The 55,933-nt window shown below is 61.5% G+C and carries 59 protein-coding genes and 1 pseudogene (1 of these 60 cut by a window edge); 16 read left to right on the top strand and 44 right to left on the bottom strand.

The window, feature by feature from the left end:
* Positions 1-106: 106 nt before the first annotated feature.
* The 16 genes from HV773_RS30455 to HV773_RS30525 all read right to left on the bottom strand — a co-directional run bounded on the left by HV773_RS30455 (position 107) and on the right by HV773_RS30525 (position 11,538).
* The gene (locus HV773_RS30455; protein WP_175197749.1) at positions 107-979 is read right to left on the bottom strand and encodes a hypothetical protein; all 873 of its coding nucleotides are present in this window, start codon (positions 977-979) and stop codon (positions 107-109) included.
* Positions 980-1,063: 84 nt separating this feature from the next.
* The gene (locus tag HV773_RS30460) at positions 1,064-1,483 is read right to left on the bottom strand and encodes a hypothetical protein (protein ID WP_175197750.1); all 420 of its coding nucleotides are present in this window, start codon (positions 1,481-1,483) and stop codon (positions 1,064-1,066) included.
* A gap of 204 nt (positions 1,484-1,687) precedes the next feature.
* On the bottom strand, positions 1,688-2,155 hold the full coding sequence (locus HV773_RS30465) for a hypothetical protein (RefSeq protein WP_175197751.1): 468 nt from the start codon (positions 2,153-2,155) through the stop codon (positions 1,688-1,690).
* 9 nt (positions 2,156-2,164) lie between these two features.
* Positions 2,165-2,557, bottom strand: coding sequence for a hypothetical protein (locus HV773_RS30470; protein WP_175197752.1), 393 nt, complete (start codon positions 2,555-2,557; stop codon positions 2,165-2,167).
* Positions 2,558-2,649: 92 nt separating this feature from the next.
* Positions 2,650-3,111, bottom strand: coding sequence for an outer membrane lipoprotein (locus HV773_RS30475; RefSeq protein WP_175197753.1), 462 nt, complete (start codon positions 3,109-3,111; stop codon positions 2,650-2,652).
* A gap of 137 nt (positions 3,112-3,248) precedes the next feature.
* On the bottom strand, positions 3,249-3,500 hold the full coding sequence (locus HV773_RS30480; protein WP_175197754.1) for a hypothetical protein: 252 nt from the start codon (positions 3,498-3,500) through the stop codon (positions 3,249-3,251).
* Positions 3,501-3,845: 345 nt separating this feature from the next.
* The gene (locus tag HV773_RS30485) at positions 3,846-4,337 is read right to left on the bottom strand and encodes a hypothetical protein (RefSeq protein WP_175197755.1); all 492 of its coding nucleotides are present in this window, start codon (positions 4,335-4,337) and stop codon (positions 3,846-3,848) included.
* A 136-nt stretch (positions 4,338-4,473) separates the two neighbouring features.
* Positions 4,474-5,277, bottom strand: a complete 804-nt coding sequence (locus HV773_RS30490; protein WP_175197756.1) for a PRTRC system ThiF family protein — start codon at positions 5,275-5,277, stop codon at positions 4,474-4,476.
* Entirely contained in the window at positions 5,274-5,909 is a 636-nt protein-coding gene (locus tag HV773_RS30495) for a PRTRC system protein A (RefSeq protein ID WP_175197757.1), read from the bottom strand. Before HV773_RS30495 ends, HV773_RS30490 begins: the two co-directional genes overlap by 4 nt.
* On the bottom strand, positions 5,906-6,634 hold the full coding sequence (locus HV773_RS30500; protein ID WP_175197758.1) for a PRTRC system protein B: 729 nt from the start codon (positions 6,632-6,634) through the stop codon (positions 5,906-5,908). Before HV773_RS30500 ends, HV773_RS30495 begins: the two co-directional genes overlap by 4 nt.
* A gap of 14 nt (positions 6,635-6,648) precedes the next feature.
* On the bottom strand, positions 6,649-7,665 hold the full coding sequence (locus tag HV773_RS30505) for a PRTRC system protein F (RefSeq protein WP_217481959.1): 1,017 nt from the start codon (positions 7,663-7,665) through the stop codon (positions 6,649-6,651).
* Between the two features lie 11 nt (positions 7,666-7,676).
* Positions 7,677-7,880: a hypothetical protein gene (locus HV773_RS36705; protein ID WP_217481960.1), complete on the bottom strand. Its 204-nt coding sequence runs from the start codon at positions 7,878-7,880 to the stop codon at positions 7,677-7,679.
* Positions 7,881-7,887: 7 nt separating this feature from the next.
* Positions 7,888-8,106, bottom strand: coding sequence for a PRTRC system protein C (locus HV773_RS30510; protein ID WP_175197760.1), 219 nt, complete (start codon positions 8,104-8,106; stop codon positions 7,888-7,890).
* Positions 8,107-8,117: 11 nt separating this feature from the next.
* On the bottom strand, positions 8,118-8,582 hold the full coding sequence (locus HV773_RS30515) for a PRTRC system protein E (protein WP_175197761.1): 465 nt from the start codon (positions 8,580-8,582) through the stop codon (positions 8,118-8,120).
* 81 nt (positions 8,583-8,663) lie between these two features.
* Positions 8,664-10,325, bottom strand: a complete 1,662-nt coding sequence (locus HV773_RS30520; RefSeq protein WP_175197762.1) for a PRTRC system ParB family protein — start codon at positions 10,323-10,325, stop codon at positions 8,664-8,666.
* Positions 10,326-10,536: 211 nt separating this feature from the next.
* Positions 10,537-11,538, bottom strand: coding sequence for an N-6 DNA methylase (locus HV773_RS30525; RefSeq protein ID WP_175197763.1), 1,002 nt, complete (start codon positions 11,536-11,538; stop codon positions 10,537-10,539).
* Between the two features lie 595 nt (positions 11,539-12,133).
* Between HV773_RS30525 and HV773_RS30530 the strand changes: the two genes are divergently transcribed.
* The 5 genes from HV773_RS30530 to HV773_RS30550 all read left to right on the top strand — a co-directional run bounded on the left by HV773_RS30530 (position 12,134) and on the right by HV773_RS30550 (position 16,096).
* Entirely contained in the window at positions 12,134-12,328 is a 195-nt protein-coding gene (locus HV773_RS30530; RefSeq protein WP_175197764.1) for a hypothetical protein, read from the top strand.
* Between the two features lie 32 nt (positions 12,329-12,360).
* The gene (locus HV773_RS30535; protein WP_175197765.1) at positions 12,361-13,575 is read left to right on the top strand and encodes a DUF1173 family protein; all 1,215 of its coding nucleotides are present in this window, start codon (positions 12,361-12,363) and stop codon (positions 13,573-13,575) included.
* A gap of 101 nt (positions 13,576-13,676) precedes the next feature.
* On the top strand, positions 13,677-14,261 hold the full coding sequence (locus tag HV773_RS30540; protein WP_175197766.1) for a hypothetical protein: 585 nt from the start codon (positions 13,677-13,679) through the stop codon (positions 14,259-14,261).
* A 2-nt stretch (positions 14,262-14,263) separates the two neighbouring features.
* The gene (locus tag HV773_RS30545) at positions 14,264-15,259 is read left to right on the top strand and encodes a phage Gp37/Gp68 family protein (protein WP_175197767.1); all 996 of its coding nucleotides are present in this window, start codon (positions 14,264-14,266) and stop codon (positions 15,257-15,259) included.
* A gap of 165 nt (positions 15,260-15,424) precedes the next feature.
* Positions 15,425-16,096, top strand: coding sequence for a Lar family restriction alleviation protein (locus HV773_RS30550; protein WP_175197768.1), 672 nt, complete (start codon positions 15,425-15,427; stop codon positions 16,094-16,096).
* A gap of 251 nt (positions 16,097-16,347) precedes the next feature.
* Here HV773_RS30550 and HV773_RS30555 read toward each other — a convergent pair whose 3' ends face one another.
* The gene (locus HV773_RS30555) at positions 16,348-17,478 is read right to left on the bottom strand and encodes an integrase domain-containing protein (protein WP_175197769.1); all 1,131 of its coding nucleotides are present in this window, start codon (positions 17,476-17,478) and stop codon (positions 16,348-16,350) included.
* Between the two features lie 1,122 nt (positions 17,479-18,600).
* Between HV773_RS30555 and HV773_RS30560 the strand changes: the two genes are divergently transcribed.
* From HV773_RS30560 to HV773_RS30575, 4 genes are all read left to right on the top strand, one after another.
* A complete protein-coding gene (locus HV773_RS30560; RefSeq protein ID WP_175197770.1) occupies positions 18,601-19,611 on the top strand; it encodes a PRTRC system protein D in 1,011 nt (336 codons plus the stop codon).
* The gene (locus tag HV773_RS30565; protein ID WP_175197771.1) at positions 19,608-20,036 is read left to right on the top strand and encodes a hypothetical protein; all 429 of its coding nucleotides are present in this window, start codon (positions 19,608-19,610) and stop codon (positions 20,034-20,036) included. Before HV773_RS30560 ends, HV773_RS30565 begins: the two co-directional genes overlap by 4 nt.
* 181 nt (positions 20,037-20,217) lie before the next feature.
* On the top strand, positions 20,218-20,373 hold the full coding sequence (locus HV773_RS30570) for a hypothetical protein (protein WP_175197772.1): 156 nt from the start codon (positions 20,218-20,220) through the stop codon (positions 20,371-20,373).
* Positions 20,373-20,621 (top strand): hypothetical protein, encoded by a 249-nt coding sequence (locus HV773_RS30575; RefSeq protein WP_175197773.1) that lies wholly within the window; start codon positions 20,373-20,375, stop codon positions 20,619-20,621. Before HV773_RS30570 ends, HV773_RS30575 begins: the two co-directional genes overlap by 1 nt.
* A 384-nt stretch (positions 20,622-21,005) precedes the next feature.
* Here HV773_RS30575 and HV773_RS30585 read toward each other — a convergent pair whose 3' ends face one another.
* The 5 genes from HV773_RS30585 to HV773_RS30605 form a co-directional block, all read right to left on the bottom strand.
* Positions 21,006-22,142 carry a primase-helicase zinc-binding domain-containing protein gene (locus tag HV773_RS30585; RefSeq protein ID WP_175197775.1) on the bottom strand — a complete coding sequence of 379 codons (1,137 nt, stop codon included), beginning with the start codon at positions 22,140-22,142 and terminating at the stop codon, positions 21,006-21,008.
* Between the two features lie 247 nt (positions 22,143-22,389).
* Positions 22,390-22,986: a single-stranded DNA-binding protein gene (locus tag HV773_RS30590; RefSeq protein WP_175197776.1), complete on the bottom strand. Its 597-nt coding sequence runs from the start codon at positions 22,984-22,986 to the stop codon at positions 22,390-22,392.
* Between the two features lie 11 nt (positions 22,987-22,997).
* Positions 22,998-23,807: a hypothetical protein gene (locus HV773_RS30595; protein WP_175197777.1), complete on the bottom strand. Its 810-nt coding sequence runs from the start codon at positions 23,805-23,807 to the stop codon at positions 22,998-23,000.
* Positions 23,807-24,247: a hypothetical protein gene (locus tag HV773_RS30600; protein WP_175197778.1), complete on the bottom strand. Its 441-nt coding sequence runs from the start codon at positions 24,245-24,247 to the stop codon at positions 23,807-23,809. Before HV773_RS30600 ends, HV773_RS30595 begins: the two co-directional genes overlap by 1 nt.
* A 111-nt stretch (positions 24,248-24,358) precedes the next feature.
* Complete coding sequence (locus HV773_RS30605; protein ID WP_175197779.1) at positions 24,359-24,700, bottom strand: hypothetical protein; 342 nt, start codon at positions 24,698-24,700, stop codon at positions 24,359-24,361.
* A 444-nt stretch (positions 24,701-25,144) separates the two neighbouring features.
* Here HV773_RS30605 and HV773_RS30610 point away from each other — a divergent pair, with 444 nt between their 5' ends.
* The 6 genes from HV773_RS30610 to HV773_RS30635 all read left to right on the top strand — a co-directional run bounded on the left by HV773_RS30610 (position 25,145) and on the right by HV773_RS30635 (position 30,400).
* On the top strand, positions 25,145-25,876 hold the full coding sequence (locus tag HV773_RS30610; protein ID WP_175197780.1) for a nuclease-related domain-containing protein: 732 nt from the start codon (positions 25,145-25,147) through the stop codon (positions 25,874-25,876).
* Between the two features lie 157 nt (positions 25,877-26,033).
* Positions 26,034-27,332: a coiled-coil domain-containing protein gene (locus tag HV773_RS30615; protein ID WP_175197781.1), complete on the top strand. Its 1,299-nt coding sequence runs from the start codon at positions 26,034-26,036 to the stop codon at positions 27,330-27,332.
* 78 nt (positions 27,333-27,410) lie between these two features.
* Positions 27,411-28,613 carry a FlhC family transcriptional regulator gene (locus HV773_RS30620; protein ID WP_175197782.1) on the top strand — a complete coding sequence of 401 codons (1,203 nt, stop codon included), beginning with the start codon at positions 27,411-27,413 and terminating at the stop codon, positions 28,611-28,613.
* On the top strand, positions 28,614-28,781 hold the full coding sequence (locus tag HV773_RS30625) for a hypothetical protein (protein ID WP_175197783.1): 168 nt from the start codon (positions 28,614-28,616) through the stop codon (positions 28,779-28,781).
* A 13-nt stretch (positions 28,782-28,794) separates the two neighbouring features.
* Complete coding sequence (locus tag HV773_RS30630; RefSeq protein ID WP_175197784.1) at positions 28,795-29,160, top strand: hypothetical protein; 366 nt, start codon at positions 28,795-28,797, stop codon at positions 29,158-29,160.
* A 193-nt stretch (positions 29,161-29,353) separates the two neighbouring features.
* Positions 29,354-30,400 carry a CAP domain-containing protein gene (locus tag HV773_RS30635; protein ID WP_175197785.1) on the top strand — a complete coding sequence of 349 codons (1,047 nt, stop codon included), beginning with the start codon at positions 29,354-29,356 and terminating at the stop codon, positions 30,398-30,400.
* A 948-nt stretch (positions 30,401-31,348) separates the two neighbouring features.
* On the opposite strand, the gene HV773_RS30640 is transcribed toward HV773_RS30635, so the two are convergent.
* The 14 genes from HV773_RS30640 to HV773_RS30705 are packed head-to-tail and all read right to left on the bottom strand — an operon-like array spanning position 31,349 to position 46,185.
* Positions 31,349-32,569 (bottom strand): hypothetical protein, encoded by a 1,221-nt coding sequence (locus HV773_RS30640; RefSeq protein ID WP_175197786.1) that lies wholly within the window; start codon positions 32,567-32,569, stop codon positions 31,349-31,351.
* A 9-nt stretch (positions 32,570-32,578) separates the two neighbouring features.
* Entirely contained in the window at positions 32,579-33,178 is a 600-nt protein-coding gene (locus tag HV773_RS30645; protein ID WP_175197787.1) for a type 4 pilus major pilin, read from the bottom strand.
* Positions 33,179-33,194: 16 nt separating this feature from the next.
* The gene (locus HV773_RS30650; protein ID WP_175197817.1) at positions 33,195-34,304 is read right to left on the bottom strand and encodes a type II secretion system F family protein; all 1,110 of its coding nucleotides are present in this window, start codon (positions 34,302-34,304) and stop codon (positions 33,195-33,197) included.
* Positions 34,305-34,330: 26 nt separating this feature from the next.
* Complete coding sequence (locus tag HV773_RS30655; RefSeq protein ID WP_175197788.1) at positions 34,331-36,535, bottom strand: ATPase, T2SS/T4P/T4SS family; 2,205 nt, start codon at positions 36,533-36,535, stop codon at positions 34,331-34,333.
* Complete coding sequence (locus HV773_RS30660) at positions 36,535-37,302, bottom strand: hypothetical protein (protein WP_175197789.1); 768 nt, start codon at positions 37,300-37,302, stop codon at positions 36,535-36,537. Before HV773_RS30660 ends, HV773_RS30655 begins: the two co-directional genes overlap by 1 nt.
* Positions 37,289-38,587, bottom strand: coding sequence for a hypothetical protein (locus tag HV773_RS30665; RefSeq protein WP_175197790.1), 1,299 nt, complete (start codon positions 38,585-38,587; stop codon positions 37,289-37,291). The genes HV773_RS30660 and HV773_RS30665 overlap by 14 nt, the downstream gene beginning before the upstream one ends.
* Positions 38,588-38,595: 8 nt before the next feature.
* A complete protein-coding gene (locus tag HV773_RS30670; protein ID WP_175197791.1) occupies positions 38,596-40,212 on the bottom strand; it encodes a type II secretory pathway protein in 1,617 nt (538 codons plus the stop codon).
* 2 nt (positions 40,213-40,214) lie between these two features.
* The gene (locus HV773_RS30675; protein ID WP_175197792.1) at positions 40,215-40,865 is read right to left on the bottom strand and encodes a toxin co-regulated pilus biosynthesis Q family protein; all 651 of its coding nucleotides are present in this window, start codon (positions 40,863-40,865) and stop codon (positions 40,215-40,217) included.
* 5 nt (positions 40,866-40,870) lie between these two features.
* The gene (locus HV773_RS30680; protein WP_175197818.1) at positions 40,871-41,287 is read right to left on the bottom strand and encodes a lytic transglycosylase domain-containing protein; all 417 of its coding nucleotides are present in this window, start codon (positions 41,285-41,287) and stop codon (positions 40,871-40,873) included.
* Positions 41,287-42,534 (bottom strand): TrbG/VirB9 family P-type conjugative transfer protein, encoded by a 1,248-nt coding sequence (locus HV773_RS30685; RefSeq protein WP_175197793.1) that lies wholly within the window; start codon positions 42,532-42,534, stop codon positions 41,287-41,289. Before HV773_RS30685 ends, HV773_RS30680 begins: the two co-directional genes overlap by 1 nt.
* Positions 42,531-43,340, bottom strand: a complete 810-nt coding sequence (locus HV773_RS30690; RefSeq protein WP_175197794.1) for a transglycosylase SLT domain-containing protein — start codon at positions 43,338-43,340, stop codon at positions 42,531-42,533. Before HV773_RS30690 ends, HV773_RS30685 begins: the two co-directional genes overlap by 4 nt.
* Complete coding sequence (locus HV773_RS30695) at positions 43,333-44,604, bottom strand: TraB/TrbI/VirB10 family type IV secretion system protein (RefSeq protein ID WP_175197795.1); 1,272 nt, start codon at positions 44,602-44,604, stop codon at positions 43,333-43,335. The genes HV773_RS30690 and HV773_RS30695 overlap by 8 nt, the downstream gene beginning before the upstream one ends.
* 4 nt (positions 44,605-44,608) lie before the next feature.
* Positions 44,609-45,484: a TrbG/VirB9 family P-type conjugative transfer protein gene (locus HV773_RS30700; protein WP_175197796.1), complete on the bottom strand. Its 876-nt coding sequence runs from the start codon at positions 45,482-45,484 to the stop codon at positions 44,609-44,611.
* Entirely contained in the window at positions 45,481-46,185 is a 705-nt protein-coding gene (locus HV773_RS30705) for a VirB8 family type IV secretion system protein (RefSeq protein ID WP_175197797.1), read from the bottom strand. Before HV773_RS30705 ends, HV773_RS30700 begins: the two co-directional genes overlap by 4 nt.
* Before the next feature lie 464 nt (positions 46,186-46,649).
* Here HV773_RS30705 and HV773_RS30710 point away from each other — a divergent pair, with 464 nt between their 5' ends.
* Positions 46,650-47,285, top strand: a complete 636-nt coding sequence (locus HV773_RS30710; protein WP_175197798.1) for a hypothetical protein — start codon at positions 46,650-46,652, stop codon at positions 47,283-47,285.
* A gap of 4 nt (positions 47,286-47,289) precedes the next feature.
* Here HV773_RS30710 and HV773_RS30715 read toward each other — a convergent pair whose 3' ends face one another.
* From HV773_RS30715 to HV773_RS30750, 8 genes and pseudogenes are all read right to left on the bottom strand, one after another.
* Complete coding sequence (locus HV773_RS30715; protein WP_175197799.1) at positions 47,290-48,132, bottom strand: replication initiation protein; 843 nt, start codon at positions 48,130-48,132, stop codon at positions 47,290-47,292.
* Positions 48,133-49,361: 1,229 nt separating this feature from the next.
* Positions 49,362-50,390 carry a ParB/RepB/Spo0J family partition protein gene (locus HV773_RS30720; protein WP_175197800.1) on the bottom strand — a complete coding sequence of 343 codons (1,029 nt, stop codon included), beginning with the start codon at positions 50,388-50,390 and terminating at the stop codon, positions 49,362-49,364.
* A gap of 2 nt (positions 50,391-50,392) precedes the next feature.
* Positions 50,393-51,046, bottom strand: coding sequence for an AAA family ATPase (locus HV773_RS30725; RefSeq protein WP_175197801.1), 654 nt, complete (start codon positions 51,044-51,046; stop codon positions 50,393-50,395).
* Positions 51,047-52,699: 1,653 nt separating this feature from the next.
* The gene (locus tag HV773_RS30730; protein WP_175197802.1) at positions 52,700-52,996 is read right to left on the bottom strand and encodes a tyrosine-type recombinase/integrase; all 297 of its coding nucleotides are present in this window, start codon (positions 52,994-52,996) and stop codon (positions 52,700-52,702) included.
* On the bottom strand, positions 52,960-53,214 hold the full coding sequence (locus tag HV773_RS30735) for a hypothetical protein (protein WP_175197803.1): 255 nt from the start codon (positions 53,212-53,214) through the stop codon (positions 52,960-52,962). Before HV773_RS30735 ends, HV773_RS30730 begins: the two co-directional genes overlap by 37 nt.
* An 8-nt stretch (positions 53,215-53,222) precedes the next feature.
* Positions 53,223-53,615 carry a hypothetical protein gene (locus tag HV773_RS30740; protein WP_175197804.1) on the bottom strand — a complete coding sequence of 131 codons (393 nt, stop codon included), beginning with the start codon at positions 53,613-53,615 and terminating at the stop codon, positions 53,223-53,225.
* Positions 53,616-55,055: 1,440 nt separating this feature from the next.
* Positions 55,056-55,526, bottom strand: a pseudogene (locus HV773_RS30745) (RES family NAD+ phosphorylase); the annotation flags it as partial.
* A protein-coding gene (locus HV773_RS30750; RefSeq protein ID WP_175197805.1) for an antitoxin Xre/MbcA/ParS toxin-binding domain-containing protein crosses the window boundary here: on the bottom strand, positions 55,526-55,933 show its 3' portion. The gene runs 21 nt beyond the window's last position; only the last 408 of its 429 coding nucleotides appear in the window; its start codon lies beyond the right edge, outside the window — the gene reads right to left on this strand; the stop codon is at positions 55,526-55,528. The gene HV773_RS30750 and the pseudogene HV773_RS30745, both read right to left, overlap by 1 nt.

The raw sequence follows: 55,933 nt of genomic DNA on the forward strand, positions 1-55,933 counted from the left end.
GCATCACCTCGATCTCGTCCATCGTGTACACCTGTCCATTAAAAATTTAGATGGACACGATCCTCGCCTTCGAGCCTTACTCATTCAAGATGACTTTACCGGGGGCTTACGCCAAAGGCGAGACAGGCTCGCCAACGTCGACCGGCTTGCTGAACGTCTCGGGCAGCGGAAGATCGTCGATGAGACCGTGAGCATGAAGGACATCCTCTGCATGCGGATACGGTGGATCGTCCAGCAGCAGGCGCGCGAGCATCGTGAGGATGTCCGCGTTCTGCTCATCGATCGGCTTGCCGTTGTGACGCATGACGGAAGCGATAGTGCGCAGCTTCGCACCGGGGATTACCCCGCGCAGGCGTGGCACGCGTACGAGCACTTCGCCCCATTCCGAGTAGCGGAACGCTTCTGGATCGGTTCGATACGCCTCCAGCACCATGTCCGGCACGGGCAGGTTGGCGAGCAGCGCGTACGCTACATGCAGCGAATGAAGGCTGTGCACCTCACGCGAACCGGGAAGACGCGGGCCGCAATAGCCGAAGCCAAAGAGCCGCTCCATCGTCTCGATGCAGACGTCCGACAGCACGAAGTGTTTGCCGGCCGCGCGTGCCTCCGCGGTTGCGGCCTCGATCTGGTCCGAGGAAAGCAGCAGATTCGGATTGCGGCAGAACTCAACGAACTCGAACAAGCCGTTCCAGTCGTTCGCGAGGACCTCCCACGGTTCGCGATGCGAGCCGTCGGGCCGCACGAACGCACCGGCGCGCCGGATTTCGTGAAGCATCTCCGTCACGATGCTGCGCGCAGTGCCCGGCATGCGTAGCGCCAGCGCGCCGTTATAGCGCGTGATTCGCTCGCCTGCTTCAGCACCAGCCAGCCGGATGAAACAGGTGTCGGTCTCACGCACGCGATCGTCCTTGAACAGCGGAAAGAGGCCCGCGAGCGTGGGCGAATTCAGAACTGCATTGGGGGTCGACAACGTATACATGGATGAAAGCTCCAATGACCAGGGGCGATCACCCACCGGGGCGAAAGCCCCGCGAGGGAAAGGGAAAAGCGGTGTTGAGTCAGATCAGTCGATGTCGAGCAGTCGCGAAACGACGGCAGCAACGGCCCACGCATACGACCGGCTCAGCACCTTGATACGCACAAGCGGCTGGCTGTGCCAGTGACCGGCAGAGCCGTTTTCAACGAAGCGAACATAGTCGATCTGCACAAGCCACCCTTCAGAGTTGCCGATCGAAATCGAAAGACAAAGGCGGTCCAGCCGACCGCCCATCTGTGGCCACGGCGAATCGGGTCGCGGGCCATACCGCGATTCGTTCACATCGTCGAGGATGTTAGCGGCCGAGACCCACTCAGGCTCAAGCTCGGTCCGCCACAGTTTCCGGCTGATCTGGGTAACCACCTGCCCTACCGTCTTGCCCGTGGTGTCGAACGGCGTGGTGTCGAGTGCGCCAGGCGCGTCGAGAAGTTCAAGTGTCGAAGGCATGAATACTCTCCAGGAATGCAAAAGGCCGCACCAAATGGTGCGGCCCTTGATTGGGGTTGCCAGCGAAAGCTGGCGCTACAGTGAATGTTCAGTGCGAATGCGATCGACGCTCACGATCCGCCTCGCGACCCTTGTTCGTCATGTAGCCACCGTAGAAGTAGATGGCCAACCCGACAATCAGGGTAAAAATTCCGAAACCCATGTTCATTCTCCGTTCATGGAATCCATGCCTCTCGAAAAGAGTATCACAAACAAGAAAAGCAGAACTCCCTCGTTCAGCACTGCGGAAACGCCCCAGTTCGTCGTCGCGTGCCCGTAACCAATAGCACCCACGATCGAGGCCGCAGACAGCGTATGGGCGAACCGTCCAAACTGCTGGCGTTGTTCCTTGCTCCACGCGTGCCCGAAACGGCTGAAAGGGATTATCGAGCGAGGGGTCGTCGGCGCGATAGCTTCGCCCCTTTTGAACTCCGTTCGGTCGCGAATCAGCAGGTGACGGACGCCGCCTGCGAGCACGATAAGTCTCGGCGGTGACTCCGTCCTGTCGCATTCGCGAAGCAGTTGCTGAAGGCGGTCGGAAACGTGCACTGTCCCGGTCGCTGGATCCAGCGTGGCACCTTCGGAGATTTCCAGTCCGCCCGCATACTGGACGATCACAGTAACGATCTCCATACGCGCCCCCTACCGACGTTCCGAATCGAGTCCGTTGGTCAGACGTAACGCGCCGAGAAACGCCTCGTAGCCTGCGCGTGATGCGAGCTGCTCCTGACTCACAGCGTTGTCGCCGCCTCCCGACAGGTCCTTTCGGCCCCGACGGGTGCGGAACGAGACAGCCATGCTGCTGCGCTCCGGCGCGTCCGCAACCTCGAGCATGAGCCTCGTGGTGCGAAGCGTGACGCGGCAGCCGCGGCCACGTTCGGCCGGCTCGGTCACAATCTCGTGTTCGCCAGTGCGCAGGCGAAGGTCGCCGGCAACACGGCGAAGAAAGCGCTGCGCATGATGCTTGATGCCCGCCTCCCGCGCGGCACCCGCGCTACCGCGGGACGCGTGGAAAACCTTGCTGGTGTGATTCATGAGTGCCTCAAAAGAAAACGGCGAGGTGCTCCGAAAGGAGTCACCCCGCCTTGCAGGTAGGAGAGCCGGTTATGGCCGGCGAAGGGAAAGCGTCAGTGCGTGACGCGAATGCCAGAGCTTGTGTCCATGAGGAGCACGTGATCGCCCGGCGAGAACAACTGGTCGTCTGGTTGCGTGATGACGCGAAGCGAGCCATCTGCCTTGCGCACAACAATTTCAAGACCGGCGGTGCGCGAGAGCGCGTCGCTGACGTGCTGTGCAACAAAGCCCGTCACGGCGCCGGTCATGGCAGCCGCGACATAACGGCCGCTACCGTTGCCGATCGTCTTCGACCCGAGAAATGCGCCGAGGCCTGCAGACACGAGGCCTGTCAGGCCCGAGTTGTTGCCCGGGACCTGGATCGTGATACGGCGAACGCGAACGACGGTGGCCTGTTCGAGCGTACCGGCGCGCTGGACGTCCGAACGCTGATAGACGTCGGGCGAGCCGAAGTCGGTGCTTGCGCAGCCGGAGAGCACGGAAAGGACAACGATGGCGAGAAGAGTGCGGATCATGGTGGTTGCCTCACGACAATGAGGGCAACCGGAGCCCGTTCGGGCAAAGGTTGCCCGAACGGGTTAGTGGTTTGGCCTGTTGGGAGTCGGCTCTCAACAGGCGTAAAGGATGGTGGCAAGGGCCGAGGCCCACGCCGTTACGGATGACGTGCCAGATTGTGCAGTTCAACGTGGCCGCTATTTACGAGCCGACGTTCGACAGCAAACGGCAGATCGTAGTCCCACTGCACGGTTGCCGTGCGATCGCTCCAGACGGAGACGATCGTACCGGTGTGAAGCTGCGGGGGATTGGCCTGCACATCCTGCGCAATGATGCGCTGCTTTTCGCGAAAGCCGTTAAGTTCGGAAACCTTCACGGACGATTGCGAGGCAGCGGAAACATTCATCATGGTACGGCTCCTTTGGATAAGAAAAGGGAGCCGTATCCCGGATGGGAGTGGGCTCCCAACGGGGGTAAGAATTGGCGGAGAGATGTGTCCGACCGCGGATACAGAGAGAAGCACAGCAGCAAGCCGCTGTGGTCAGGTCGATGCGCAGAAAGCGCGGGGAATAGGGACAGTCTACGACCTGCACGCGCTACACCGGGCTGGAATGCTCGCCGAAACAGCCCATGTTTTACCGAACGGCACCACGCGCGGTGCGCGCTGGCGCCCGTAGGACTCTCTGGACGAAAAAAAGCGCAGCCCGCTTTCGCGGGACTGCGCTTGTCTCAATGATTCCGGCGACGCTGTGCATCACGCACGATAACCACGCCCCGGAACATACTGCAGCCGACTCGAGCGCTCCGGCCATGTCAGCCAGGCGAGCGCAATAGCCAGACCGAGCACGTCGGCGGCTATCTGCGCCAGCTGGTTAACGTCGCCCGTCGCGAGATACTCGCGGCCGTCGTACATGATTGTGGAGGTGACGCCATACAACACCGCAAACACGAGCCCCAGGAGGCCCCGGTTACGGGTGGCCTGCGACACGAAGCTCGACCAGAGCATCACGAACAGGACGCATCCGGCGATAGCGGCCGCCAGATGTTCGATGCTGCTGGGTGCCCAGCGGCCGAGCCCCTGGACCTCCAGCACCCGCAGCCATGCATGATGAGGCTGCGCGAAGCCCCAGAATCGGTGAAGGGCGGTCGCAACGCACAATGCCACCGCGAACAGCATGGCCCTGACGCGTTCCGTCGCTGTGCGGCCGAAACGCGCCTGAACCGTCGTTGAGAAAAACCTACTCATGTAATGCTCCTTATAGGATTAGGCAACGGCCGGCCCTCAGGTTGAGGGCCGACATCATTGCCAGTGGGAAATGAGTCACACAGACTCGTATAGCGCTGCGCGTGCCTGATGGCGTGTGACTCGTCGAGGTGAACCCTCACGCTGCCTTGCGACGGCGTGCAGGCTTTTTCGCGGGCGGCGCTTCGTAACCGAAGCGAGCCCACGCAGCGCGGTCAATCGGAATCGGGTTCGTGCGTCCCGTTGCGAGATTCACGAAAACACTCGAAAACGACAGACCGCCATTGCGAAACAGCGACCAGAGCAGGTTGAACGCCTGCACCGAGATCGCCTGATTGATGACAAGCGACTGCTTGCGCAGTGCGTCCGCCATCGAGCACGAGGGGGTGTCATCGCCCTTGTCATTCTTCGCGTTCAGCATGTCCGGGAACAGGTCGCCCACGTGGGGCAACCTGTCATGCCGGGGCTTGCCGAACTCGCCGAGAATGACCTGGCCGCGGTCCGTCTCATTGCCGCAATCGAGGTAGTAGAGACACTTCCCCCGCTTCGCAGCCTGCGCGATTGCGTGACGCGCGCGCCGCGAATCGACGCAGCCGACGACGATATCGGCATGCAGGGTGATCCGCGAATCGATACGGCGCGGCTCAGCCACCCAGTTCGTCCCCATCAGCAGGTTGAGCCGGTTCACCAGCAACGTCGCCTTGTACTGGCCGACGTCGTTAGGGTAGAAGCCCTGCCTGCCGACGTTGAACTCGCTCACCGTGTCATCGTCGTACACCGTGCACTCGATACCGCCCGGGTGACCCAGCTCGATCATCGCGTGGTGCAGTCGCGCGAGCGACGGCAGCAGCGCACTACCAGTACCGCCTGCGCCAACCACGACAACTTTCCACGGTCCCCTAAGCATGTGCGCCGGCGTCGTGTGAAGGATTGGTCCGTTCATGCAAGCTCCCCTTCCAACGCCGTCACCCAGTTCTGCGGAATCGTCTGCGCGCGCTCGAACCGTCCTTTCGCGCACAGACGCAGCGCGACTGACGGGGAGCGATGGCAATGCCCGAGCACGAGCGCAAATTTCACGTCGTGCTGATCATCGCGATCGTCCGTCTTCGAGAAGTACGCGCTCCCGCTACCGTGCGAATGGCAATCAACCACCAGCCATTCGCCGTCGCGCAGTGCCGGGCGGTCATAGCTCAGGTGTACAGGACTGTGCGACAACGACGGAAGCGGTACGAGGCGAAAACGCCCCGTAACCCTGTCCCACACAATCCATGCGCCCACCTCGTTGGGCAGAGCCGCACGCGCCATGCGTGCGAACTCCGCGACGAGCTCGCCCGGCACAGCGCCACACGGCAATTCGGTCAGCTCGGCCACTTCGCCATATGGAACAGGCGTGCTCCACTCGAAGGAAGACAACCGACGAACCAGCCGGATCCACGGGCGTTTGATCTCGAGGAACACGCCATTGGAAGCAATGAGCAACCGCTCTCCTGGCCGGGTCATCGGTACCACCAGCTCGCGCGTGGGCACCATCACAGAGGGGAATGAGCTCTGCAAAGCGATATCGATCTGATTCATGCCTTGCCTCCGATCGCTCCAGCGACGAGCTTGCCCGCCGTTGCGCCTTTCATCGGTACAAGCACGTCGAGCGGAAATGCCTCGAACTTGCCGTCGAGCATGTCCCGCCAGAACGCATAGAAGCCGCCCTTGTAGGTCACGCGCTTGCCACCGTGATTCGGATGGGTGAAGGCCGAGTTGAAGAAACCGTCTTCCCAGCCGCCGATCGCATCAACCTCGATGCGCCGGGGGACCTGCGCCGAACCAATGCAGATCTGGCCAAGGTCCCACGTGTTGAAGTACGGCGGTTCGAACAGCGGCGTGTCCGGCGTCGGGCGTCCGCTCTCCTTCAGCGCGAACACACGGAAGCCGGTGAGCGAGGCCTGAAACAGCAGCCCCGGATGCGCGACAACGCGACTGCGCTTGCCGAGTTCCTTGCAATTGAAGAACACGCGGCGCGGCGCCGGCGGGCACCACCACGTCACCGCAGCGGAAGAAACGCCAAGCAGATTGGCGGGAAGAAACTCGCACTTCGGCGCTGCGCTCTTCTCGAGTTGCACGAGCGTATCGACTAGCGCGCGGCGATCGAGGGGACGGCCCGCCCCGATAATGGGACGACCCGTCACTCGATCGGCAGCTATTCCGTGAACGGTCGCGTAGTGCGCGCCGTTCTCACCGGTATAGAGCAGCAGTGCAGACGACAGGGAAACGTCGTGGCCTGTGCGGCCAATTGAAACATCACTCATGGGAAAACTCCTGGTCAAGGGCTTACCACCAGCGCCAGCAGCCGGTCGAGGTGGTGAAGCATCTGGAAGGCAAGGCTCCACTGCGCGTACTGCTCGCGGATGCCCTGTTTCGTGCTGGAAAATTCAATGAAGCAGCTGTACTCGGTCGCTTCGCCGGCCTGGTACTCGCCGTTCATGTAGTCATCGAGAATCTCGACGGATCGTTCATTGGTCGCGAGCATCAGGGTGCATCCCGAGTAGATCGGACGCGAGTCGTAGCCCGCGTTCAGCAACGCGCGCTTGCCTGCCCGCCTGAGCAGTCGATGAAGCACGACAAGCTCGGCGCACACGCTTGCAGGCATGCCGGAAGAACCGGCCTGCAGTTCAAGCAACTCACGCTCGGAAAGCTCGCACCGCCTGCTGCGGCGCCCGTCCGGCTTCGACGGCGACCGAATTTCATCGGGATAGATCTCGGAAAGAACGACCGACGGCAGGTAACGCGTCACCGTCTCGTCGTCTTCGCCGTGGTACTCCTTCAGGAAATCCCGCACATCATCGTCTTTCGCGCTCTCGTCGCCCTCCCAGTGCATGCAGGCGAATTCCTGAAGGAACCAGCCTGGCGTGCGAATGAGAACAGTCTTTCCGGAGACGCGGTCGACGAGCGAGAAAAGCGTGTGAAGCAGAAGCGGATGGCACGCACGGAGAGGCTCGGCAAGCGGGCCGATTTCGTGGACCCACTCATCGGTCAGTTTCACACCCAGATGAAGCGGACCTTTCGGCTCGAATTCATCGTTGTGCTGATAGGCAAGGCGATCCTCAACGGCGTTGGTGTCGCATAGCTCGATCTTGACCGAGAGATGCTGCAACGGCTGTCGCAACTGCCTTCTCATCCAGGTGAAAAACGCCTGCTGGAAGGCGTCCGCTGCGCTCGCTGGCGCGTGCACGTCCGTCGCATGCAACGGTCCGTACCGGAACTGCTCCAGGACGATGTCGTTGACGGCGACGTCGGCACGCCATCTGAGGGTGACGCCAGACGGTACGTCAGGCGCCACATCCGGCAATGTCAGAACACAAGGGGAAGATCGATGTCGGGGAGCGGCAAGGCGTGGCGGTTGCCAGGCTTCGCACGCGCCGTCAACGAGCGAGCGATCAGCGTATGAAGGAGCGGGCAGCATTTGTTCATCTCGTCGTCGTAAAGAAAAACCGCCCTTTCGGGCGGCTCCTGTCGGTTGAAGCCGCTGTCCGGATCGGACAGGGCCTTGAGCAATGTGTCCTTACGCATGGGAGCCCTTGGCACCCGCCGCGCGGACGAACTTGTAGCTGGCGACCTCGCCTGCGACTTCCGGCCCATCGACCGTGGCGGTCGTGAGTTCGGGGTACTGCGCCGCATAGAGATCGCGAACCTGGTCAGGCGAAAACGCCGGACCCGGATCCACGAAGTGCATGCCGTTGTAGAGAAATTCGCGAACGAGAGTGGCTACGGTGATTGCCATGGCGTGAGTCCTCACAGAAGTCCGAAGAGATCGGTTTTTCCGTCGGCAGGTGCCGACGGTTCCGACGTCGCGGCAACCGTATCCGGCTTACCAGCCGGGTCGCCGTCATCGTCGGACGATTCATCGCCATCGCCTTCGTTCGCCGATGCGGGCGCGGGAAGCGCCGCCTTGGGCCCCTTCGACAACGCCTTCTGCGCCTTGCCCGCCTGCGACTTTTCGGCCGCCTGCAGGATTTCGTTCGTGGCACTCACCTGTTCCGCGAGGGAACGGTGTGCGCCATGGAACGATTGCAGGGCGGCAACAAAGCCATCATCGAGCTCGGCCGGGAACGCGGTAAGCACCATGGGTTGCCGCAGCGCCGCCTCTTTCGAGTCGCCGCAGGGCATCACCACCACTGCCATCTGGTCGCCTGCCATCTTCAACGTGAGCGTGACCTTGCCGGTCTCGCGCACGATCGCTTCGAGTTGCTGGAACATAAAGAAACCTCTTGAAAAGAAGAACGCCGCGAGTAACGCGGCGTGAAAGGGGAATGAGCCGGGGCGTGCCCGCGGCCGTTGTCAGAACTTGAGGACCTTCAGCACCTTGCCGTCGTAGTCAAAATCCTTGACGCTCAGAAGTGCCTCGATCACCTCGGGCTTCGATTTCGCGAAGACCTTCTTGAAGTCATCGCCCATCGCCGCGCGGATGCCGAGTTCGTCGGCCATGACCTTCATCTCCGATTTGGTGATGAGATCGAGGAACGCCTTGTCGAGCTTCCAGTACTTAGTCAGATCCAGCTTGTGGTGCCGGCACATCTCCGTGAGGTACGGCACGTCCACACCCTCGATCGCAGAAGCGAGCATCGCGACGATGAGGTTCTCCTGCGCGAGCGGCGTTGCTGCTTTCGCTGCGTCCGCCGCCTTTCCGAAACTGGAAACGGGCGGCTTGTCGTCGAGCAGTCGCTCCCAGAATGCACGGAAGGCCGTCTCGCTGATGCAGCGAGCCTGCCCGGTCGCGACGATCGCAATCAGGTACTGGCGAACCAGTTCCTGATTCGCGCCGATGTCGCGACGCAGTGCCTTGCGCCAGAGCGCGACGCGGTATGCCTTCACCCTCTCGGATTCGGAGACCGCTGTCGCTTCAGGCGCTGCTGCACCGGGCTTGTCGTTCCTGGCAGGGGCAACGGCCTTCGAAGCACCGGTTGCGGTAGCAGCCTTCGCCGTCGCCGGTTCCGTTGCCTTTTCGCTCTTGATGCGCGCTGCAACCTTCTTCATGTTGCAGACCGTATCGAAGCACTGGCCCTTGTAGACGTTGCCCAGTGAGTCGGGCAGACCGCTCACCGCCGCGCCGAAGTTCTGGCACGCGTAACATGCCTTCGCCTGTTCCGAACCCACGCCCTTCGGACCGTCCGCCACGAGCTGGATGCGCGTGTGGTTGTCGCCGGGGCGCACGATGCGAACGGTCTGGTACTCGTCGCGCAGGCCTGTGGCCGTGGCTTCAAGCTGCTTTTCCGTTTTCTCGTTGTAGCAGGTGCGGTTTGTGCAACTGCCGGTGCCGATCGACTCGCCAAACATTTCTGCCTGGGCGGCCGAGTTGTGCTGGCATCCGGCGCAGTCCACCTTGTCGAAGATCGCGGCTGAGAGTGCGCATGCCGCACGCTCCAGCACTTTCTTCAGGTCGGCGACGCTATGGCCTTCCTTCACGACAACCGGCAGGAGCTTGTCCTGCTGGTCCTTCGTGAATGCGGCGAACAGTTCGGCGTGGCCGAGCTTGATGCTGCGAGTGTTGAGCGCTTCCAGAACGGATGCGCTGCAGTTCATGAGTGCGAGGCGCGAATCGAGCATCGCGCGGTTCCAGCCAAGCTGCCGAGCCGCTTCGTCGCGATCACCCTGGCACAGGCCAACGATCTCCGCTGCGCTCACGGCTTCCTCGGAAGGAGCCATATCGTCACGCTGGATGTTTTCAATGAGGGCGAGGGAACGCGCCTCGAATTCATCCATCACGCGGATGACGACCGGCACTTCGTAGTCGTCGCCATGAGCTTCGCGCGCCGCGCGAACGCGACGTTCACCGGCGACGAGTTCGTGGCTTCCGTTTTCGAGCGGACGCACGAGAACGGGCTGAATGATGCCCTGCTGACGCACGGACTCGACCATTTCCGCCATCTTGACGGGATCGAAGTACTTGCGCGGGTTGCGGCCGGGCTGGATGTCGCCGAGGCGAAAGGTATTTTGTTGCATTGCGGGTCTCCTGGGGAGGGAACCCGCCCCTACGGGAACAGGTTCCCGAAGGGTAAAAAAGAATGGCCGCGAGGGCCGGTGTCGATGCGCATGGAGCGCGGTGAATATGAGAACGATAGCCCGTCGGCGCGTGGCGCGTCGGCGGAAAGATCGCCAATATGCGATGGCTTTTAAAAAGACAGAGCCCGGAGAAAACGTCCGGGCCCCTGGTTCAAAACAGCGTCATCTGGTCGACGACGTCAAAGATGGAGTGCGACGCAGGGAGCGTCGCAATCGCCTCCTCAAACATTTCCGCGAGATCGGGTGCTTCGGCGCGCGGTTGTTCAAGCACCGCGACGCCGCCTGATTCGACCTCGGTGCAGTCGTTCGCCGGCGGCGCGGCATCGACCGCGGGCAACACGGCCGCGTCCTCTTCAGGTGTTCCCTCAGCAGGGCCCATCAATTCGCGCATCGCGTCGAGCGCCTTGCGCGCACGCAGACGGTGGCTCCAGCCACCGAGCACGTGTGCTGGCGTGAACCAGTGCCCCCAGACTTCCATTGAAAGCGCATTGCCATGCACAACGATGGCGGGGATGTGGAGCAAGGACAGTTGCAGATAGGCCATATGCACGCAACAGGGATCGATATCGATACAGGTAGCGTGCATTGCCTCCTGGTAGTTCAGGCCGGCATCGTGAAATGCCTCGGCTGTGGCGATGATCATGCCGCCCGCGCCGCAAGCTGGCTCGTGAACGCGCTCGAAGTCGCGCGAACGGGCAGCTTCTATCCGGCCGCCCATCAGCAGCCCGGCCATCAGGTGCGAGACGCTGTAGGGCGTGAAGAACTGGCCACTGCGCGCGTTGCCGAGATCGAGCATCATGTAGGTCTCGCCGAGTACGTCGGTGAGGCCACCTCCTCGAACACCGAGCCCGCGGGCCGCTGTCATCGTGGCGACCCGCACCTCGAACGACATCGTCAGTTCCGCAAGCATCTTCGGGAACCTCGCCACCTCTTCAGGCTTGTATTTCGCCACGATCTCGAGATAGCGCTTTTCGCGCGCGTCAAACTGCGCACGGTCGACGCTGTTGCTGATCGCCAGCGCAGCCAGCTCGACGAAATCGCGAAAGACCGTGTCGAGATGATGCCCATACGAAAACTCATTGATCAAAGCGACCAGCCTGCGCTGATGTTCATCAGCCGTCGACTCGTGCTTTCGTTGTGCACTCTTGCTCATGCCCACTCCAGAATGAAAGAGGGGCATGGCCCCTGCGGGCGCGATGCCCCACAGGGATAGAAAGACGGACCGGCAGCGCCGGTTCGGTTCGATGCGTCGTTGACGCGGGTGATGGAGAAATACTACGCGGGAATTTCACCGGTGCGCCCCGTGTAAAGAACGCTGCTACATATGGGCTTTCACCCAAGGCGGGCAGTCGGTTATCCACAATTTCTGGTGACAAGTCTGTGGAGAACAGGGTTCCCCAAAACCCGCCGTGCCGCTATAGCGCCCATATCGGCGGGCTTTCCGGTCGCATGAGACCAGACGCGCAATGGAGAATGAACGCGGGCGGGCAATCGGGCCACGCTCTTTTCGGGAGATATCCATGCTGAGCGTCGCCGGCTCCTGTTCCCTCGTACGCCCGCAGCGGGCGCGGTGTCGTTTCGCCGTGCACGACCGGAGTAGCTCGCCGCGCCCGTTTAGGCGCCTAAACGCTTAAACCCGGAATGATGCAGTTTTTGTGCAGCTTTCCGGCCGTGGGCCAGCCGAAACCAGTCCCAAAATCGCCGCCTTTTACCCGTTCTTCCGACCTGCATCGCGCGAAGATGGACGTATGTCCCTCAACGCATCCATTCCCGATGTCGTTTCGCTTCGCCTTCGTCGCGTCCGCTACACGACGGACGCGGCAGCCATGTGCGAAGGCGTCGTCACGCAGCACGACGCCACCAACGGGATGGTGACAGTGCTCAATACGGACGACGGCTCCTTTTGGCGCGGTTCGGAGAATCTCGTCGAAATCGTTGCCTGAATCCCCCGCTTTGCGCCCATCCAGGAGTCCCCATGTTCGACGTTTCGTTCTCCGGCAAGCGTGTGTCGCTCGCCGAGGTACAGGAGCATCCCGCACGCTTCGCCAGCCGCCTTGAACGCGCCAAGGTGACCCCGGGCTTCGCACTCTGCCACTGCCGCACGGATACGCCACGGAAGCTCGTGATTCGTCGCTATGGCTCCCTTTTCCACCTCGCTGGCTGGCCTGACGACGGCGTCCATCATGCAGAACGATGCGACTTCCATAAGAAAGGCGTCTCGGGAGCGGGCCCGAATCCGGATAGCCGCGACGCGATCATTGCTGGCCCAAACGGGATGAACGTGCGCCTCGACGTCTCGTTGGTTCATCAGGAAACCGCATCGGGCCGGAACCGCACTACCGGCGTCTCAACGGGTGCCTCGCGGCGAGCCGCTCCTCTACTCGCCTTCCTGCAGACGCTTTGGACAAGCGCCGGGCTGACCTTTTGGTTCGGCACGTCGAAGCCTCAGGGATGGGGCTCCGTCAATGCGGAGCTGTTCGCAGGATTGGGCGACGCGGCCACTGTAAACGGATCACCCGCGCAGGACGTCCTGCATGTGATGCGCCGGTTTGAGCAACACGACCGTGACGCGATCAATGCCGAGTTCGACGCTTTCAGGACACGGATAGTCAACGATGAAAAGGTGTCGCGGCGTGGCCTGGTCCTCGGGGAGCTCGCTGAGTTCGCCGACACCGAGTTCGGCAAGGCGATCACGCTGCGTCAGCACCCTCAGCGGTATCACGTGTCGACGGCTCTTGCCGACCACGCAGAGAAAAAGTACCGGCGTGCATTCCGCGCCATCGGCAAGCCCAACGCACGTGTTATTGCCCTACTCCTCGTCGAACGATTGACGCACCGACACCTGCGCATCGTCGATCTCGCTGCGATGCTGTGTTCTTTAGTGTTCCTGCCGTGCGATTCGATGTATGAGGTCGCAATGGCCAATCGCCTTGTGGCCGAACGCCGCCGGTTCGAAAAGCCAATTCGAATGGCCGAGGGAGACGAGATGCTGCCTGACTTCGTGCTGCTGGACACCCACCCCGCAACGCACGTCGAGGTCTACGGCATGAACGGCGTAGCCAGCTACGAACGCCGCAAGGCCGAAAAGCAGGGGCAGCGTCTCTCTCGGGGCATCCCGGCGGTCGAATGGAATGTAGACCGAGAAGAATTGAAACAGGTCCTGTTGCCGTCGCCCGTCACGCGTACTTGACTTGGCGCAAAACTGGTTAGGCTGGATTCGCTTCCACCCGGTCAGCCACGAGCGCCGGACGCAACATCGACCTATCTCCAACCGACGCGAGTAACCGCAAAGTGAACGACAGCACAATCGAAACAGATGGCAGCGAGGACCGTGAACTCGGCCACAAGAGAAGTTGCCGGGATGGCCGCGTCCTCTACGCCGCTGCCATCGCGCCTGCTACAACAGCGCAGCCCGACGAAACGTGCAAATGCCGACGGCTCGGAGATTGGAAGGGCTTCCATCATCCGCTGTGCGATAAGGCCTACGAAGACGTGGACGCTACACCAGCGCGGATTGCTTCGCCCCAAGGGGTCGAAGCACCGTTGGGAACCGACGCGCTCTGCGCACGCACACCGAAGCCATCGCGACAACGAGCGTCACGATTGCTGGCTACGATCGCGGCCGCGCGCTTCGATCTTCGGAAAATTTCAAGTTCCAACGAACGAACCGCCGTTTCTACCGCGCTGGACGACGCCGAGCGCCTGGCCCGTGAGGTCATCGACAATCCTGTCCCAGACTCCGTGCGAGCCGCCCTCGAGCGCATGTGCACGCCTCTGGATCAGTCTTGGCTCTCCGGCGCAACGGCGCAGGCGGACGCAAATTGCATGAAGCTGATCCGGGAATACGTCCTCGGCGGCAACGCGGCGCGAGGCTGAAGATGAAAAACACAACGATCGAATGGGCCGACCACACTTTCAATCCGTTTGTCGGCTGCACGAAGGTTTCCCCCGGCTGCGACCATTGCTACGCCGAGCAGCTAATGGACAAGCGGTTGCACAAGGTTGTCTGGGGCGCGGGTCAGCAGCGTCTGCGGACCAGCCCGGCCACCTGGCGTCAGCCGCTGAAGTGGAACTCGCAGCACGCCGAATTCCTCGCAGCGCACGGCCGGAGACAACGTGTCTTCTGCGCCTCGCTCGCCGATGTCTTCGACAACGCCGTCGATCCAGCATGGCGCGCCGACCTGTTCGACCTGACCGATCGCACGCCGAACCTCGACTGGCTGTTGCTAACGAAACGAATCGGCAACGTGACAACCATGATTGCCGAAACGGCGGCGCGCCGCTTCGATCTCGATCGCCTGCACGAGCCACGGCTGCCGGATAACGTCTGGATCGGCGCGACGATCGTGAACCAGGAGGAAGCCGACCGCGACGTCCCGAAGCTGCTTGCAGTGCCCGCGCGCGTAAAGTTTCTAAGCATGGAACCATTGCTCGGGCCGGTGGACGTTAGCGAGTGGCTCGTGCCGGGCTTTCCCGACTGCGCAGGGTTCGAGCAAGGCGAGCGCATGGAGGACGGATATTGTGGTCTGTGTGCCGGCCATCGCCGCGACCCGATTCACCAACGGGGCATGCATGACTTCGTCGACTGGATCATCTGCGGCGGCGAGAGCGGCCCACATGCCCGTCCGATGCATCCAGCGTGGCCGCGAGATCTGCGCGAGCAGTGCGCGACTTCAGGTACTGCGTACCTCTTTAAGCAATGGGGGGAATGGGCGCCAGCGCTCGAGGGCATAGATGCCAGCGATCCGCTGGTCCGTCGATTCGAGGATGGCACCCGGATGCATCGTATCGGCAAGAAAGCGGCCGGGCGCATGCTGGACGGCCGCACACACGACGACTTCCCCGAACCACCTCTACCTCTGCTGCAATCCTGATTGAATCAGCGGACAACCATGTCTTGCGGAGCTACCGAGACATGTGTTGAGTGATCCCGGCGAGCGCTGGCACGCGAGTAGCGGCCCTTGCACCACTCACCTTGCGGATTTGAAAACTGGCGTTGCGTGGATAATGTCTACCTACCATTCCACTACTCTCTCGCCATGTACGAGCAGCTGATTCCCTGCGACCACTGCGGCGGCCGCCCGACGGTCGGTCGCTCCCAACGTCTCGTCTCCAAGCTCCCGAACCCGCAGTTCGACTACACAGAATGGGGCCGCATGTCTGGCCCCCCCCGTATCGGCGACCGGCTGCCGCGTCCGCCAGAGGTCCCGAAGACTGAACCCCTCGTCTGTATCTATTGCGCGGACTGCGGAATGCAAACGCCGTGGGAGGCGACCGGCCGTGACGAGAAGGTCGCGATGGATCGGTGTGGCGCCGTCTGGAATCGCCGTTTGAATCGCCCCGCGGCTGAAAAAACGGAGTTGCAGCGGCTAGTCGAGCGTGAGATGGGCGCCGCCGACATTCCCGCTGTCCTGGAACTGCTTTCACGGACAGACAGCGACTGGGAAGAGATGGGGCCGATGTTCGCGATGATCGCTCGCCGCCTGGTCGACGCAACCATCGTCACCTTCGACTCATGGGCGATCGATCCCGTGTTGAACGACGCAGCGCGGTATCGCAAGCTTATGCAACTTGTGAAATGGGTGGAGATCGACGGTGAACGTTACGCCCAGTTTCCGAAGATCTATACGCCCGCCGAGCACAACGAGATGCTCTTCGAGGATCGCATAGCGACAGCCGTCGATTCGATGCCTGATCGCGACCGCTGGTAGCGTTTGCGGTGGCCAAAAAAATACCGGCCGCGTGGGCCGGTTCAAGGGGTTCTGGATGTTTGCTTCTAGGGGACCAGAACCTGAGAGACACATCATCATTGTGCCTCGCGGCCGTGCCCTCTTTTACCCCGTATCGTTGGTTCTTGAGTGCTCATTCGACGCGCCCCCGGATCGCGTCGAGGCACTGCCATCTTATCGACGCGCTCCAGCGCATCGGTGCGACGCCGAACATTTCTTCAGACAAATAGCGACTACGCGGTGCCAAGCAACCGGTACAGCGCTTGACGCGAAATCCCGAGCGCACGCGCGGCGTGGGTCTTGTTACCTCCCGCGGCCTCCAGCGCCTTTGTCGCTTCCTCGACGGTCGGTGACGATTTTGCCAGTCGCTCCTGTCGCGCGATTGTCGAGAGGTAGGCATTCGCCTTGGTGACGCGGCTGTGGCCTGCCGCGGCGACAACCCGGCGCATGGCTTCCGCGTGCAATTCGGCATCCGGGCGACTACCCGCCATTTTGACTGGCGCTGGAACGCCGCTCGTCTTCTCGTAGAGCTCCTGCAGATACTGATGCCGCAGCCCGTGGCTCGTCACGCCCAACCCCTTCTTGTTGACCCCGTGCTTTCGCAGCACCGTCTTGTATCTGTCGCCCCACTGCTTCAGCGTGCGATCGGCGGGGATCGTCGAACCTGTCATCGGATTCGACAGTCGCGCCGCCTCCTCGAGCACCGCAATCTTTTCCTCGATCGGCACTTCGCGATCCCGGCCACCCTTCGTGCCACGCGTGACGCCAAGCATCTCCGCATCCTTCACCGCCTCGGCAGGCCTGAGGAGGAAACTCTCCTGGACGCGCAATCCGAACGCCGCCTGCATTCGCAGTTGCACCGCCACGCGCGGGCACGTCGTTGCGATCTCGGCGATCTTCTCCGTCGCGTTGATGCCGTTGCCTGCCCATGACTTGTCCACTTCAGCCACGTACGACCGGACTAACCCGTTTGCCTTGCGATCCACGTAATCCGCGAGCGTCCCGACGAGGTGATCCTTTTTCATCCACCCGGCGATGGTACGCAGATACGTGAGCTTGTTTTCGATCGTCCCTCCGCTCTGCTTCTCGTCCACCCAGCGCCTCACCAGCCATTCCACATGCTTCTGGCGCAGGTTCCATGGGCTCGCCAGTGCGAAGCCGCCTGCTCGCAATTCGACCAGCGCGCCGCAGATTGCGCGCACCCGATGCTCCTGCGTCTTGATTGACACTGCCTTCCCGCTGATGCGCGTTCTGCTATGAACCGTTGCCACGTGCTCATCGAGCAGGTCTATCAACTCCCGCACAACCGTAGGCGTCAGCCGGTAGCCACGCACCACGGCTCGAACATTCAGTATCGCTGCCATCGTTCCTCCATTACCGTTGCGCTCCGCGCGAAGTCGCGAAGACCGTTTTCGCCAGCCGGTGCGCCCGATGCCCCTGCCTGACATCGTTGCGGCCGCACCTACTGAACCGTTGTTCCTGGCCGCCAGTGCGGCTTCGCCGATACCCCGGCGCCGGGTTTGTTGCCTTCCTTGCCTTTAGCGATTCCATCCGATCAGCCCGACGCACGGAAGAGATGCGTTCCGACTGTCCACCTTGCTGCGGCACGGGCCGGATTGCGCTGCGCGCAAACCCGCTCCCGCGATTACTGCTGTGTTGCCTTGCCGCCTGCTGTGGCTACCCGACCGGCCCCGGACGCGTTGTCGCGTCTGGACACCACACAGATCCTTTCGGCCTGTGGGTGCCCGGGCCAGCTGCCGGGCAATTCCTGTTGCGCATTCTGGTGACGGCTGCGCGGACCGTTATGTCTTCCGTACAGGGAGGCGCGAATCACTGGCGTCGCCAGCGCGCAGGCTCTCCCCCGTTCCAAAGCACGTTCATCTCCGCCGCGGTGTGTCGGGCATCGTGAACGCACCCAGCGCTGTGGGCTGAAGGAACGTGTGTATGGCGCATGAGAAGAGAGGCGCGAACTGTCCAACTGTCCGCTCCCACTTTTTCTCATTGCGCCGCATTCCGGCGGACACCCGCCGATCGTATGGATATCGCACTGTCCAGTGGTCCTCAGAGTGGGCCAGGGTGGACATGATCTGATTGAAAAAAAAGCCGCGTCACGATGGCCCGCGGACAGTCCTGGGAAGGTTGCCCTCGCGGGCGGGGGGGTGTTGGCCGATCCGGCCGGAAAGAGGACGCACGAAGTGCCTTGCACTTCAGGTCGATGCGTCAGGGACGCGACAGGTAATGACAAGAATAGGCGCTCGCCGCAACCGCGAGCGAGCAAAAGATGACCTGTTCCTGCGCGCTTTTGGAAACTTGACTTCGCACTACGCTCGATAGACTGGACCCAGCAACGTCTGATTTCAGGCTGGTCTCTACACCCTTGTGGGATCCAGGATGAAGTCGCACTTTGTTTTACGGGAAGCGCAAGGTTGGACTTCATGTCCCAGCTTGCCTCTTACACGATCCGATCCAATCGACAAATACACACCATGAAAACATCAGTCTTCGCTATCGACGTCGGCTACGGCAACACCAAATACGCACACCGCTCGGCGAGCGGCACGGTCGCGACGGGAATGTTTCCGTCGCTCGCACCGCTGGCCGCAACCCACTCACTCTCTGGATACGGTGAAGGTGTTCTCTCATCGCGTAACGTGGTCACCATCACGATTGACCGGAACGACTATGAACTTGGGCCGGACGTGTCCCTGAGTGCTGCGTACGGCAAGACGGGCAGCGCTCTCTCCGATAACTATGTGATGACCGACACTTACGCCGCGCTGCTCTTTGGCGCCGTCCATTTTGCAGGCGTCACGCATATCGAACGCCTGGTACTCGGCCTGCCCGTGCACAACATGAAGAAGTATTCGACAGCACTCCAGGAGCGTTTTTCTGGTGAGCACGATTTTGGCCCCGGCCGCGTGGTGATCGACAAGGTCATGGTGATTCCGCAACCGCTGGGCTCACTCGTATTCGCTTCGAGTACGCGTGGGTCCAGCTTCAGTCGCGATGATGCTCATCTGATCATCGACGTCGGCTATTTCACGACCGACTGGGTCTACGCAAACGGCTTCACGATGGATGACACGCGCAGCGGTGGCCTGCCCGGCGGCGCGTCGCAGATTTATCAGCGCATCGCGCATCTGATTTCTCTCGACCAGCAGGATAACGTGACTGAGATTGAACTGATCGACAAGGCGCTGCGCGAGCGTAGACCGTTCCTCCTCTATGGCAAGGACATCGATCTCTCGCCTTACGTCGAGCGGGCTGATCCCGTCGTTGCCGATGTCGTGCAGAAAATGCAGAACAGTGTCGGCCATTTGCGAAACGTGCGTTCGATCATCCTCTCTGGCGGCGGAGCAGCGCTGTATGCATCGGCGATCCGGCGCGCGTTCCCTCGAATTGTGATCGAGGTGATCGACTCGCCATGTATCGCAAACGCCCGCGGCTTCCTGCTTGTCGGCGAATCCCGCCATGCACGCGAGCGCCGCGTAGTATGAGCGAAAAAATCGAGATGACCGTGACGGTCAATCCGCTTGTCTCGCCGAAGCTTTACCAACGCCTGCGCGCATGCAGTTCGCCGCGCGAGCGCGCGATCGTGTTTCGCGCGCTCGCGGAGGCCAGGCTGTGGGACGAGACCATGGGCAATGCGCACCCCGTGGAACGTGGCGCCCCAGACCGTCGAGAAGCACCCTCCGCACCGGTGCCCGTCAGGCAGCAGCGTGTTCCTCAGGAAGCCACGCAATCGCAGCCGGCCGCCACGTCCTCCGCGATCGCGTCGCGCAGCCCGAATGTCTCCCATACACCGGGCGGCCAAATCGCAGAGTCGTCAGACGCGTTCCAGACGGTGCGCTCTGCCGACTCAGACGACTCCAACCGGGCGTTCGACGACGCCCTCAACGACGACTTCGCCAGGTTTGACTGAGCAGGTGCCACCTTGTCCCTCTCCGTCCCCTCGGCCTGCCGGCGAATCGGTAGAGGCCGCGGGGACGGCGGATTCATGGCTCACCGCAGCGCGACTTGACTTCAGCTTGGGCGTGTCATCATGAAATCAGATGCCGGTGCAACGTCCTGCACCGGTGCATAAATCTCACAGGAGCATCAACATGGAATACGAACGACTCTTCGCCATCCTCCACGGCCAACGTCTGGACGAGCCGCTCACCTGGGTATATATCGGCGCGCTGGTCGCTGTGGCAGTAGCCGGCTGGAAATTTGGCGGCGTGCTGTTTGACGGCGCCCACAACGTTGGAGAAGAGTAATGGACAGGCTCGAACGTGCATGGACGACTTTTATGGCGTGGCATTGGCTTGCGCGCCGCGCCGCCGTCGCTCTCGCCTGCTATGTACTCGCGATGCTCGGCGTGTGGTTCTACGCGGAGGGTCTGCAGGGCGCTGGCAAGCTTCTCTTCGCTGCAGGCAGTATCGGCTTCGGCTGGGCGGTCGGGTTCTTCTTCGCCGTGGGCACAGCCATCTCACTGCTTTTCCGTTGCCGACGCATGTTTCTGTAGCTGCAATTCCTATGGACGAAAAAAAACGGCGGCCCCTTGGGGCCGCCGTCGTTTCTAGTGTTGAATTCATTGCACTACAGGATTCGCTGGCACGAGTGCGAGACGTCTCGTACAGAAGTCGAATGCCGTATCGAACGGCTGGTCGCGGCAAACCGTTTGGCAGCTGCTGCGATCGAACACATCGTAGCCAGTCGCCGCGGACTTCAGCACAGGCTGGTGACCGTTTGCTGCACCGTTGGTGGCTACGATCGTGAATCTGTTGCCGACCTTCATTTGAAAAAAGCTCATTTCTGCCTCGATAGAAAAGAGCCCGACGGTCCATCCCCGGCGGGGACGAATCCCCACCGGGCAGGTTCAAGAAAAAGCCGGACGAGCCGGCATCAATCACACGGCCAGCGCAACGCGCGATACGTCACGAGCCTGTGTTGCGAGCGGTACTGCTGCATGCGCTGCGATCCAGCGCGATTTCCATTGATCCGCGAAGTCGGTGCCGCGCAGCTTTGGTCGATGAGGCACGACCGTATAGCCTTCAGCGCGCAACCGCTTCGCGAGGAGTAAACCGGCACTCACGCCCGGCGACTGGCGCGTCCTCGGATCGATGTCATCGAAGTCCATGAAGATATGAACGACCTTGATGCCGAGACCTTCAGGGACCACGAACTTCGAGAGCAGCACGCGGTTCAGGCAATTCCACACCGGAACGCCGGACTCCATGTGCGCGCCATAGACCGTTTCGAGTCCCTCACCCACGCCGATCTCTCCGTCAACGGGAGCCATCAGACGCACGGCGCCGCCCGCAAGCGGGTTGAGCGTCATGTCGTTGAGCTTCGCGTCGAGGATCTCGCCATCCGGTGACACGATCGTCGCCTTCGCAGGCTTGACCGGATCGAGGAAGGTTCGATGCAGTGTCCCGAGACGCCCATCGGGCAACTCGAAACGCGCCACGATTCCCGGCCACTCGCCGAGCACCTTCTTGTCGTGCCGGTACTCGAGCATGCCAAGACGCAGCGCTGGCGACGGCCCTGCCGAGAGGCCCGGCACGCGCTCCTGCAGATATCGCATCGAGAGATCACCCACGGCCTGCGGCCGTGCACTACCCCACATGCCATCCAGCCGCCTCGCGACGAACGCGGGATCGGCCTTGCGCTTCGGCGCAGGCGCCGTTGTGTTGCGCGGCGCGCGCGACGACAGCGGTGCTCCACCTTCGAGCTCGCACATCAGTCGATACAGCCCCATACGGTTTGCACGGGCGATCAGCTGAAGTCCATCGCCTGCCATCGGGTAACCGTCGTTGCACTTCCGGCAAACCCAGTCGCCGCGGCCGCTCTTGTTGTCATAGGTAAAGCGGTCATCTCCTCCGCATACCGGACAGGCGCTTGCTTTTCCTGTCAGGCAGTCGGCGGAAATGCCGTAACTCATCAAGGTCGAAATCCACGCCTCCGGGGAGAGCGTGAATTCCTTCAGCTTGCGTTGCAGCCACTCGTACTTCTCGGGTGGCAGCCCGCGTCCAGACGTACTCATTGATCACTCTCCTGTTGGAAGTGGGTGGGTCGGTGCCTGAGACAGGCGCGAAAACGCTTGCTCAAAGGAGCCGCCCGCGCGAGGCGAGCGGCTCTTTTGAACACGTTTCAGATGTGTGAGAAGACGTGCCGCGATTCGCGGGGGACGGCAGATGGGAGGTGTTACGCAGCGCACCCGAAGGTGCGCCACGAAACGTCAGGTGAGGATTTGCGGGAGTCGCAAATCGGTATGGTGAGCCCTTACGGGATCAGATAGCAGCCCATGCGGCGCGCGGATACGCTTCGCGGTACGGAATATCATCGTCCATCTCGTCGAAGCCACCGCCCGACGGCGCGCGCATCCCTGCACCGCCGCCCGCTGAGGACTGCGGCGGCCGAGCACGTGTGCCCACGCCGGAGGCAGCGCGCGGCGAACCAGAGCCAGCGTTGCCCGCATTGCGTGGCGGTCGTGCCGGTTCTTGCGATTCAAAGCCGCCGTCGTCGCCACCAGGCTCGCCTCGCTCGCCGCCGTTGCGGCCGCCGAGCATCTGCATCTGGTCCGCGACGATCTCCGTCGAGTAACGGTCGGTGCCGTCCTGCGCCTGCCACTTGCGTGTGCGGATGCGCCCTTCGATATACACCGACGAGCCTTTCTTCAGATACTCACTCACGATCTCAGCGAGCCGCCCGAAGAACGAGACCCTGTGCCACTCAGTCATTTCCTTGAACTCGCCCGACGCCTTGTCCTTGTAGCGATCGGTGGTTGCGAGACGGATGTTGGCCACAGCGTCGCCGCTGGGCAGATAACGAACTTCGGGATCCGCGCCGAGATTACCGACGAGGATGACCTTGTTGACTGAAGCCATGGAGAGAACTCCTATCTACGTTTAATTGACCAGAGCCACTTGTCCCAGAGGACCTGCTGGCCGTTTTTCATGACCGGTTTGCCACCATCGGTGAATGCCGGCACCTTGATTTTTTCGAGGCGACGAACCGAAACGGAATCGCCAACGCGGCAGCCGCTTTGCGCGATCGCATCCTTCAGGCCTTCGCCCTGGAGCGTGCGCTCGCCCATTGCCGTTTCTATGTGCATCGCGAACGACGTGTAGAACGGCCTGCCCGTCGGCTTGCGGTTGGGAAACTTCTCCTCGCCCCAGCCAAGCACCTTGCCAGTCGTCGCAGCGCGGATATCGTCACCGCGCTGCACGTGCTCTCGCGCCGCGCGGCGCCGAACGGGAAGATGCTGCGTTTCGTCCTCGCCCTGAAACTCCTGGGCTACCGGAACGGCTGCGTCGCGCTGCACGGGCGGGGCCGCGGTTAATCCGACGTTCCCGCGGATTGCGGTCGCGATTGCCTCCTTGAGCGGAGCTCGGTGCTCGCGAAGAAGTGACCAGTACGGCGCGAGTTCGGGAAGGATCTTCGTACCAAACCGCGTCTCGCACGGCGTCTCCTCAAACGCGGGCTTGAACTGCGCAACGCAGTCGCCCTCGTCAACGAAGAGATGCAACACACCACCGATCGTGACGAACGTCTCGTTCGGCGCGCCCGTCCCGATCTCACGCGGCTGCGCGATCGGTTGGGCCTCGCTCGGGGCGGCTGTCGCCGGCGGCACATGCGAAGCCTGCGTCACGGCACTCCGACTGGGGAACAGGTCCGCGAATGCGCGGAACAGGTAGGTCGCGGCCATCAGTGCGCCTCCTCCATTGGTTTGCGGAAGTACTTGCTGCGCACCTGTTTCAGATCGTGAGCGACAAGCGGTGTGTCGAGAATCGCCTGTTGCAGCGTCTCGGGATCGATCCCGTTCACGCGGCAAACGTGTTCGTACGACAACGCACCATCCCAGTCGCCCATGATCCAGCCGAGTGTCGCCTCGTAGTCGTCGACATCGAGGCGGACATTGCGCAGGCGCTCGCTCAGCAGGGCCGCGCAGTCCATCAGCGATTCGGGCATGCGATCGCCGCGGCGGCTGTCTCGCGCGAGCGAGATCAGCGCATCGACCATCGCGTCACGCACGGATGCGCTCCAGAGTTTCGGGTGCGGAAGGGGATCGGGTTTAGGAGGAACGACGAGTACCGGAGAGGCCTCGCCGAAGATATCAAGCTGCCAGGCAGCGACTTCTGCTTTCATGGATTGCTCCGGTGAAGCCGGGCAATCTCATACCCTTAGCCGGGAATGGATTCCCGGCTTGGGTAAGGGGCCGCCGCGGCCAGGCCGCGGCGGATGGGTCTGACAGGGACCTTAGTCGGTCCCGGTCTTCTTCAGGGGGATGACGACAGCCGACTTGGCGTACTGCCGGGTCGGCGCCGTCTGAACAGAGGCGACAGTTGAAGCCGGCGCCACCACGGGAGTGCCTTTCTGTGCTTCGGGCTGTGCCTGCTCCCGCGCCTTGTCGGCGGCTTCGGGTGCAGCTTCGCGCTCAGCGGCCTCGAGGGCTTTCGCCTTCTTGTGCAGCCAGCGTGCTCCGAGGGCACCGAGGAAGAGACAGACGAAGAACGACATCGAAGCGAGATAGACGATGAGGCACAAGGCGAGCAGCTTGCCCGGGGACTTGAGCACATCCTTGATCAAAAGATTCAGCATTTTTCTCTCCAGAAAAATTAGCGCACCAGGGGATAGCCAGGCATGGCCTGGGGGGTTTCGATGCTCGTGTCGAGCAGGGAAAACCGGCGCGTAGCGCGTTCGCCGTGACCCGTGAAAGGATCACCGCGAACGGACTCGCGACACGGTATGTAAAAGGAGTGGGCGGCACGAGGACCGTGCTGCAGTTCGATGCGTGCTGGACGCGGGGATACGTTGAGGCTAACGGACTCGAAGGACATTTGCGCGACCGAATGATCGCGATTTCCGGTGGGCTTACGTTTCTGCCATCCGATCGTTTAGGCGCCTAAACGCTTAAACCCGGAATGGTGCAGTTTTTGTGCAGCTTTTCGGACTTACGCGAGCAGGTGCCGTCAACGCGTCGGCGAAACGTGACTTCGCTTCTGCCCTGGCAGACTGGACTCACCAACACCGCATGGAGTCCACATGTCTGGCATCTTCGCTTTCCTCGCCGTCGGCTATCTTGGCTGGAGACTCATCCGGCGCGCGCCACGCAACCGCGCGACCCGTGTTCGCCATTTCCATGGCGGTCAGACTTCGATTGCACGCGACCACGCGCGCGGCGAAGCTGGAGAGGCGCTCACGCGGGCAGAACTACGCCGCGTCCTCACGTCGCTCTGCGGGAACGACTTCTACCTGCACGACGGTGCCGTGCTTCTCAATCACGCGCCCGGCACAGCGTATCCGACTGCAGAGATCGATCATCTTGCCGTCACGCCGTTCGGCCTCTTCGTGATCGAGACGAAGAACTGGAGCGGATACATTGAACCCGGTGCCGATGCCAGTGAGCTGGTGCGCGTCGGTCCGGGCGGCAAACGCGAATCGCGCAAATCGCCTCTCGCACAGAACCGGTCGAAGGTCGCGCTTCTGAACGCGAAGCTTCCCAAAGTGTGGACCATCGAGGGGTTGGGTGTGTTTTCGGCACCGGACTGTGTTCTGCATCCCGACCTCCCACCAACGCTCATTCATATCAACGAGCTTTCGCATTGCTTGCGCCTACGCCGTCACGAATTCCGGCTTAGCGGGCAGAAACCCATCAATGTTAGTACTGCATGGAAAGCAATTATGCTCAATGCATCGATTGACGCGAACGAACTAGAGGAACACTACAAGCGCGTACGGGTTATCCCTCAAGTTGTTGCCCGAAATGCCGTATGAATAGTCGCGCAATTAAGCAAAAGCTGCATGTTTTTCATCATCTTTCGCCGGTCTGCCGCCGGAATGGACGCGTACGCTAGGCCTGTACCTGCGCGCGCATCACGAGTCCACGGCGGCCGAACCAAACAGCGCTCCATAAACCACGCACGGAAAATCCATGAGCAATAACAAAAAGCCCCCCGTCGATACCTCGTTTGATCCGAGCATCCCGGAAGACGACGACAAGAAGTCATCCAATCGTTCCCTGTTCGACCCGTCCATCCCGGAAGACGGCGTGGCGCTCCCGGACGACGATACCGGGATCGGTGACATTTACAACAGGCACCTGCCTTCGACCGCTGACATCGCCAACGCGGCTCGCCAGGCATTCGGCGACAAGCTGCCGGAAGATGCGCTTCAAAACCTGATGCAGACCAGTGCCGAGATCAATGAATCGGTGCGCCGGATCATGCACGAGCACATGAATCTCGGGTTCAAGTTTGGCGAGGTGATCCGCCATGTCCAGACGAACTACATCCTCAGCTACGGCAATTCCGAGAAAACCAGCGAGCGAGCAAGCAGAGATGCGATCGCCTATCTCGAGAACCTTCACGGTATCTCGAAGGGCAAGATCCTTCTGCACCTGAAGGCATACGCACGATTCAACGAAAACACCGACGCCGTGGAATTTCTGCGTCTCACGGACATGCAATACCTGCTCGCCAGCGATGTAGGTGACGACATCGTCGCGGCCATCATCGAGAAGAAGAAGGGCGACCCGGAAATGTCCACGCGCACGGTCAGGGAACTGATCGCGATCATGCGGCAGCAGCAGGAACGTATGGCGGCGGATAAGGAAGAACTCGAGTCAGTCAACGACGAGTACGCAGGCCTGCTGGAGCAGTTCAATTCGGCAACGAGTGAAACGAAACGTCTGCGGCAAGAGATCGAGGGGTTGCGTCTTCAGCAGAAGACGACGCAGGAATCCACCGACCTTTTGCGAAATGAACTCGCACTGAGCAGCCAGACCTCGAATGCTCTCCATCAGGAGCTTCACGACACGCAGGAAAAACTCAACGTGTTGCGTCGTGAACTCACCCAACAGGCGGCGCGCAAGCCCGAGATGGAAGACCCGCAGGTGAAGGAGGACCTCAAGCGCCTCGAAGACCTCTATAACGAGCTTTATGCCAAAAAGCGCGAACTCGACGGTGAGATCGCCGAGAAAAAGGAACGTTGCGCCAACATCGAGGCGCAACTCCAGGAAGGCACAGCTGCGCTCGAAGCGTCGCGACGGCTGGATGAAGAAATGAGCGCCCTCGTGAAGGACTTCAGCACTTTTGCCCAGCGCTACAACAGCGCGCAGCTTCTTTGCACCGCGGATGGAAATCCGGCGCGCTTCAAGCCGCTTTTCCAGGCACTTGGCGATCTTGTCGGCAAGTTCCATATCGAGATCAACGCTGCGTTGAAGGCTGCATAACCCGTAACGAGTTCCGTGAGTGTGGCCGCACTGAACGACCATGCGAGAGACACCGAAAAATAAATAGAAGTGGAAAAAATGAGTACAGAACCGAATCACGTCAAGTCCGTTGATGACTACAAGGCCATCGAGAGGCTCTACCTGCCCCGATGGATTGCCGAGCGCATCCGGGGCGTCAACTACGACCTGGTCGATCACATATGGCAAGGCCTGAAATCCCACGCGGCTTTCAATGCGATCTATCGCGTCGAAGTCAAGGAGATCGACCACCTGCGTCGAAACAAGAAGTCGATGGGAGTCCTCCTCGCCGCCCCCTTTCTCATGCTCTCTCCCTCGCTACCGACCGTCGAGGACTGGCGTTGCTTCGTTGACGCGACGCCCACGACGCGCGCCGTGGATGAACTGCGTCGCAAGATGCCGCGGGAGCGCACCGCGCTAACGAAACAGTCGATCCAGCATGCCAACCGCCAGTTTGTCGACGTCATCCAGGCAGTGGCGAACACGAGCATCCTGAGCGCGCCGCTGCTCGGCATGACACCGGACCTCGCCCGATACCTTGGAGAACTGCCCGGATACAAGTTGCGCGCCGCGCTCGAGCGCATCAGCGACCTGCCGCTTTTCCAGTGGCGTTTCACGACCCCTGCGTTCTGGTTCGAGTTCACGGCGAACGACCTTGTTCACGACCAGGTCGCTCATCACATCATGTCCACGACGCCGTTCCGCGCCGGCGAGCTTCCGCACACCGCGAACTGGACCGATCTGCGCCTCGGTCGGGAAACGCACGAAATGTACGCGGCCGCCCTCATGGCACACGGGTGCCGTGCCAGCACGGCCGCAACACTCTTTCGACTGCCGCAAAGCAGGACCCGCCAGATGTACGTGGAGATTCACGGCAAACCGTCCCCCTGCGGCAACCTGCCCAACTCGTTGCAGTGGTTCGTTGAGAGGCCCCAGCACCGCGTGCACTCGACGGTCTTCATCTGGCTCTACCGTTCCGCGCTGAACATGGGCGCGAACACCCCGCAGGCACTGATCGCGGGCGCAGATCTGTACAACCATCTGTTTCCCTTTGGGCGCGCGTTGCTCGCCACCGATCGCGGCTACAACCTCACGCGAGCGATGGCGGCAGATGCACGACTTTCGATCGCACCATGCCGCGAGTGCGGCACCCACTACATCGTCTCCAACAACGAGTCGAAGATCGAAATGCGTAACAGCTTCACCTGCCCCGCATGCAGCGACACGCTGGTCGGCCGCGCGCGAACGCCCAAAGGAGCCTGAATGCAAGGTCACGAGTTACCCGCCGGCCTCGTAGTCTTCAGCGCCGATGGCAAGGCGCAGTTCGGCTGGCAGAACCCCGAAACCGGGGCGTACTACGCCGAAGACGACGGGCACTGCATCGTTGACGCGGTCGGCGGCGTGCCGTGGCACGCTGGCTCGATGCACTAATCGGGGTGGCCGGATGGAAGACCTCGCATGGATGGTTCGCGACAGTACGTCGGCCTGGCTTCGCGGATACGGCGACCTGCGCTTCGACCAGTATGAGAGCTTCTATCGCATGGCGCGCAAAGCGGACGATTCGCCCGGCAACCTCGAACAGATCAACGAGGAATATGCCCGATGGATCGAGGAACGCCCGAGCAGGATAATTTCCCTGCTCAACCGTCCAGCCTTCGCCCACGCACTGATCGCTTTCACGGCCGTCTGGCTTGCAGCACAGGCTCTGCCCCACCTCGCGGGCGTCGCACCAAAGTCGACGGGCGGCCTTCTGGTCGCCGCGTTCATCGCGCTGCGTGTTTTCCATCGGAAACGTCGCAAACGTGCCTGACTGACCCATTTCGCATAGAAGCCCGCTTCGCAAACGGGCTTCTTCAGTTTTCGCTTAAAGAACTTCCCAATTCTTTCCGTTACCGGTAGGGTGTGCCCCGCTTTCGCCCCGGGAACTTGACTTCTCTCCCGGCCTGGCAAACTGGTATCAGGCTCGCGCGAGGGGCGCAGCTAAACCACCAAGGACCTGAAAAATGAATCACAAGAAAATCACCGCGCTCACCGCAATCTCGTTTGCAGCCGCATTGACCCTTGCCGCTTGCGGCGGCGGTGGTGGCGGCGGTAACGGCGGCTCCAGCAGCAACAACTCGACTTCTGGCTCGGGCTCGCCGGGCTCGGGCACGACAACCTCGCCGACCGTCACCGGCACCCAATCGACACCCCAGTTCGCGGCGACCAGCGCGCAGCTCGCCGCCTTTAACCTGCTCAACCAATACCGGCAGCAATGTGGCTTCGCAGAGCTTCAGGAAAACACCGTCCTCGATACGGCTGCCGCGAATCATGCGAAGTGGGAAGGGTTGAACAACACCATCTCCGATAGCGAGCAATCGGGGCAAAACGGCTTTACCGGGGGCGACTATCAGGCGCGTGCCACGTCCGCAGGGTTTCCGTCAACCGTCTCGGTGGGTGGTGCAAGCGGCGGGGGCAACGCCGTTTTCCCGGCCGACTTCGTTGCGGCCACGGCGGGACAACAGTTTGTCTACGGCCTGCTTGGCGGCGTTTACCACAACGTAGTGGTAGGCTATCCGGCTAACATCGTTGGCTTCGGTGAATCTGAAACCCAAGCTACCGTGGGGTCGTACACGTACACGGATTCGTGGCAGTCGATGAGCTTCGCGAGCACGCAAGCCACGCCGCAAACCACCGGCACCGGCCCGTTGATGTTCCCCTGCTCGGGCGCAACGGGCCTGCCGTACCGGATTGTCGCGGAAAGCCCGACCCCGCCGAACGTTTCGGGTACGGGTTGGGGTCAGCCCGTGTCAGCTTTCGGCCTGAAACTGACCGATACGGTTACGATCCAGTCGGCTACGCTGACGGATACCTCGGGTAATGTCATCACCCTGCAGGTCCTCAACTCGACTACCGATCCGAACAAGATGATCCCGGCCTGGTACGCGACCGCGTATTCGACCTCGCCGCTCACGCCGAATACGACATACACGGCTACCGTTACCGGAACCTACAACGGCACGCCGTTTAGCCGTAGCTATCCGTGGTCAACTGGCAATATCGTTAGTTAAGACAGCGCCATAAAAAAAAGCCCCGCTGCATTGCGCGTGGGGCTTTTTTCTTTGGTGCCGCAGTCAACCAAGACTTCCCTTGGCGCAAATCCGGTTGTTCTCTCGTACGAACGCATGTAAAAAAGCCCCGCTTGCATCGCGCACGCGGGGGGCATTCTAGCTCTGCTGTCTAGTTCGCGGAGGTCTGATGCGGCATGAAGGATGACATGACCACACCTGCAAAATTGCCACCCGCGTCAATGGAGCAAAACGCAACGTACCCATTCCAAGATCCCAAGCCCCCCGTGTCGGCCACGGCGGGGCCTGTATAGGTGGCAGCATACCAAGTGTTAGTAGTGCGTGCGGACCCGGGCAGGCCCAGAGAGATCGTTGCGTCGCTGATGTCGATGGTCGCGTAGGAATCAGCGATTCCATAGGTTGGAAACTGCCACACGGTGCTCCAACTTGTGTTGAACGGGATCACGCTATACCCCGAAAGCTGCGTAAATGAGCTGCCGGGGAGGTGCTGGTTGCTATAACCGTCAGCCGTTACCAATAGGGTTCCTGATACGACGGCGCTAGTGCAAATCTGGCCCGGCGGAGTCGGGAGTTGCGGCACACTAGGGGGGGCACAACTCGGCGCGCTCCAGCTAGACCCGTTCCACACAGGATCGCTTGTCTGTGTGTAGCCGGCTTGGCACGTCGGCGGCGCGTCATATTGGCACGCCGGCTGTGTAAATCCAGACCCAACCCACTTCGCTGGCGTGAGTGTGGTCCAACCCGCGCCAGTCGAGCACGTTGGCGGTGTCTGCGCCGCCCGGTATTGCGGCCCGAGGCAGCTCGAATCCTGGTAGCCGTAGGAGCAATGTGCGGGAGCCTCCGCCTTCGCGCTGGCCGCGCCGAGCAAGAGCAACAGTCCAAATGCAACGCGCCTCCAGCGCGACATACCGTTCTTCATCGTGTTCGTTCCTAGTAAGCACAATAGGTTTCGACGACGCCTTGCGCGCCAATATTCGCGTTCGAGCCATCGGTCAGATAGACAGTCCAGGGCCCGGTCCCGGTCGTATACGCGTTTATCTGCGCGGTCGTATTGACGTAGAAGCTCTGGGGCACCAGGAGAATCTGGGGCGATCCACCGGCCGAGCACTGCGGCGCCGGAACGTATGTCCCATATCCAACGGTGTAGTACTGGTAGCGTGGAGCGGGACCGCTGACCGGTACCCACTGGTTGTAAAGGCACGAAAGCAACTGCCCCGAACCATCCGCGTTCGCCGCAATGCGTGTGGTGCCCGCAGTCGAGGTGCAGCTCGCACGGGGCGTCGCGGTATTTGCCACCTCCAACGCGCCGTAGACCGTCGCGTTGCCATGCACCGCGGCCGCGCCCGTGTCGATCGGCGCGGGAGCCGAGCCCACAGCGTTCTGTACATAGAGCGTCGAGGGAGTACGCACCGCATTCGATACCGCGACGTTTGACGCCGACACCGCGGGCGCTGCGATGGTCCCCGTGGCGTCGATGCTGTTGACGTTGTGCAGGCTCACGCCGTTGACGTTCTGGTCGCCAGTCCACGTCAGGCTGCCGTCACGCCGGATGTAAAGCGAGTTGCCGTCTGCGTTCGGTCCGTTGGTCGCAAGAATCGCAGCCGCTGGCGTGCCCGTGAGCGGATTGCTCGCTGTCCACGCCCCGCTGATCCCCGAGATCGTTGCCGCGTTGCGGGTCGACGAGTAGCCAAACTGCGCACCCTGCGAACTCGCTGCAAGCGCGATCTGCGCCGCGCCCGACACGTCCGGCTTCCCGTCCCGCGTATAAGGTAGCGACGGGTAGAAGATCCAGGACACATGGCAGTTGCCCGCCGTTTCCGTACAGCCAGCCGGGAGCATGCTCATCTGGATCGTGTAGCTCCCGCCCCAGAACGGGCCTGCACGGTACATCTGCTTAAGGTTGCCAGCGGTCTGCAGGTCAGCAATTGTCGGCGCGGTGAGCGTCGAGTTGCCCGACTGGGTGTACTGCGTGAGCAGCGTCGAGTAGTTCTCGTTGGCCCAGCTGCCGAGGGCATCGGCGATCACTGCCTCGTTCTGCCCTTCGGTCGCCAGCAGCGACGCCCGATGCTTCTGGATATCTTCGCGGATCGAGTACACCGTCAGGATCGCGGATGCCGCGAGGAAAACAACCATCTCGATGATGCTGCCCATGGCCGGTCCTCAGCTGCGCGTCGTGTACATCTCGACCGTGGCCACGTCGCCGCCGGAGGCACACGCGTTACCCGCGGTCGCGCTGCTGAACTTCGTCGACGGGCTCGATACCACCGTGCCGTTCACCGATACCTCCGTGAAGATGTTTGCGATCGCGCTCAGCGACATCGAGCAGACGGCCTTCGGCACCGGATAGCTCGCCACGATCGCGTCGTTCGACGACGTGACCGTGCCCGGTTGTGCCGTCACCTGGCCACCGAAAATCCCCGTGACCGTCGAGTAGTCGGAAGCAACACGAGCGCCGGCCGCATCGAACGCGTGATTCTGCGCGAGCGTCGACAGCGTCTCCGCCGAAAAGTCCGAATCGTTCGCGGTGGCGTTCTGGATACCTGTGTGGAACATGCCCACTTCACTCTTGAAGCTGGACGACTGCACCATGTTGCGCACGAACGGCACGCCGTAAAAGAGCGCGAGCGACAGCAGCGCGGCCGCACCGAGAACCGCACCCGCTTCGATGAGCGACAGTTCACCGGTCTGCTTCTTCATCCGCCCCAGACGGCGGTAGAACTCTTTCTGCTCGGGCGTGCGCTTGTAGACGTTGGTTTTCATTGGGACAGGTCCTTGATTAGTTAGTGTTGCCGTTCGTTGCGCCGAGCGCGCTCTGCATACTGGTGACGCCGGTGACAACGTAAGAGCCGACACCGACACCAATGAACACCGCTGCGGCAATGCCGAGCAGCACGTAATGGGTGATCCGCGCGTTGCGGCGCACGGCCTCAACGACGCGATCGAGCGAACTGCGCCCGAGCGACTTGATCGCATCCACGAAGTTGTCACGCCGCTCCGCGTCGGCGATGCGGTCCACAACCTCCGCGGAGAAGATGCCGGTGGCGAAGGCGCGCATGGGCTGTTCAGGCGATGCCTTGAGGCGGCGCTCCATCATCGACACATGCCAGCGCAGCCACGGGTCGGCATGCCGGCGGACGCGTGCGAGCGCACCGGCGAGCGTCAGGCCGGAGTCGAGCAGACCCGACAATGAGACGATCAGCAGCGCCGCGCGCAGGTCGCGCCGGTTGCGCCACACCAGCGGCGCGGCGTCGATGCGGTTGCGCAGCGCGCCTGTCCAGCGTTTGAGGCCGTAGTAGTAGGACGTGACGCCCGCAGCGATCAGCGCGACGTTCAGCAGCCAGTAGTCGTAGCAGTACGTGTCGATCGCGTACAGAAACCTGCCCGCGGGCATCCACTGGTCGAGTGGGCGCACCTCGAGGACCTGCGGATAGACCATCCCGCCGAAGAGCATGGCCAGACCATACATGTAGCAGAGGAGCACCATGGGATACGCCATCTGCATCGCGGTCGTGCTCGACAGTACGCGCTTGGCCGAAGCCGCCATCTCGCACAGGTCAAAGCCGCGACGTGCTGCGTCCTCCTTGTCGGAAGCAAACGCCAGGTCCAGCAGCGCGTACTCGTCGACTGGCACGAACGGCTTGATCGCGAGCGCAAGCCCGTCGCCCTTTCGCATGCGCTCCTCCATCGCGTCATACGCAAGCCAGACGATCTGCCGACGATCGCGCGCGCGCTTCTTGAGCACCTGGAGGCGCTCGATCAGCGTCTCGCGGTTGCGCAGGCTCGTTGCCTGCTCGATGTCCAGACGCGATTCGCGGTAAAAGCCTTCGCGCACCTTCTGGAAACGCCACCGGGCGACCTTGATGCGCTCGGCGCGCGGCAGCCGCATGCAGATTCCATAAAAGACTCGACCGATCACGACGGCATCCTCCCGTCACGATCCGGCAGCACCGTGTAGACGCTGAAGGATTTCATCGAACGGTCGATAAACCGCGGATCGATCAGCCCCTGCGAGGCCTTGTAGAGCGCGTGCTCGTAGATCGTCTTGCCCGTCATGTCGGCGGAGTCAAATCCCGACACCCGCTCCTTGCGCCACACCGCCTCCGCGCCACGCCAGTCGCGCACGACGATGCGCTCGAGGAACTCAGGCGTGGGCCGGTACAACTCCATCGCGAGCGTCTGGCCCTTCGTGCCCCCCGCCACCTTGCCGTCCCGCGCGAAAAGCCCCTTCTTGCGGCAATGTTCGCAGCCGTCGTCGTTGCGGCACGCCATCTTCGACGTGTCGAGTCCAAACTTCGAGCGCAGCAGGTCAAGCGTCGCAGGGCTCATGACGTCGGCCGCAGGTTTCTTGCAATGTGGGCACAGCATCGGGATCAGCTTTTGATTGCCCACTGCGTTGATGAACTTGTCGGATGCCACCTCATCGGCGGCCAGCCGCAGCCGGTCGCCCATTAGGCGCATGAAGACGCCGATGATGCTGTCGGCATGGATGGTGGTGCGCACCGGATGGCCGGTCAGGGCAAGCTCAACCACGAGACCCGCGATGGTCGAATCGAGGATTTCCGCGACCGTCAGATCGTCCGGGTCCATGCGCATGAGCGTGCGGATGATCGTCGCGACCTTGCGCCGGAAATCCTCTTCGGTTTCGTCCAGCCCGCGCGGCACCGACTGGTCCGAAAGCCATGGCATCGGATACTCGGAAGGCATGCTCACGGCGTACTGCTTCTTGAGTTCGCGTCCATCGACCATGTACGAGAGCGCACGCAGCAACGTGCTCTTGGCCGAACCGGTCTCGCCGGAGAGAAGCACGGCACCGCCGCTGACATGGCCCAGCGAATTGATGATCTCAAGCTGGCTGGCCTCAAGCCCCATCGTGTCGGGCATGCGCACGGTGTAGTTGCGGAAGTTCCCATCGAGGACGCGCATCGCCACGTCGAAACCGCCCATCTGGGGCGCGCTCTGCCAGCGAAGATTGAGCGTGGCCGTCGCGAGCGCGAGCGGGATCATGGCCGACTGTGGGGCGCTCGGCTGGAAGGCGTTGCCGCTGTTCGTATTGCGCTGTACCAGATCCTGATAGGAGGCGGACAGCGCGCGCAGAACGGTCGCCTTCGGCATCCGGCGGTAGGTATAAAGATCGCAGTCGACGCGAAAGCGAACTTCCGCGTCGGACTGGTAATCGCGCGACTCCCAGTGCACGTCGCTCGCGTCGTAGCCATGAGCGGCTTCGAACACGTCGCGAAAGAGCGCAATGGCGCGAGAGCCCTCTGGAACGTGATTCGACACACGGATGCGCGCGCGGTCGTAGACATCCGCAATGACTGCGGCCGTCGCCACCATCTCCTCACGTACCGAGATATGCGCGCGTTCAAGGTCGCTCAGGTATGTCGCGTAGAGCGCGGTCTCCTGGAATTCGCGCGTCGCGATCACCACCGCCATGCCCGCCTGCATGTCCACAGCCACGAACTCGCGAAGTGCCTCAGACGTGATGCGAAGCGTCGCCTCGGGCGTGGTGTCACACAGGATGCGTTTGAAGTCGGCGAGCGCGTGAACCGAACTCAGCTTCGGCATGCCGACCGGCGTGTACTCGATGTCGGGAACCGCGAGTGAGTGACCCGTCGCATTGGCGGGCTGTTGTTGGTCGAAGGCCTCATCGCGCGATGCGTCGCTCGCCGCGCTATCCCCCACTTCTTCGGACGGCGTCGTTTCGAACGACCGCGCGGGGGCCACTTCGCCCGAAACATCGCCCACAGCCTCCGCGGCGACGCCGTGATATTCGGCTGCCGCCGGTTGTCCGTTCCGGTCTTCAACATCTTCGACCGCGGGTGTTTCCGTTGCCACAGCACGCGCATCCGGGCCGTACGCCACGGCGGCCGCCGCTGCTTCAAGCGATTTCACATCGCTCGCGTCCACGTCGGTCACGTCCGCATCACGCAGATACGCGCCGAGCGAACCAGCCGGTGCGCCGGGGCCCTTGCGCGCGGGACGCGTCGCACCCAGCACTGGCTCCACGGGTGCGGCAGATTCCGAGTCCTCCACGAAGCTACCGCGCCACGCGCGAAGGCGCGCCATCACCCCGGCGCGGGGCTTCTCGTTGCTTTCCAGATTTCCAAAGAGCGACATCACTGTCTCCCGAAGCTTGAGACCGGTTGAGCCATGCTCACGCCCGGCGGCAGCGGCGACGAGAGGTCACCGAGGGCCGAGCCGGTTATGAGGGTTGAATTCGAGGACGCAGGCGCGTTACTGCTCATCGGTACGCTCCAGGTGCGCTTGCCCTCGGCGACGGTGACCGAGAGTCCATCCACGCGGCGTGCGATCCAGCCGTTCAGGAGCTTCTCGCCGACGCGCGCCGGATAGACGGCGCCGTTGTACTCGTAGAGGACGTGCTGGCCGCTACCGTCGGCATATGCGCCAACGAACGAAACAGCCGACGTACGTGCAGGCGGCACATAAGGCCGCACGACAACCGCTGGGGCGTTCTCCACCGGCGCGGGTGTCTTCAGCGTCACGGCCGCACTGCTCGCAGCCGCATCACCATCGCCGCGCAACGTGCGCGTGAGCTTGCTGCGCGCGAGGTCGTCGATGTCGCGGAGGGTAAGGTGCGTTTCACCGGTCGTCGTGGGCATGCTGGACGACACGACTGCCGATGCGGCGCTCGCGTTAGCCTGCCGCGTTGCCTGCGCATCCGTCGTTGCAGTCGCAACGGGCGGCGCGGGCACGGCGGGCACGGCCACGGAATGCGGACTCGAGGTCGCCACGGCGGCGGCGGGCGCGATCGCCGCAGAGAAAGACGGCGCCGCAGCGTGCGCGGCCAGGGCAGATGCAAGCAGCGCCACCCCGACGGGAACGGCGCGCGGCAGCGCGAGGCGAAGTGATTTACTGGACGACATAATATTTGCCCTTCGCAACGAAATGGATGCCCACCTTGCCCAGCTCCTCGGGTGCGGCGGTGTCGAGTTTTACGTTCAGAGATTCGAGGATCATGTTTGGCGGCAGCGCTGCAAGCAGCGGCGCTTGCCACCGGTAGCCGTCGATCTCCCAGTGCCCTTCGCGCAGCAGTGCGCGATGCCGCTCGCCCGCCGGCGGCGGTGACGCCAGCAGCGCATGGCTCGGTTCCAGCTTCACCTCATAGCCGAAGCTCTTGAGATCGAAAGGCTTGACCGACATGCGCTGGGGCGGCGTCTGCAGCATCTCGATGAGTCGCTGTTCATCGGGCCACGTCTTCATGCTCGTGACACTCAGCATGGCCGTGCGTGGCAGTGCCGGGCCGCGCGCATACAGATGCCGCCCGTCCGGCGCGAACGTCACGGGCAGCATGTCGGCCGGAGCGGTGCGCGCGAAGTCTTCGAACGAGCCGCCCGCGCGCTCATAGGTCAGCGAGCAGAACTCCGACGACGGGCATTCGGCATGGTTGAACTGCCAGCCCTTGCGATTGGTGTCGATGTAGTCGAGCAACGCCAGCGCATCGGGCGCAAGTTGCGACGCGAGCGGCGTGCGGCCCGCGAAGACCTGACGCATCGCCTGTTCGTACTGCTGGTCCCAGCTCGGCGCCGCGTTCACGATCGGTGGAGGATTGAGCGCACCCCACATCTGCTTTGCACCGAACCCGGCAATTGCCAGCGCGAGCAGCACCACGATGGAATTCGGAATGCCCGTCGGTACGCGCCCTATGCGGCCAGCCTTTTTCTGCTGAAGCAACTCCGCCGGGCTGAAAGGCTCATCACCCGCCTCGATCGCGTCGCCCGACACCATGACCGTCAGCGCGAGCCCAAGCTTCGCGCATTGCCGCGCAATCTCGTCGCGCCGCTTCGCTGCTGACGCCACCGACAACACTTCATCGCGTCGCACCGCGCCACGCACCACGTGTACGAGGTGCACCTGCGCTGCGTCCTGCATGAGCACCAGCACGGCCGCCTTCGCTTTCACCCGCTCGAGCATCGCGATGCGTGCGGCGCCCGAAAAAAGCTTCACACGGCGCAGGTCGCCGGTGTCGGGCGCGCAGAAACCGCCGATGAGTTCGGCACCCACCTTCATTTCGACGTAGTGCGTCGCGGAGAAGTCGCCCGCGTATCGCGCGCGGCTTTCCTTCGCGCCCTTCTCCGGATAGGCGCTCCAGTCGAGGCCGAACGCCAGACGCGAGCGCTTCTCTCCCGGTAGTGGTTCGGTGATATGCATGTCCGCCCTTACATCGAGGGAACGACGGTTGCGGTCAGCATCACCACCTGGAAGGTGCGCGACTTGTTCCACGTCCCGGTGATACCCGCGAGGCCGCCGTTCGTCGTGCTGTCAGCGGTGTCGGTGACCGCGCCATACAGCACGACGGTCTGTCCGTCCGACAGCGCGATCGTCTCGTCGTCCTTGCTGCCGATCGTGTGGGCGAGCTGGATCGCCTGCTGCGTCTGACCCGAACCCGCGCCCGCCGACGTGAACGGACCGTTCTGCTTCGAGCTGTCACGCCAGTACGCGAGCAGGATCTGGTTGTGGTCGTTGACCGCGGGCAGGATGTGCAGGAAGTCGCCGGTCGTAAGCGTCCCGGGCGTGAGGCCCACCACACCGCTCGACGTGCCGGTAATGCTCCCCGACGAAGGCGAGGTCGTACGCAGGTAGTCGTCCGACTGGAAGTTCGCCACCGACACAGGCAGGCCGTTGAGCGTCAGCTTCGAGATCGTGTTGTCGGAGACCGTGCGGCCATACTGGTTCAGGCCGTTGATGACCGCGTTCGTGCCCGAGAACGGCGCATTCGGCTGCAGGACAGAGAGGCCAACGGTGCCGCCGCCCGAGGCAAGCGAAGTCGGCGAGGTGAAGCTCACCGCCCACTTGGCGAGGCCGCCCTGGATGCTGTTGTAGACGATATCCGCGTTCACACCCGCCTGGCTGCCGCGGTTGAGCGCGATCTGGATCGTGCGCACACGCAGCATCACCTGGCGCGTGGAGATGGCGTTCTCGCGCTTGAGCATCTCTCCCATGCGATCCGCCGCTTCCTTCGTGTCATACACGATCACGAGGCGGCTTTGCGGGTTCACGGTAATGCGCCCCATCGGGGACTTCAGCTGGTTGAGCGTTGCCTGGATCGAGTCGATCTGGTCGAAGTCACCCTTGCGACCGCTCGACGTCATGGCCGAGAACGAGCCGGTGTCCGTGCTCGCACCACCCGTCGACCCGGTCGACTGGTTGCCCGTCGACGTGTCCGTACCCTTGGACATCCGCGACTCGATCGACACCTTGCCGGGGATCGCTGCGATCTGGTACATGCGCGTGACGAACCGGCTGATGTTGATGGTCGAGCCGTCAAAGGACCAGTCGAGGCCGAGGTCCTCCGTGACGTCGTGCAGATACCGGCCGACTGCGCACGATTCGCAGGGCTGGTCATACACGGGGATTTCGGACGTTTTTGTGCCGAAGTTCGCCTGCGCGGTCTTTCCGTCGCTCGACGGTCGTGGAATGAGGCTGTCGCGCGGAATGTACACATCGGGACTCACGCGCACCGGATAACCGGACGCATTCGACACCAGTGTCGCGAGCGTTTTCATGTCGAGCTTCGGCGGAAACGTGACCTTCTTCTCGCGGAACACGGCCGGCAGCGTGGCCTCATACGCAAGGGGCACAGGGCGATCGCCGAGGAACGCGCTCGGCACATCCTCAACGAGCGGAATGCTGTTTCCCGCACCATCGAGCGCGGCGCCCGCCGTCGCATTGGCGTGGTCATACGCGCCGTTGACATCGCTTTGCATGACGGCACAGCCGGCGAGGACAACGGCAGCCGCGGCGGCGATCAGGGTACGAATGGGGTAGAGGCGCATGGTCAGTCCTTGCAGTTGGCCGCGCGGGCGATCACGCGAATGACGTTGTTGGTGTGCCTGCAAACGCGTGCGGGCGTTCGCATGTGGTCGGTCGCCTGCATGACCTGCGTGAGCACCGAACGGAAGTCGCCGGTGAACGTCGCGTTGAATTCGACCGGCAGGTCATCGTCGATCTTCCAGGCGAGCTGCCAGCCCTGGGTCTGCAGCCAGCGGTCGAGCGCGTTGCGCAGGTTGGTGTCCTGCGGGGTGATCGAAAAAGACACCGTGCCTGTCGGTTCGCCGTTCGCCGCGCCCGGAAGAACCACCGTCTTCACGTCAGCGGATACCGGAGCCGAAGCCTGCGGCGTGGCAGGGGTGATCGGTGCAGCCGAGGCGAGAATCGTCGGGGCGACCGGGGCCTGGCCAGACACTGGCCCAGCGACTGGCTGCTGACCCGGCGCAGCAGTGCCTGCGCTTGCCGGCTGCGGCGCGGCAGAAGCGCCACGACTGCCGAGCATCTGCCAGCCATCGCCTGCGGGCGCGGGTACCTTCGACTGGTCGGGCTCGATGGCGGCCGCCGCCATCGTCATGGCGCTACCGAGCGCGAGTGCAAGCAGGGCCTGCGCAATCGTCCGGGTGCGGGCGCCGGAGTCCTTCGGGAAATGTTTGCTCATGATTTTTAGTGACCCTGCAGGCGTCGGTAGATCGAATTGGCGTAGATGAGCTGGCGTGAGCTTGACGTCGCGTTGTACGCGCCGACGGCTTTCCAGGTCGGCCCGAACTGGCGAAAGTTCGAGGCGAGAATCCACGTGCCCACGTAGGCGTTCACGCAGGCGTTAAAGAGGTGTTCGCGCTGGATGCCAAAGCGCGCGAGCTTCGGAAGCCACGAGGAGTTGATCTGCATGAGGCCGATGTCCTCGCTGCCGTTCGCATTGACGTTGATCGCGTTCGCACGCATGCCGGACTCCTGTTGCGCGATCGCGCGCACGAGACGCGGGCTGATATGCCGGTAGGCCGCAGCATCGTCAATGCAGTCGGCCCGCGTCACTGCGGGCGCGATGAGAAGCGCGATAGCGGGCAGGAGCACGTAGCGCATCACGACGCCGCTCCCACGGTTACCCCTGCGCGCTCGAAGTACTTCACGTCGTGACGGCGCAGCACGCTCACCGTGTTGCCGTCGGCGTTGACGATGAACTGTTCCGCGGTGCCGTTGAACTTGTAGAAGCGGCCCTTCTGCTCGCCCGAACCCAGGTGATGGACGTCCGCGACGGTGACATTGATAACGGTGGGCGCGAACTTGAAGTACGTCTGCCCGCCTTCGTCAAATACGGCTTCCAGGTGTGCGGTATTACCGGAGGGGAAGTCGTAGACGGTCCCGGCGTTGCGCGCCACCTCGACGCGGTTCGTCGCGTCGGCGACAACGAAACGATCTGCACGGTCGATAGTCATCACGCCTGTGCCCGAATCCCACTTCGGATGCAGCGACGTGCCATCGGCGGTTGTGAATTTCAGGTCCTTCGGCTTCGCTGCAAAACGGATCTGCGTATGCGTGTCGTCGCCATCGCGGATCGCGTTCGCTCCGAAGTACTTCGCGAGCAGCGACTCCGCCTGCGGCGCAACCGCTGCAGTCTCCGAAGCGGAGCCCGCCGGGTCGGCATGCGTCACCGTTGCGGCCGCGTAGGCCAGCGCACCAGACTTCTCCACGTCACGGCGCAGGCGCACATGATGCTTGTCGAAATCGACGTCTGCGTAGAGGCCCGTCTGCGTCATGAGACGGTCAAGCGCGTGCATCCAGTTCTCGCCTTGCTGCGTCTCGAAGCGGTTGGCCGCCGTCAGATCCACGTCCTTCTGTGCGGACCCGCTCCACCCTTGCGGTACGAGCGCCTTGACGATGGAGCCAACCGGCATGGTGGCGTTCAGGCTTCGCACAGGCTCGAGCGGGCCACGTTCTCCGACCAGCGCCAGGCGACCGCTAAAGCCGGAAAAGGCAATCGGCTGATCATCGCCTGCGCCAGGCACTACGCCGTGGCCTCCAATGAAGGCATTTGCGCGGTTCCACGTCGCGACAGCCGGGTGACCCGCGACGCTGAACTGGATCGTGGCCGGCGTGCCCTCAACCACCACGTAAGGACCTTCCTGATGGCTGCCCGCCACCGAGATCGACTGCCCCGCACGCGGCTGGATGTAGGTCTTCGATCCATCGTTGAAGACGAGGGCCGGTCGCTCGGCTATACCGCCCGCGATCTCGTAATCGAAATCGAACGGGTCGGTGTTCGCCGCGAAAGCAACGTGTGCTGCACCGAAGGCGCACAACGTCGCGAAAGTAAGAAGCCTGCGCGTCATAGGCCAGCCTGGATCTGGTTAAGGTTGCGCACGAAGCGCGCGAGGTAAGCACTGCCCGGCACCGGGTTGGCGCTGTGGTAGTACGCGATGGCCTTCGCGAAGGAATGCGTGCGGCTGTAGTTCTCGTTGAGAATCGCTTCGGCGACGTGGATGTTCGTTGCGGGCGCAAGGGCATCCCACGGCGACGCGAAGCGCTGCCGGTGGTAACACCAGTTCACCTGCATGATCCCGACGTCGAAGTCGCATCGGCCCGCGGCGATCAGCGCGCGGATAGCGCCGTATGCGTCGTCGCGCGAGCGGAAAAAGAAACCTCGACCGGCGACGTTCAGCGTCCACGGCCACGCGCGTCCCTTGTAGGCCGACTCGTTCAGGGCGATGCCCGCAAGCACTTTCGGATCGACGCTCGTATGCATCAGCACGAACGGCGTCTCCGCCCTGGCGCATGCCCACCCGCCGCGGCCTTCCGTAATCGCGGCCTGCGTATCGTCGTCAAGCTCGGCGGGCTGAATCCAGCCACTACGGACCATGAGGCCGGCGAGTGACACATCGCGCGCATCGACGGAGACCGTCATGCCCTGTTCCGGCGTGCTGCGTACGGACTGGCCCACGAGCGGTGCGGCCCACGTGTCAAACGCGGCCAAGCCGCAATACAGCACGGGTTTACCGTCCAGTGCGGCAACCTCGCGAGCGCCACCGGAGGACAGCACAAGCGATACGGGGCTGATGAGCTGCGCAATAGAGGCTGCGTGCGCCGTACTGGTCACGAGCGCGGATGTCGCGAGAATGCCAAGGACGCGCTTAACCACGATACGGCTCCAGATGGATATCGCGGTTCACCTTGATCATGAAGCGCTGGCCGGGCTTGATCGTGATCGTCGGCGGAATGTTCTGGTAGCGGTTCAGGATGGACTGCGAGGTCTGCGCCGCGACCTGTCCGGCCGTGTTCCCGACCTGCGTGACGCCCAGCGGGCCGGTCGTGGTCGAACTCGTGTCGCTGGTGAAGTGGTTCAGCAGGATCGCGGTAAGGAACGACGCACCGAAAATTTTCAGGAAGTGGTTGTTCACGTCCCCTGAAAACCCGGCGTAGCCGTTCTGGTCCGCACCCTCGGAGCCATACAGCGGCACCTGCTTGCCGTTTGGCAGGCGCAGTTCCGTCGCCGCAACGAGGATGCTTTCCTGGCCCACCTTGATGTCGCTCTGGTACGGCGCGGTGATCATCGATCCCTTGGGGATCATCAGGCACGTGCCCGTGACGCTGTCGTAGATGTCTTGCTCGACCATGAGCGCGGCGGTACCCGGACGGTCGGAGTTCTCTCCCTCCATGACCAGCACGCCGACGTGATGCGGCGGCGAAAGCGTGCAGGAACCGGCCTGCCCAACGAAGCCAGCGCTCAGAAAGCCCTCACCCGACGCGGACTGCGCCTTGGCGTCCTTGAGGAAATCGAGATCGTGGTCCGCGGATGACGTTTTGGTGTTGCCCTGCCCCATCGCGGCCGCAAGCACCCTTGCCTGCGCGTCCGCGTTGCCTGCTGCGGCCTGCTGGGCGGCGATCTGCTGCAGCGCCATCTGCTGCGGCGTCAGAATTCCGTTGACGCCGCCCGTGTTCTGCGTGTCGGCCGGCGCCTTGACCTTGACTCCGGGAATGAAGATCGGCGACGCATAAACGTTGTCTTCCTTCGCGTTCGCGGACAGGTCAGCGGTACGCGATCCAGCTTCAAACTGGTCGAGCGACAACGCTGGCTTCGAGCCCGCGGCCTGAGGTGCAGATGCCCCGGCCGCCGCCTTGCGCGCGCGCTCTTCCTCGCGACGCGCAGCCGCCTGCTGATCGCTGATGATCCGGTCGATGTCGTTGCCGCTCGGTCCGTGATCGACGGCGGCGGCGGCTTTCGCTGCCTTGTCGTCTTTCGCCTGCTGTTCGGCCTTGTCGCTCGCCTTCGACTGGTAGTAGTAGCCCATCGCGCCAATGAGCACGGCGAAGATCGCGCCCACCGCCACGAGCGCGTTGCGGGGCGACTTGCCCTTGACGACGCGGTCCTGGTCGGAGGTCGGGGAGGAGTTCTGCGTCGACATGCGTTCAGAACCCGAAGATGCCCGGGCGACGGCGCGTGATCGTCACCTCGTCGTTGGCCGCGCGTAGCACGATCTTGTCCGCCATCTGCTGGACCACGATGTACTGACCGCGACGTATGAAGTTCGGGCTCACGTCGTCGCCGTGATCCTTGACGATCGGCACCGCAAACGGTGCGTCCGCAGGCAGCCGCAACCATACGGCCTTGCCGTCGTCGAACACCGTCTCCGGCTTGAACGGGGCAGACCCGTCCACCTTGTAGTCAAAGTTGAGCTTGTCGGGCGAGACACCGAGCGGCCCTGTGTCATTCGCTCCACCCGCACCAGCCGCCATGCCGGCGCCATCTGCGGTGTCGCGCGCGCGGACCTTTGCCATCAGCGACTCGGCATAGTGAAAGCGCACGCTCTGGTAGAAGAGGCCGCCCACAGGCGACGAGACGAGCGTCATGTCGTACTCGTGCATGTTGGTCGTCAGGTGGAGCGTGTTCACGAGCCCCGGCTTCACCGGCTTGATATAGACGTGGTTCGCGCCGTCCGTGTCGATGATCCACTGCACGGAGTCGCCCATCGCCGGGTCGGTGATCAGCTTCTCGCCCGTCGCCAGTTCAATTGTCGTGAGCTTCAGCGGCGCGGCCATGATGCGGAAGATCTGGTCGCGGCTGTAGTTGAAGACAACGATGCGGGCGTCGTTGGGCATCGTGACCGGATCAGTGCCGGAGTTGTACGGATTCACCGGGCTCATCGGGTCGCCCAGGATGGCGCCCACGTCAAGCGAACCGGCGGCTGACGTAACTTTTCGCGCGGCAAGCGCAGGGTGGGAAAGCGCCAGCGCGCAGGCGAGCGCGGCAAGCGGCAGCAGTGAGCGGGATGCCGGGATCGTCATGCGGTTTTCTGGAGCGTAAAGAACGGGAAGTAGATCCCGAAGGGGTTTGTGCCGACCGCATCGTCCGAACTGGCCGGAAGAATCTGGTAGCGCAGCGTCAGTGCGTAGCGTTTGTCGACCGGCTTGTCGGCGGGAAACTGGGTCGTAGAGGTCGTGAACTCGACCACCACCGTCGAATCGTCGAGTACGGAGACGCTGCTGACCTTCACTTCGCGAACGAGCTTCGGATTGCGCGTGATCTCCTGGAACGGCGCATCGTCCTTGATCCAGGCCGCAAACTGGTTCTTGCCGTTGTCGACCATTTGCGACTTCACCGAGTTGATGTTGCGGGCGAGGCGCGAGCTTTCGATGGTCGGCGACAGCACCGGCTCAATCGTGAACCAGCGCTGCACCGATTCGGTAATGGAGGAACGCAGCGCCTGGTCATCAGGCTTGTAGGCTGCAAGTTGCCGGACGAGCGGACGGCCACCGGCGTCTGCGGATATGCCGTAAGACTTCACGACGGACGGCGGCGGTTGCCGTGTCCATACTGCCCCGCCCGCGACCGCCGCGAGTACAAAGCAAAGCAGCTTCCAGTGGTTCGCCTCGACACGCAGGCGCGTGCCGCGGTCGAAGACGACCTTTTCGGGATCTTCTTCGGAATACCCCCCCGGTGCGGTGGAGAGGGCGATGTCTTTACGGGAACGACGAAGGAAGGGCATGACGCGCGCGGACTGTGGGCTCGCGTCAATTGAATCAGTCCAGGCCTCGTGTCCCCGGAGCAAAAGACAAGCTATTTTGCATACGATTGCGGGCGAAACTTTCTGGAAGAACTTCCGTTTAGGCGCCTAAACGCTTAAACCCGGAATGGTGCAGTTTTTGGGTAGCTTTTGGCAGGAGCCCGGTTGTACGGCGGTGGTAACCTGCGGCTCAAACGGTTCACACGTTCGATCTCAGACAAAATCCTTTTAAAACAAAAACTTATCGAAAAAAACGGGGTGTTTTCGTTTAGGCGCCTAAACGGTATTCTTGCGAACTTCAGGGTAATAGACGAGGTTGTCATGAAACGACGCTTAATTACTCTGCTTTTCGCAGGCAATCGACCCAAAAACGCAGCTTTCGCGCTCGCACTCTTGACACTAACTCAAGGCAATTAAGCTTTGAAGATCCGACGACGTTCACGATCATGGAACCCAAATTCAATCCCAAATCTATTCCGAACAGAGTAACGGCCATAGCTGTCCAGGCGCGAATGCGCGCTAACTCCGCGTCGCATTACGAGCTTGGCCTGTTTTACCAAGCTATGCTTAAGAGACGCCTGTGGTCTTCACACCGTGATCTGGCAGAGTCATTTGGCGTTTCTAGACCGAACGTCTCGAAGGCGATCGCTCTAGCGCGCATTCCGTCAGAAGTCGTCAACGCTATCGGTGGGGCGGAGCACATCAGCTTCCGCGTTGGTGCACTCTTGTTGGACGCGATCGACCAGATTGGCGAAGCACTGTTCATCCGAAGAGCGCGCGAGGCCGTACGTGTAGGTTTCACCGCGGTGGACGACATTCTGGAGTTCGTCGTGTTCGATCGAATCCCGCAGCACGCGCCGAACAAGATTCAAGTTCACTTGGCACGCGACAAAAAGTCTTTACGCGTAGATATTCCCGATCTCGACGATCTGCTACCGCATCTTCCACGAGTGGAGGCGTTTATTTCAACGGCCTTCGTCATGTTCAAATCGGCGCTCGCAGCAGACATAGCTGCTGCTGCTGTGAAAGCTCAGCGCCGGCTAGGAACGAAAACGTCGGGCCAGAAAGAAAGGACAAGGTGAGACGTCAAGCCGCGTCGCCAAGGTCAAGACGGCTCTGTGGATGTTGGATGAACTGGAAGTCCAAAGAATTTACGGCACGCCCGAGCTTTACGGGTTTCCAACTGATCACGAGATCGGCCTTCGAGTTCAGTTCGTTCACCGCCATCTCGATCACTCGACGCTTGATGTCGGCAAATCGATACGTGTCAGGTATCTCCAGCACGTTGCGAAAATCCTCTAGCGTGATCAACAAGCGACCGCGGTCTCGCTCACGCATAAGCAGCTCCAAGAGGCGCCACGAATACAGTGATTGGAGACCTCGCGCAAACTCGATTTGATACGACACGAACCGCCGCTGCAGCATGAAGATGTGTGGCGTCAGGTCCGGCGAGAACGATATCTCTGCCCAGCCCTCACCTTCGTGATAGACGGCTTTCCAGACCCAGTTAAGAGACACCTTTCGCGGGCCGTCCATGTAGGTTAGCGTTCTCTTTTGAAGGCTTGCACAACCATCCTTCAGACCTTCATACGCTGCTGTCGCCTGCTTCTCGCCAGTTCTCGGCGCCAGAGATGCCAACGCCGCGAATTCGTCCGCCCTCACGCGAACCGAAACGTAGCCGTTCGAACGCCCATGCAAGAAAGGAGACTTTTTGCTGTCGACGCACCGCAGCGCCGCCATCATCACGCGTTTCTCGTTTAACGAGAGACCTTGTTGAGCGTTCACCAGCGCCCGACTCATCGCAACAGTGCCTCTGATCCGACCGTCGCCGTCCGTTGCAGGCTCACCCGAACTCTCGATTGTGACTGGCTCAACTTCTACAATCTCTACCTGAGGTTGCTCGTCGGGTTGTTTTTTCTTTCTCGGCACAAAAGTGACTCCTCGTCATGGACGTCACAATTATAAGGTGACATCGCCACTAATCAAGTCACCGATGTGGATAACGGTCGGAATGCGTCCACTCCAGACCGGAATATGTCAACTTAGGGTCGGAATCTGTCACGTCAAGGTCGGAATACGTCACATCAGCCGGAAAGCGCGAGAGAAAAAATCAAACTAAAACAAGCGGTTACCGAAATGCGCGGAGCGTTTACAAAAGGTTTTACAAACGAGTTTACTAACTATCTTACAAAAGAGACTTTTAAAAAGTTGCCACACCAGAGGCTAACAACCTGTAAGCCCCGCGCAACGAGACCTTATCTTCGAAAAACAAGTCAGAGGTCGGAATACGTCACTTTTGATGCGCTGCGATGAACTGGCGTTTGAGCTGGCTTGTAGGTCGGAAAACGTCACCGATTCATACACGCGATCACCAGCTCTACCACGGCGTGCAAGGGCGCAATCCCTCGCAACGGCGCAGGATTACTCCAAGTCCCAGATTCATAATGGTTTTTTGTTCTGCCATCGCATAAAGGTGACATTATCCGACCCAGGACGGGGCTCAGGATCAAAAGGTGACGTTATCCGACCCGAACGAGAGTCGAGATCAAAAGGTGACGAATTCCGACCCACTTTCCACGATGCCGCCGTCGAAAGGTGACGTTTCCCGGGCTGCTTTCTCGTCTAAAAGGTGACATTTCCCGACCCCGAACTCCCGGCTTTGAGAGGGGAGACCGATCAATGCCGCCGCTGAGGGTCTAAAAGGTGACGTATTCCGACCCAGATGACGCGGAGTGCTTCCCGTCATCGATGACATTTTCCGACCTGGAGGCCTCGGCTCGATGAAAGGTGACGTTTGGCGACCCGCTTTTGACGGCGTGCACGTGAAACGGTGACGTTTTCCGACCCAATATCGGGAGTTTCGGGTGAAGTGAGTGCTCGCTTTGGCGTCGAGGGCGTCAAAGGTGACGCTTTCCGACCCATGACGCAAAAGCCGCTCGGGTTTATCGGCCTTTGGAGGAGTATGCGTCCAATAGCTCGGCAAAAAGGTGACGTTTTCCGGGCTCAAGCGGTGTTGTCTCGGTTGCCAATACGGGCATTCCTCGAGTGGCCCGGAAAATGTCACCTTTCGTGCCGTTCAGCCGGAGCTCTTCGGGTTTCCCAAAAGTGCGCGTGACAGCGGAATTGCCTGCGCACAGAGGACAATTCATCAGAGACGGTCAATGTGTTCTATGCCCATCTTCTTCGAGCAGCCTTTTGAGTGCTTCGATGTAGACCTCGGCGCGCTCTGGATTGTCCAATGTGAGGCTAACTTGAATACTGCCGTTGCCCCACTCTTTGATTGCACCAATCGGAGCGCCTTCAGGGTTCGAAACCTTGTACTGACGCGAAAACGTCTTCCGTGGGGCGCGCTCCTGCGAGAGCGCCTCACGCATCGCCTTCACCTTCAAGAATGACAAACCTTCGTCGATGATTTTCTGCGCGAGATCGCGCGTCTTCGGTTCGTCGGTTGCCTTCAAATACAGGGAGAGTTCGTACGCAATGTTGATACCGAACTGCTCCGGGTAGAGCGAGATGAATTCTTGCACCGAGGTTGGGAGCTCTAGGACAGCTAGGGTCTTACTGACCTTGGACTTACCTTCTTCAACCAAAAGCGCGAGCTCATCGTTCGTGTTCGCATAGCCCTCATCAAGGAGCTTTTTATAACCGAGCGCGACATCAAGCACCGTTTCCTGTTCGCGCTCGTTGTTCGCGGCCCGAGCGAGTCGGTAGAAGTCAATCGGCGCGAGCCCATCTAGAATCTTGAGATCCAACGTCGTGCCACGATTCCGCAGTGCTCCCTGCTTTCGGTAGTGGCCGTCGATGAGTATTGCTCGCGTCGTATCGTTGGGGTGTCTGGCCGCGAGCGCTGGTACAAGCTGCCCGTCCTTGGCCATCGAGGCTGCGCGCGCCGAAATCTTCTCCTCCTGATAGATCGTGCGGCTGTTCAGCGGGTTATCGTCAATCTTGTCGATCGGCCACGTAGCGTAAATCGCTTTAATCTTCCCGTCACGTTCCAGCGCTTCTACGTGCGTATTGAAGTTACCCGCGGCGACGGGAGGCTCATCCGGGGCTGTATCTAGAAGTGTCGCGCGACCATCAAGGGCGGCCTCAACGCGTTCAAAGCGGGAGGCTATACCCGTGTCTCGCAGTTCCTTATCGCGTTGTACGCCGGAGCTCAACGCTGCCGAAAAATTTTTCTTTGCCACGATCACTCCCCTACGACCTTTAACACTTCGTCCACGAATGCATTGATTTCCTTGTGTGCCGCTTTCGCACCGCGAATCTGTAGGACGGTGCTCCCCGACACCTCGGCCTCTTTGTACGCGGTGCGGAAGCCTAAACGGGTCTTAAGCATCGGGATATCTTCGTCTTGCTCAGCTGCTTCAAATATTTGCTGAACAATCGTCACCTTTTGATCCATGTTGGCGAGCGAACGAAGCTTGAGGTCGGGGTTTGTCACCTGTGCGGTCACTCCCAATTTTTTGGCTTCTTGAACCGCCCAAAGATTGCCTCCCGAAGCACCGACGGGGATCAGGCCTAGATCGGAGATCAGCAGCGCGACGGACGGTGCACTCGACCGAATTGCCGGCGGGCAGTCGATGACAATGAATTCATAGTCGTCGACAAACTTAGCGATTTCACGATCTGGGCGCGGGCTTCGTGAGAGATTCGACAGCGCTGCCGGGAATGGGCGGTCATCCGACGCCGCACCGATTGAAAGAGTTGCCGTACCTTGTTCGTCCAAGTCGACGAGCAGAGTCTTATGTCCTCTTAAGCCGAGAACGCCGGCGAGGTTGCAAGAAGTTGTCGTCTTCCCGGACCCACCTTTCTGATTGAAGACGGTAATTATTTTCGCGGCCATGCGGGCTCCATTCGTTGTTCCGCTCACGGTCTGTCACGCATAGTTTCTATGTAGAAACCGGCGAACAAAGGTTCGCAGAATATTAGGCATCGCGACAGAATAATTCAAGGAAATTTGTTGATTTCGACGATATTCCAACTGTAACCGGTTCTGGCGGAACCCTTGTCGAAGACCACGGAGCTTGCGCAACTGCCGTAGACGAGTTTCTACGTAGAAACTGCGCGAGCCGGACTGCATAGCGACCGTGATTTCTCTTCGATCGAGCCACTTCGATTGCTCCGCGAAAGTTGGTGGATACAACGTGGGCTGCGTCTCCCCACCGCGAGCGAGTTTCTACGTAGAAACTTCGGGTCGCCCGAATCGTGCGGTGGATTGCTATCGACGTCTATTTGATTTGACGACACCTACAACTGCGCCATAAGCGCTGTGGAGCGTCACCTGGCCCGCGCCCGACGGGCCGAGTTTCTACGTAGAAACTGCCGTCCGTCAGACGCTCCGACGTCAACTTTCTTGGATATTGCTTTTCGCTCTTTGACAGCCGCGGACGCCGTGAACTCCGCCGAGCGCTAAGAGCCAGTTTCTACGTAGAAACTTGGGTCAGCAGGAGTTGCGCGATGTGTTCTTCACGGTAGCGATCTTTGATCGAGCCGTAGAGATACGAAGCAATTTTATGGATAAGCTGGACTGCGCTGACCGCCGGCGCCAGCCGGCCAAGTCCAGTTTCTACGTAGAAACTGGCTGCGCAAGAATTCTCCGCTTCCGCCTGGGTAGCGACCGGGCCCGCGGAAAAGCCGCCCTTGCCGGGCGACGAGCTTGAAAACGGCGGCGAGATTCATCGCTTACCGGCATGACCGGACTCGCGATTCCTTCGTTCGTGTTCGAAATTGGCGCCGGCGCCAAGAAAAGGCAGTGACCCAGCTAACACCGACAACGGTGGTATCTGTTCCCAGGCCAGTTTCTACGTAGAAACTGGCCGTCCACGGCAAGCGTGAATCGAATCAAACGACAGCGACTCCTCTGTGAATTCGCCACGATCGACGAATTCTCCGAGAGTAGACCATGAGAGAAAGAATCTAGTGAGCGTCAGCGATCGGCGGGCGGAGTATATGGAGGCTTGGTGAGAGTGTTGCTGCGCACTCTCCTCAGATGACCTCGAGGGTCAAGTCGGTCCAGTTTCTACGTAGAAACTGCGCCGTGACTAGTTGAGGCAGCGATTTTGGGTTGCCGGTCGCACGACCCGCCCGGGGTTTTAGTTCCTTCGGGTTGGAGTGCTGTATCTTGTCGTCGAGAAAGGGAGGGTTGTTTTCGGCGGATGAGGGCGCCGAGTATCCCAGACCGTTACGCAACGCTATTCCGAGGGACGGCCGGAGTTTCGGATCAACCGAAATTCGTTACCCGGGGATAAAGTCGGAGTTTTTCTGAAGTCCGACTTTACCCCGGACGTTATGTCGAGCATGTCGGGGGAGCGGCGGGGCAGGGCCTCTGTCCGTCGGGCGAAGCGTATCTTCGAGGCTCGCACCAGGCGTTTGAGTGGGCCAATTCCTTGTCGAGCACGGTGAACAGGTTACGCTGTCGTTTCAGTTGATCGGGCGCCGGGTGTCATCGGGACCCACAAAGCGTGGTGGCCGGCTCGTCTGTGAACCCGTCACGCCGCTAGCTCGTGTTAGCGGCATCGGGTTGGCTGTCAGCGACCTTACGCTCGGTGGCATTCCGTTTCCCGAACATCTGGCTCACTTCCCGCATCATGCGCTGCTTCTCCGCCTGAACGTAGATCGAGGTGGTCTGCACAGACTGGTGGCCGAGCACCTTCTGCACGACGTCAAAGGGCACGTCGTTGGCCGCAGCCTGGGTGCCGAAGGTTTGACGAAAGGCATGTTGCGACAACTGTTCGAGCGAGGAGTTTGTCGCGGGCGTTAGATTCTCCAGCTCGACGAGAAGCTGCCGGCGCAACGAGTCATCAGCCGGTTGAGGATATCGGTCGCGTACGGCATGCGCTTCGTGCCGTCATGTTTCAGGCGTGCGGCTTTGGAACGGGAAATCACCAGTGGCGAGAGCAGGGGGCCAGTGGCCCCGGATGCTGCCCGCGGTCGCGGCCAGTCCGCGCGGATCGCTTCGACCGTCTCCGTGCTGACCGGCACGGTCCTCTCCCGGCTGCGCTTGCCGATCATGTAAGAGCTCACACGTCCGTGCCATCGTCAGCCAGGAAGGGGCGCAGGGCCTCCCGGCGTGCGCCGGCCGCCTCCTCACGTCGCAGTCCCGAGTCGCCCAGCAGCAGCCATCGGGGCATGAACAATTCGCCAGCGCTGGTTCGCGGCCACAGCGCTTCGACGTCGCACGCGCCAGCGTATGTCCGACCACAGCTGCTCGGGCAGCGCGCGCTCGACCTGCAGCGTTGCCTCCAGTCGCGCAGGTAGCGCTCCATGGCGCCGGGCGTCGCGGCGTGCGGGTCCTCATCGATGTCGTAATACGTGCGCGCGATGGTCGACGGTGGCAGACGCTGCACGAATGCGCGCAAGGCAGCGAAGTCCTTCGACGAGAACTGGCGTTGAAGGTGCAGCGCTTCAGTCACGACTGGGTTCCAAGGGGTGGCCACCAATTTATACAACTAACCGTCAGGTATGTCCGGATTCCGGGAGTCGCCTGACGGCGCACGTCCGATGAAGAAAAGCTTCTAGCGGCCCGCATTCGCTAAGCAGCCAGCAGCGGTGGTTCAACGACGCACCAGTACAAGATTCGCTTCGGCGGTGATTCGAAATCTCACGTGAGAGAAGGAAACATCTGAAATCTTGAAGCTTCATGGACGTTACCGTCGGCGATTCCGTGAAACATCTTTCTAGACGAAAAAGCAGCCTCGAAACCCAGTGCAGTAAAGGGTTCCGACCATTTTGGGGCGCAATGTTTCACGGTCTCACGTACTTCGGGTGAGCAAAATTCGTCTCAAGTCCGTCGCGATCCCCCTCGAAAGGTTAGTCAGGCTCTAGATGTAGTGATCATTACGTGATCTGTAATCTGGTGATGGCGACGGCGAGCCAACCATCAGACGGGCCCACTCAACCTTTCGACCACTGCATTTCGTGTACTACAACGTGAACCTTGTACGCAGGGGTACGCGATGCGCCCGGCACGTTTCCACAAGGCGGTGACCAATGTGCGGCCGTATGGCTCGCACCGGTTCGACGTGTTCGGTCCGAAGATTGGGTGGCGGCTGACGCTGATCGGACGTCGAGCCCTGCAGCTGTGGCTACGTCTTGAGGCCGACCCACAAGTGGTTACCTATTGCGAGGGGCCGATGTTCGTTCCGGATGCCGGGCGGGGTAGGGCGGCCGACTTCTGGGTCGCAACGAACGACGGTGACCACCTGTACCTCGTTGCACGGTCGTCGGAACGGACGTGCCCTTGGTCGGTGTTTGAGGCATGGGGTCGTGCGCACTCGATCACGCTACGTATCATTGCGCCGGACGAGGCCGGTGGCGCGTGCGCCTAGACGCACTAGGAGTTTTGCACCGAAGGAGTTGCATGTAGTTGCGCCACGGAATTCGGGCGCTCGTGTCCGTCGAAGCAATGTAGTTATGCGAGGCAGTGGCGACCGGCCGACGCCATGACAAGCGAGGGGCAGGGCAACGCTGCGGTCTTCGGAGCTGTATTGGCGCTGAAGATCGAGTTTCCAAGCCATCCAACACGTTGTTTAGTTTTGCAACTAATATTCCACGCCAACGAAACCACCTAACCAGCCCTATGCTTGCGCCGAGAAGTGCGTAATGACTGCGCCGACTTTAGCGTATCAAATGACAGGTCTGACAATACGAGTTAGCAGACTTGAGGTTGTTCGCAAACATTAATTATTTAATACGACCCTAATTAATGGAGCTGAACTCGGGGATGCTGACCGGTGTCAGGAAGAGAGAAAAGGGCGGGGCACCGCCGTCGCGGGATTCTCTCCGCGGCGCGGGAGAGAATCGGGACTGTGTGTCGATGGTGCGGAAAGTGTTGAGTGCCGTTCTGCTTTCGCGGCGCTACCTTCCACGGGCACAAGGAACAGGCGTTCATCCCATACGACGGACTGCGGTTCGGATACGACGATCTTCGCAGCGTCGGGATGAGCAGGATTCACGAGGACGTTGGACTCGGCGCGTGCAACGACCGAAGGCACGATCAGGATCACGGAGCGACATTCTTCCAGCCAGCGGTTGCCGAACTCACGCGCGATCTCAGGGGACGGTCCGTCCCATCCCTCCGGGAGTGTCTGCGCTGTCTGCCTTTCGATCGGCACGCCATCGGGGACCTGTGCCTCGATCCAGACGTGAGTCTTTGGCACTTTGCCGATTCTCGCGTGAACCAGGACCTCCAGCATGGCGCCCGCGAAGGTGAGCGCGCCATAAATGACCGGCCGGCCGGGGCTGTTGAACCGGCCGCCGACCAGCATGGCGCCGGTGCCGCTCCAGACCGGATGGCGTCTGTCGGCAATGCGGAAGATCCTCATCAGGCCGGCAGCCCATAGAAGAGTTTCCAAAGCAGTTCTTCAACGCGGCGCGCGCCCAGCTCGGTCAGCGCGGCCTCCAGCGGCGCGCGCCCCTCCAGCAGGGGGTGTGGCGTTGCAAGGAAGGTTCGCGCATCCGCCGGGTCGTCCCAGACGTACGCCGCGCTCGCGTAGACCCGCGCGAGCCGCTCCGTCTTTTCCGATTCGTCAGGCGTCAGCCTGTCGCGCCGACGTTTGTAGGTTGCCTCGGGGACGATGCGTGCCTGGAGCGCGCGCCTTGCCTCCGCGGTCAGGGCGATGTGCTCGATGCCGTTCCGCAAGGCAGATTTGGGAAGGCCTTCAGCAACCTGGGCCTCGAGTTCGGCGATCGAATGCGGAACGGGGCTGAGACCCATGACTGCAGCGATTTT

The organism is Paraburkholderia caffeinitolerans, from assembly GCF_902859945.1.
GTDB lineage: Bacteria > Pseudomonadota > Gammaproteobacteria > Burkholderiales > Burkholderiaceae > Paraburkholderia > Paraburkholderia caffeinitolerans.

Coding starts and splice junctions, on each gene's coding strand:
- HV773_RS30455 (WP_175197749.1), bottom strand. CDS start 979: ATGTATACGTTGTCGACCCCCAATGCAGTTCTGAATTCGCCCACGCTC.
- HV773_RS30460 (WP_175197750.1), bottom strand. CDS start 1,483: ATGCCTTCGACACTTGAACTTCTCGACGCGCCTGGCGCACTCGACACC.
- HV773_RS30465 (WP_175197751.1), bottom strand. CDS start 2,155: ATGGAGATCGTTACTGTGATCGTCCAGTATGCGGGCGGACTGGAAATC.
- HV773_RS30470 (WP_175197752.1), bottom strand. CDS start 2,557: ATGAATCACACCAGCAAGGTTTTCCACGCGTCCCGCGGTAGCGCGGGT.
- HV773_RS30475 (WP_175197753.1), bottom strand. CDS start 3,111: ATGATCCGCACTCTTCTCGCCATCGTTGTCCTTTCCGTGCTCTCCGGC.
- HV773_RS30480 (WP_175197754.1), bottom strand. CDS start 3,500: ATGATGAATGTTTCCGCTGCCTCGCAATCGTCCGTGAAGGTTTCCGAA.
- HV773_RS30485 (WP_175197755.1), bottom strand. CDS start 4,337: ATGAGTAGGTTTTTCTCAACGACGGTTCAGGCGCGTTTCGGCCGCACA.
- HV773_RS30490 (WP_175197756.1), bottom strand. CDS start 5,277: ATGAACGGACCAATCCTTCACACGACGCCGGCGCACATGCTTAGGGGA.
- HV773_RS30495 (WP_175197757.1), bottom strand. CDS start 5,909: ATGAATCAGATCGATATCGCTTTGCAGAGCTCATTCCCCTCTGTGATG.
- HV773_RS30500 (WP_175197758.1), bottom strand. CDS start 6,634: ATGAGTGATGTTTCAATTGGCCGCACAGGCCACGACGTTTCCCTGTCG.
- HV773_RS30510 (WP_175197760.1), bottom strand. CDS start 8,106: ATGGCAATCACCGTAGCCACTCTCGTTCGCGAATTTCTCTACAACGGC.
- HV773_RS30515 (WP_175197761.1), bottom strand. CDS start 8,582: ATGTTCCAGCAACTCGAAGCGATCGTGCGCGAGACCGGCAAGGTCACG.
- HV773_RS30520 (WP_175197762.1), bottom strand. CDS start 10,325: ATGCAACAAAATACCTTTCGCCTCGGCGACATCCAGCCCGGCCGCAAC.
- HV773_RS30525 (WP_175197763.1), bottom strand. CDS start 11,538: ATGAGCAAGAGTGCACAACGAAAGCACGAGTCGACGGCTGATGAACAT.
- HV773_RS30530 (WP_175197764.1), top strand. CDS start 12,134: ATGTCCCTCAACGCATCCATTCCCGATGTCGTTTCGCTTCGCCTTCGT.
- HV773_RS30535 (WP_175197765.1), top strand. CDS start 12,361: ATGTTCGACGTTTCGTTCTCCGGCAAGCGTGTGTCGCTCGCCGAGGTA.
- HV773_RS30545 (WP_175197767.1), top strand. CDS start 14,264: ATGAAAAACACAACGATCGAATGGGCCGACCACACTTTCAATCCGTTT.
- HV773_RS30550 (WP_175197768.1), top strand. CDS start 15,425: ATGTACGAGCAGCTGATTCCCTGCGACCACTGCGGCGGCCGCCCGACG.
- HV773_RS30555 (WP_175197769.1), bottom strand. CDS start 17,478: ATGGCAGCGATACTGAATGTTCGAGCCGTGGTGCGTGGCTACCGGCTG.
- HV773_RS30560 (WP_175197770.1), top strand. CDS start 18,601: ATGAAAACATCAGTCTTCGCTATCGACGTCGGCTACGGCAACACCAAA.
- HV773_RS30565 (WP_175197771.1), top strand. CDS start 19,608: ATGAGCGAAAAAATCGAGATGACCGTGACGGTCAATCCGCTTGTCTCG.
- HV773_RS30570 (WP_175197772.1), top strand. CDS start 20,218: ATGGAATACGAACGACTCTTCGCCATCCTCCACGGCCAACGTCTGGAC.
- HV773_RS30575 (WP_175197773.1), top strand. CDS start 20,373: ATGGACAGGCTCGAACGTGCATGGACGACTTTTATGGCGTGGCATTGG.
- HV773_RS30585 (WP_175197775.1), bottom strand. CDS start 22,142: ATGAGTACGTCTGGACGCGGGCTGCCACCCGAGAAGTACGAGTGGCTG.
- HV773_RS30590 (WP_175197776.1), bottom strand. CDS start 22,986: ATGGCTTCAGTCAACAAGGTCATCCTCGTCGGTAATCTCGGCGCGGAT.
- HV773_RS30595 (WP_175197777.1), bottom strand. CDS start 23,807: ATGGCCGCGACCTACCTGTTCCGCGCATTCGCGGACCTGTTCCCCAGT.
- HV773_RS30600 (WP_175197778.1), bottom strand. CDS start 24,247: ATGAAAGCAGAAGTCGCTGCCTGGCAGCTTGATATCTTCGGCGAGGCC.
- HV773_RS30605 (WP_175197779.1), bottom strand. CDS start 24,700: ATGCTGAATCTTTTGATCAAGGATGTGCTCAAGTCCCCGGGCAAGCTG.
- HV773_RS30610 (WP_175197780.1), top strand. CDS start 25,145: ATGTCTGGCATCTTCGCTTTCCTCGCCGTCGGCTATCTTGGCTGGAGA.
- HV773_RS30615 (WP_175197781.1), top strand. CDS start 26,034: ATGAGCAATAACAAAAAGCCCCCCGTCGATACCTCGTTTGATCCGAGC.
- HV773_RS30620 (WP_175197782.1), top strand. CDS start 27,411: ATGAGTACAGAACCGAATCACGTCAAGTCCGTTGATGACTACAAGGCC.
- HV773_RS30625 (WP_175197783.1), top strand. CDS start 28,614: ATGCAAGGTCACGAGTTACCCGCCGGCCTCGTAGTCTTCAGCGCCGAT.
- HV773_RS30630 (WP_175197784.1), top strand. CDS start 28,795: ATGGAAGACCTCGCATGGATGGTTCGCGACAGTACGTCGGCCTGGCTT.
- HV773_RS30635 (WP_175197785.1), top strand. CDS start 29,354: ATGAATCACAAGAAAATCACCGCGCTCACCGCAATCTCGTTTGCAGCC.
- HV773_RS30640 (WP_175197786.1), bottom strand. CDS start 32,569: ATGGGCAGCATCATCGAGATGGTTGTTTTCCTCGCGGCATCCGCGATC.
- HV773_RS30645 (WP_175197787.1), bottom strand. CDS start 33,178: ATGAAAACCAACGTCTACAAGCGCACGCCCGAGCAGAAAGAGTTCTAC.
- HV773_RS30650 (WP_175197817.1), bottom strand. CDS start 34,304: ATGCGGCTGCCGCGCGCCGAGCGCATCAAGGTCGCCCGGTGGCGTTTC.
- HV773_RS30655 (WP_175197788.1), bottom strand. CDS start 36,535: ATGTCGCTCTTTGGAAATCTGGAAAGCAACGAGAAGCCCCGCGCCGGG.
- HV773_RS30660 (WP_175197789.1), bottom strand. CDS start 37,302: ATGTCGTCCAGTAAATCACTTCGCCTCGCGCTGCCGCGCGCCGTTCCC.
- HV773_RS30665 (WP_175197790.1), bottom strand. CDS start 38,587: ATGCATATCACCGAACCACTACCGGGAGAGAAGCGCTCGCGTCTGGCG.
- HV773_RS30670 (WP_175197791.1), bottom strand. CDS start 40,212: ATGCGCCTCTACCCCATTCGTACCCTGATCGCCGCCGCGGCTGCCGTT.
- HV773_RS30675 (WP_175197792.1), bottom strand. CDS start 40,865: ATGAGCAAACATTTCCCGAAGGACTCCGGCGCCCGCACCCGGACGATT.
- HV773_RS30680 (WP_175197818.1), bottom strand. CDS start 41,287: ATGCGCTACGTGCTCCTGCCCGCTATCGCGCTTCTCATCGCGCCCGCA.
- HV773_RS30685 (WP_175197793.1), bottom strand. CDS start 42,534: ATGACGCGCAGGCTTCTTACTTTCGCGACGTTGTGCGCCTTCGGTGCA.
- HV773_RS30695 (WP_175197795.1), bottom strand. CDS start 44,604: ATGTCGACGCAGAACTCCTCCCCGACCTCCGACCAGGACCGCGTCGTC.
- HV773_RS30700 (WP_175197796.1), bottom strand. CDS start 45,484: ATGACGATCCCGGCATCCCGCTCACTGCTGCCGCTTGCCGCGCTCGCC.
- HV773_RS30705 (WP_175197797.1), bottom strand. CDS start 46,185: ATGCCCTTCCTTCGTCGTTCCCGTAAAGACATCGCCCTCTCCACCGCA.
- HV773_RS30710 (WP_175197798.1), top strand. CDS start 46,650: ATGGAACCCAAATTCAATCCCAAATCTATTCCGAACAGAGTAACGGCC.
- HV773_RS30725 (WP_175197801.1), bottom strand. CDS start 51,046: ATGGCCGCGAAAATAATTACCGTCTTCAATCAGAAAGGTGGGTCCGGG.
- HV773_RS30735 (WP_175197803.1), bottom strand. CDS start 53,214: ATGATCGGCAAGCGCAGCCGGGAGAGGACCGTGCCGGTCAGCACGGAG.